At 65.5% G+C, this 54,452-nt stretch carries 58 protein-coding genes and 1 pseudogene (1 of these 59 running past the window's edge); 34 read left to right on the forward strand and 25 right to left on the reverse strand.

Annotated features, from left to right (window positions below; all coding sequences use genetic code 11):
* Positions 1 to 173, reverse strand: a pseudogene (locus EN857_RS30440) (helix-turn-helix domain-containing protein); the annotation flags it as partial.
* 238 nt (positions 174 to 411) lie between these two features.
* Here EN857_RS30440 and EN857_RS30445 point away from each other — a divergent pair.
* The 3 genes from EN857_RS30445 (at position 412) to EN857_RS30455 (ending at position 2,641) form a co-directional block, all read left to right on the forward strand.
* Positions 412 to 1,518 carry a hypothetical protein gene (locus EN857_RS30445; protein WP_135859558.1) on the forward strand — a complete coding sequence of 369 codons (1,107 nt, stop codon included), beginning with the start codon at positions 412 to 414 and terminating at the stop codon, positions 1,516 to 1,518.
* 82 nt (positions 1,519 to 1,600) lie between these two features.
* Positions 1,601 to 2,221: a nucleoside triphosphate hydrolase gene (locus EN857_RS30450; protein WP_127282636.1), complete on the forward strand. Its 621-nt coding sequence runs from the start codon at positions 1,601 to 1,603 to the stop codon at positions 2,219 to 2,221.
* A 99-nt stretch (positions 2,222 to 2,320) separates the two neighbouring features.
* The gene (locus tag EN857_RS30455; protein ID WP_127394252.1) at positions 2,321 to 2,641 is read left to right on the forward strand and encodes a hypothetical protein; all 321 of its coding nucleotides are present in this window, start codon (positions 2,321 to 2,323) and stop codon (positions 2,639 to 2,641) included.
* A 10-nt stretch (positions 2,642 to 2,651) separates the two neighbouring features.
* Here the strand turns inward: EN857_RS30455 and EN857_RS30460 are convergent, their stop codons facing one another.
* From EN857_RS30460 to EN857_RS30470, 3 genes are all read right to left on the reverse strand, one after another.
* Positions 2,652 to 3,356 (reverse strand): glutathione S-transferase N-terminal domain-containing protein, encoded by a 705-nt coding sequence (locus tag EN857_RS30460; protein WP_127394253.1) that lies wholly within the window; start codon positions 3,354 to 3,356, stop codon positions 2,652 to 2,654.
* Between the two features lie 142 nt (positions 3,357 to 3,498).
* The gene (locus EN857_RS30465; RefSeq protein WP_127393887.1) at positions 3,499 to 4,707 is read right to left on the reverse strand and encodes a beta-ketoacyl-[acyl-carrier-protein] synthase family protein; all 1,209 of its coding nucleotides are present in this window, start codon (positions 4,705 to 4,707) and stop codon (positions 3,499 to 3,501) included.
* Positions 4,708 to 4,711: 4 nt separating this feature from the next.
* Positions 4,712 to 4,966: an acyl carrier protein gene (locus EN857_RS30470; RefSeq protein WP_127282632.1), complete on the reverse strand. Its 255-nt coding sequence runs from the start codon at positions 4,964 to 4,966 to the stop codon at positions 4,712 to 4,714.
* A gap of 209 nt (positions 4,967 to 5,175) precedes the next feature.
* Here EN857_RS30470 and EN857_RS30475 point away from each other — a divergent pair, with 209 nt between their 5' ends.
* Genes EN857_RS30475 through EN857_RS30495 form a run of 5 tightly spaced genes read left to right on the forward strand, consistent with a single transcriptional unit; the run spans position 5,176 to position 7,551 of the window.
* Positions 5,176 to 6,012, forward strand: coding sequence for an urease accessory protein UreD (locus tag EN857_RS30475; protein WP_127310193.1), 837 nt, complete (start codon positions 5,176 to 5,178; stop codon positions 6,010 to 6,012).
* A 28-nt stretch (positions 6,013 to 6,040) separates the two neighbouring features.
* Positions 6,041 to 6,343, forward strand: a complete 303-nt coding sequence (locus tag EN857_RS30480) for an urease subunit gamma (RefSeq protein WP_095805092.1) — start codon at positions 6,041 to 6,043, stop codon at positions 6,341 to 6,343.
* A 10-nt stretch (positions 6,344 to 6,353) separates the two neighbouring features.
* Positions 6,354 to 6,608, forward strand: a complete 255-nt coding sequence (locus EN857_RS30485) for a DUF1272 domain-containing protein (RefSeq protein ID WP_127310194.1) — start codon at positions 6,354 to 6,356, stop codon at positions 6,606 to 6,608.
* Positions 6,609 to 6,643: 35 nt separating this feature from the next.
* Entirely contained in the window at positions 6,644 to 7,237 is a 594-nt protein-coding gene (locus EN857_RS30490; RefSeq protein WP_127393886.1) for a HupE/UreJ family protein, read from the forward strand.
* A gap of 8 nt (positions 7,238 to 7,245) precedes the next feature.
* Positions 7,246 to 7,551: an urease subunit beta gene (locus EN857_RS30495; RefSeq protein WP_126057054.1), complete on the forward strand. Its 306-nt coding sequence runs from the start codon at positions 7,246 to 7,248 to the stop codon at positions 7,549 to 7,551.
* Between the two features lie 44 nt (positions 7,552 to 7,595).
* On the opposite strand, the gene EN857_RS30500 is transcribed toward EN857_RS30495, so the two are convergent.
* Both EN857_RS30500 and EN857_RS30505 read right to left on the reverse strand, forming a co-directional pair.
* On the reverse strand, positions 7,596 to 8,087 hold the full coding sequence (locus tag EN857_RS30500) for a hypothetical protein (protein WP_127394388.1): 492 nt from the start codon (positions 8,085 to 8,087) through the stop codon (positions 7,596 to 7,598).
* Between the two features lie 129 nt (positions 8,088 to 8,216).
* Entirely contained in the window at positions 8,217 to 8,594 is a 378-nt protein-coding gene (locus EN857_RS30505) for a hypothetical protein (protein ID WP_127282627.1), read from the reverse strand.
* A 164-nt stretch (positions 8,595 to 8,758) separates the two neighbouring features.
* Here EN857_RS30505 and ureC point away from each other — a divergent pair, with 164 nt between their 5' ends.
* The 7 genes from ureC to EN857_RS30540 all read left to right on the forward strand — a co-directional run bounded on the left by ureC (position 8,759) and on the right by EN857_RS30540 (position 14,327).
* The gene (gene ureC / locus EN857_RS30510; protein ID WP_189379701.1) at positions 8,759 to 10,474 is read left to right on the forward strand and encodes an urease subunit alpha; all 1,716 of its coding nucleotides are present in this window, start codon (positions 8,759 to 8,761) and stop codon (positions 10,472 to 10,474) included.
* An 84-nt stretch (positions 10,475 to 10,558) separates the two neighbouring features.
* The gene (locus tag EN857_RS30515) at positions 10,559 to 11,164 is read left to right on the forward strand and encodes a glutathione S-transferase family protein (protein WP_127282625.1); all 606 of its coding nucleotides are present in this window, start codon (positions 10,559 to 10,561) and stop codon (positions 11,162 to 11,164) included.
* Positions 11,161 to 11,763 carry an urease accessory protein UreE gene (gene ureE / locus EN857_RS30520; RefSeq protein WP_127282624.1) on the forward strand — a complete coding sequence of 201 codons (603 nt, stop codon included), beginning with the start codon at positions 11,161 to 11,163 and terminating at the stop codon, positions 11,761 to 11,763. The genes EN857_RS30515 and ureE overlap by 4 nt, the downstream gene beginning before the upstream one ends.
* A complete protein-coding gene (locus EN857_RS30525; RefSeq protein WP_189379794.1) occupies positions 11,756 to 12,427 on the forward strand; it encodes an urease accessory protein UreF in 672 nt (223 codons plus the stop codon). Before ureE ends, EN857_RS30525 begins: the two co-directional genes overlap by 8 nt.
* Entirely contained in the window at positions 12,424 to 12,864 is a 441-nt protein-coding gene (locus tag EN857_RS30530; RefSeq protein ID WP_127282623.1) for a DUF3995 domain-containing protein, read from the forward strand. The genes EN857_RS30525 and EN857_RS30530 overlap by 4 nt, the downstream gene beginning before the upstream one ends.
* Positions 12,861 to 13,493 (forward strand): urease accessory protein UreG, encoded by a 633-nt coding sequence (gene ureG, locus EN857_RS30535; protein ID WP_127282622.1) that lies wholly within the window; start codon positions 12,861 to 12,863, stop codon positions 13,491 to 13,493. Before EN857_RS30530 ends, ureG begins: the two co-directional genes overlap by 4 nt.
* 66 nt (positions 13,494 to 13,559) lie before the next feature.
* Positions 13,560 to 14,327 (forward strand): class II aldolase and adducin N-terminal domain-containing protein, encoded by a 768-nt coding sequence (locus EN857_RS30540; RefSeq protein ID WP_127282621.1) that lies wholly within the window; start codon positions 13,560 to 13,562, stop codon positions 14,325 to 14,327.
* Between the two features lie 336 nt (positions 14,328 to 14,663).
* On the opposite strand, the gene EN857_RS30545 is transcribed toward EN857_RS30540, so the two are convergent.
* Entirely contained in the window at positions 14,664 to 15,296 is a 633-nt protein-coding gene (locus tag EN857_RS30545; RefSeq protein WP_127282620.1) for an HAD family phosphatase, read from the reverse strand.
* Between the two features lie 198 nt (positions 15,297 to 15,494).
* Here EN857_RS30545 and EN857_RS30550 point away from each other — a divergent pair, with 198 nt between their 5' ends.
* Positions 15,495 to 16,451 carry a sugar-binding transcriptional regulator gene (locus EN857_RS30550; protein WP_127392237.1) on the forward strand — a complete coding sequence of 319 codons (957 nt, stop codon included), beginning with the start codon at positions 15,495 to 15,497 and terminating at the stop codon, positions 16,449 to 16,451.
* Positions 16,452 to 16,525: 74 nt separating this feature from the next.
* Here the strand turns inward: EN857_RS30550 and EN857_RS30555 are convergent, their stop codons facing one another.
* The gene (locus EN857_RS30555; protein ID WP_127392246.1) at positions 16,526 to 16,711 is read right to left on the reverse strand and encodes a hypothetical protein; all 186 of its coding nucleotides are present in this window, start codon (positions 16,709 to 16,711) and stop codon (positions 16,526 to 16,528) included.
* A gap of 110 nt (positions 16,712 to 16,821) precedes the next feature.
* Between EN857_RS30555 and gcvA (EN857_RS30560) the strand changes: the two genes are divergently transcribed.
* The 9 genes from gcvA (EN857_RS30560) (at position 16,822) to EN857_RS30600 (ending at position 26,847) form a co-directional block, all read left to right on the forward strand.
* Positions 16,822 to 17,730: a transcriptional regulator GcvA gene (gene gcvA / locus EN857_RS30560; RefSeq protein WP_135859559.1), complete on the forward strand. Its 909-nt coding sequence runs from the start codon at positions 16,822 to 16,824 to the stop codon at positions 17,728 to 17,730.
* 195 nt (positions 17,731 to 17,925) lie between these two features.
* Positions 17,926 to 19,236, forward strand: coding sequence for a sugar ABC transporter substrate-binding protein (locus EN857_RS30565; RefSeq protein ID WP_127392239.1), 1,311 nt, complete (start codon positions 17,926 to 17,928; stop codon positions 19,234 to 19,236).
* Positions 19,237 to 19,375: 139 nt separating this feature from the next.
* Complete coding sequence (locus EN857_RS30570; protein ID WP_126057039.1) at positions 19,376 to 20,248, forward strand: sugar ABC transporter permease; 873 nt, start codon at positions 19,376 to 19,378, stop codon at positions 20,246 to 20,248.
* 11 nt (positions 20,249 to 20,259) lie between these two features.
* A complete protein-coding gene (locus tag EN857_RS30575) occupies positions 20,260 to 21,084 on the forward strand; it encodes a carbohydrate ABC transporter permease (protein ID WP_126057038.1) in 825 nt (274 codons plus the stop codon).
* Between the two features lie 52 nt (positions 21,085 to 21,136).
* Positions 21,137 to 22,141 (forward strand): ABC transporter ATP-binding protein, encoded by a 1,005-nt coding sequence (locus EN857_RS30580; RefSeq protein WP_127392240.1) that lies wholly within the window; start codon positions 21,137 to 21,139, stop codon positions 22,139 to 22,141.
* A complete protein-coding gene (locus EN857_RS30585; RefSeq protein ID WP_127392241.1) occupies positions 22,138 to 22,908 on the forward strand; it encodes an L-iditol 2-dehydrogenase in 771 nt (256 codons plus the stop codon). The genes EN857_RS30580 and EN857_RS30585 overlap by 4 nt, the downstream gene beginning before the upstream one ends.
* Before the next feature lie 173 nt (positions 22,909 to 23,081).
* Positions 23,082 to 24,560 carry a mannitol dehydrogenase family protein gene (locus EN857_RS30590; protein WP_127392242.1) on the forward strand — a complete coding sequence of 493 codons (1,479 nt, stop codon included), beginning with the start codon at positions 23,082 to 23,084 and terminating at the stop codon, positions 24,558 to 24,560.
* 20 nt (positions 24,561 to 24,580) lie between these two features.
* On the forward strand, positions 24,581 to 25,264 hold the full coding sequence (locus EN857_RS30595) for an HAD family hydrolase (RefSeq protein WP_127392243.1): 684 nt from the start codon (positions 24,581 to 24,583) through the stop codon (positions 25,262 to 25,264).
* Positions 25,261 to 26,847, forward strand: a complete 1,587-nt coding sequence (locus EN857_RS30600; RefSeq protein WP_127392244.1) for an FGGY-family carbohydrate kinase — start codon at positions 25,261 to 25,263, stop codon at positions 26,845 to 26,847. Before EN857_RS30595 ends, EN857_RS30600 begins: the two co-directional genes overlap by 4 nt.
* Here the strand turns inward: EN857_RS30600 and ugpC are convergent.
* From ugpC to EN857_RS30630, 6 genes are all read right to left on the reverse strand, one after another.
* Entirely contained in the window at positions 26,840 to 27,952 is a 1,113-nt protein-coding gene (gene ugpC / locus EN857_RS30605; RefSeq protein ID WP_128346439.1) for a sn-glycerol-3-phosphate ABC transporter ATP-binding protein UgpC, read from the reverse strand. The genes EN857_RS30600 and ugpC overlap by 8 nt on opposite strands.
* Before the next feature lie 2 nt (positions 27,953 to 27,954).
* Positions 27,955 to 29,001 carry an NAD(P)-dependent alcohol dehydrogenase gene (locus EN857_RS30610; RefSeq protein ID WP_127392169.1) on the reverse strand — a complete coding sequence of 349 codons (1,047 nt, stop codon included), beginning with the start codon at positions 28,999 to 29,001 and terminating at the stop codon, positions 27,955 to 27,957.
* Between the two features lie 15 nt (positions 29,002 to 29,016).
* Positions 29,017 to 29,829 (reverse strand): carbohydrate ABC transporter permease, encoded by an 813-nt coding sequence (locus EN857_RS30615; protein WP_127392170.1) that lies wholly within the window; start codon positions 29,827 to 29,829, stop codon positions 29,017 to 29,019.
* An 11-nt stretch (positions 29,830 to 29,840) separates the two neighbouring features.
* Positions 29,841 to 30,707 carry a sugar ABC transporter permease gene (locus EN857_RS30620; protein ID WP_127392171.1) on the reverse strand — a complete coding sequence of 289 codons (867 nt, stop codon included), beginning with the start codon at positions 30,705 to 30,707 and terminating at the stop codon, positions 29,841 to 29,843.
* Between the two features lie 110 nt (positions 30,708 to 30,817).
* Positions 30,818 to 32,092, reverse strand: a complete 1,275-nt coding sequence (locus EN857_RS30625; protein WP_127392172.1) for an extracellular solute-binding protein — start codon at positions 32,090 to 32,092, stop codon at positions 30,818 to 30,820.
* 240 nt (positions 32,093 to 32,332) lie between these two features.
* Positions 32,333 to 33,250: an AraC family transcriptional regulator gene (locus EN857_RS30630; protein ID WP_127392173.1), complete on the reverse strand. Its 918-nt coding sequence runs from the start codon at positions 33,248 to 33,250 to the stop codon at positions 32,333 to 32,335.
* Between the two features lie 209 nt (positions 33,251 to 33,459).
* Here EN857_RS30630 and EN857_RS30635 point away from each other — a divergent pair, with 209 nt between their 5' ends.
* A complete protein-coding gene (locus tag EN857_RS30635; protein ID WP_127392174.1) occupies positions 33,460 to 34,863 on the forward strand; it encodes an MATE family efflux transporter in 1,404 nt (467 codons plus the stop codon).
* Positions 34,864 to 34,921: 58 nt separating this feature from the next.
* On the opposite strand, the gene EN857_RS30640 is transcribed toward EN857_RS30635, so the two are convergent.
* The 8 genes from EN857_RS30640 to speB all read right to left on the reverse strand — a co-directional run bounded on the left by EN857_RS30640 (position 34,922) and on the right by speB (position 42,127).
* Positions 34,922 to 35,722, reverse strand: a complete 801-nt coding sequence (locus tag EN857_RS30640; protein ID WP_127392178.1) for an ABC transporter permease — start codon at positions 35,720 to 35,722, stop codon at positions 34,922 to 34,924.
* On the reverse strand, positions 35,722 to 36,576 hold the full coding sequence (locus EN857_RS30645) for an ABC transporter permease (RefSeq protein ID WP_127392175.1): 855 nt from the start codon (positions 36,574 to 36,576) through the stop codon (positions 35,722 to 35,724). Before EN857_RS30645 ends, EN857_RS30640 begins: the two co-directional genes overlap by 1 nt.
* Entirely contained in the window at positions 36,573 to 37,610 is a 1,038-nt protein-coding gene (locus EN857_RS30650; protein ID WP_127392176.1) for an ABC transporter ATP-binding protein, read from the reverse strand. The genes EN857_RS30645 and EN857_RS30650 overlap by 4 nt, the downstream gene beginning before the upstream one ends.
* A gap of 80 nt (positions 37,611 to 37,690) precedes the next feature.
* Complete coding sequence (locus EN857_RS30655; RefSeq protein WP_127285607.1) at positions 37,691 to 38,779, reverse strand: extracellular solute-binding protein; 1,089 nt, start codon at positions 38,777 to 38,779, stop codon at positions 37,691 to 37,693.
* A gap of 71 nt (positions 38,780 to 38,850) precedes the next feature.
* Complete coding sequence (locus EN857_RS30660) at positions 38,851 to 39,498, reverse strand: amino acid ABC transporter permease (protein WP_126057022.1); 648 nt, start codon at positions 39,496 to 39,498, stop codon at positions 38,851 to 38,853.
* Positions 39,495 to 40,163 (reverse strand): amino acid ABC transporter permease, encoded by a 669-nt coding sequence (locus tag EN857_RS30665; RefSeq protein WP_127392177.1) that lies wholly within the window; start codon positions 40,161 to 40,163, stop codon positions 39,495 to 39,497. The genes EN857_RS30660 and EN857_RS30665 overlap by 4 nt, the downstream gene beginning before the upstream one ends.
* A 25-nt stretch (positions 40,164 to 40,188) precedes the next feature.
* Positions 40,189 to 40,992: a transporter substrate-binding domain-containing protein gene (locus EN857_RS30670; protein ID WP_127285605.1), complete on the reverse strand. Its 804-nt coding sequence runs from the start codon at positions 40,990 to 40,992 to the stop codon at positions 40,189 to 40,191.
* 79 nt (positions 40,993 to 41,071) lie between these two features.
* Positions 41,072 to 42,127, reverse strand: a complete 1,056-nt coding sequence (gene speB / locus EN857_RS30675) for an agmatinase (protein ID WP_127309075.1) — start codon at positions 42,125 to 42,127, stop codon at positions 41,072 to 41,074.
* Positions 42,128 to 42,332: 205 nt separating this feature from the next.
* Here speB and gcvA (EN857_RS30680) point away from each other — a divergent pair, with 205 nt between their 5' ends.
* From gcvA (EN857_RS30680) to EN857_RS30715, 8 genes are all read left to right on the forward strand, one after another.
* Positions 42,333 to 43,307, forward strand: a complete 975-nt coding sequence (gcvA, locus tag EN857_RS30680) for a transcriptional regulator GcvA (protein ID WP_127309076.1) — start codon at positions 42,333 to 42,335, stop codon at positions 43,305 to 43,307.
* A 160-nt stretch (positions 43,308 to 43,467) separates the two neighbouring features.
* Positions 43,468 to 44,772 (forward strand): nicotinate phosphoribosyltransferase, encoded by a 1,305-nt coding sequence (pncB, locus tag EN857_RS30685; protein WP_128274948.1) that lies wholly within the window; start codon positions 43,468 to 43,470, stop codon positions 44,770 to 44,772.
* 398 nt (positions 44,773 to 45,170) lie between these two features.
* Positions 45,171 to 46,604: a hypothetical protein gene (locus EN857_RS30690; RefSeq protein ID WP_127392089.1), complete on the forward strand. Its 1,434-nt coding sequence runs from the start codon at positions 45,171 to 45,173 to the stop codon at positions 46,602 to 46,604.
* Between the two features lie 130 nt (positions 46,605 to 46,734).
* Entirely contained in the window at positions 46,735 to 48,039 is a 1,305-nt protein-coding gene (locus EN857_RS30695) for an ABC transporter substrate-binding protein (protein WP_127392088.1), read from the forward strand.
* 296 nt (positions 48,040 to 48,335) lie between these two features.
* A complete protein-coding gene (locus tag EN857_RS30700) occupies positions 48,336 to 49,217 on the forward strand; it encodes a branched-chain amino acid ABC transporter permease (RefSeq protein WP_127392087.1) in 882 nt (293 codons plus the stop codon).
* Positions 49,214 to 50,176 (forward strand): branched-chain amino acid ABC transporter permease, encoded by a 963-nt coding sequence (locus EN857_RS30705; protein ID WP_127392086.1) that lies wholly within the window; start codon positions 49,214 to 49,216, stop codon positions 50,174 to 50,176. The genes EN857_RS30700 and EN857_RS30705 overlap by 4 nt, the downstream gene beginning before the upstream one ends.
* Positions 50,173 to 50,901, forward strand: a complete 729-nt coding sequence (locus EN857_RS30710) for an ABC transporter ATP-binding protein (RefSeq protein ID WP_127282895.1) — start codon at positions 50,173 to 50,175, stop codon at positions 50,899 to 50,901. The genes EN857_RS30705 and EN857_RS30710 overlap by 4 nt, the downstream gene beginning before the upstream one ends.
* Positions 50,894 to 51,613, forward strand: a complete 720-nt coding sequence (locus EN857_RS30715; RefSeq protein ID WP_127392085.1) for an ABC transporter ATP-binding protein — start codon at positions 50,894 to 50,896, stop codon at positions 51,611 to 51,613. The genes EN857_RS30710 and EN857_RS30715 overlap by 8 nt, the downstream gene beginning before the upstream one ends.
* A gap of 20 nt (positions 51,614 to 51,633) precedes the next feature.
* Here EN857_RS30715 and EN857_RS30720 read toward each other — a convergent pair whose 3' ends face one another.
* The 3 genes from EN857_RS30720 to pncA form a co-directional block, all read right to left on the reverse strand.
* Positions 51,634 to 52,596, reverse strand: coding sequence for an ornithine cyclodeaminase family protein (locus tag EN857_RS30720; RefSeq protein ID WP_127392084.1), 963 nt, complete (start codon positions 52,594 to 52,596; stop codon positions 51,634 to 51,636).
* Positions 52,597 to 52,748: 152 nt separating this feature from the next.
* Positions 52,749 to 54,161, reverse strand: coding sequence for a sodium:proton antiporter (locus EN857_RS30725; protein ID WP_245493340.1), 1,413 nt, complete (start codon positions 54,159 to 54,161; stop codon positions 52,749 to 52,751).
* Positions 54,162 to 54,207: 46 nt separating this feature from the next.
* A protein-coding gene (gene pncA / locus EN857_RS30730) for a bifunctional nicotinamidase/pyrazinamidase (RefSeq protein ID WP_127392082.1) crosses the window boundary here: on the reverse strand, positions 54,208 to 54,452 show its final stretch. The gene runs 370 nt beyond the window's last position; the window shows 245 of its 615 coding nt (coding positions 371-615); its start codon lies beyond the right edge, outside the window — the gene reads right to left on this strand; its stop codon occupies positions 54,208 to 54,210.

Genomic DNA, 54,452 nt, shown 5'->3' on the forward strand with positions numbered 1-54,452 from the left:
CCGATCGTGCAAACCCTCCGGGCCAAACTCCCGGTAGCGACCCAGCCATTTATAGCCGATCTTGCGCGAAATGCCGTAGGCCGCACAAAGCTCGCTCATCGTCTCTTCGCCAGAAAGGCAATCCACTCAAAACGAAGCCGCTCGTCCATGATGCCAGTCTCTCGCCAAACCATCGCCGGGTCCTCCGGCGAGGGAGAAAACTGTCACCTATGCAATCGGTCCATTCTGTTACCTATCTATCCGGTTCGGACACAGCCCCTTTCTCCCCGTCACTATACGGGGAGAAATGCCCGGCAGGGCAATGAGGGGCGGCGCCGACTTCCCGTCTGATGCAAAATGCTTTTCGCAGCGCTTGCGCATCGGGCATCGCGCGGGCTTTGCTGGCGCCAAAGATTCGCGAGGGTGACAGGCATGGATACGGTCACGATCAAGGCAAGGGGCATCTCGGTCGCGCTCGACCTTGCGGTCGGCCACATCGCAGACATGACGGTCGAGGCCGACGGCCGCCGGCTGCAGCCGCTGCATCGCGCGCCCTGGGTCGGCGCGCCGCGCGAGAGCCTGCCGCAGGACCTGCCCGAGGGCACGGTGCGACTCTCCGGCGATTTCCTCTGCGCGCCGTTCTCGCGCGCTGATGTCGAGGAGGCGCCGCTGCATGGCTGGCCGGCGAACAGCGCCTGGGACCTGGTTGAAGATAGCGCCGTCAGCGATGGCTGGCGCGCCAGCTTCCGGCTGCGCCGCAAGGTCATGGGTGCCAGCGTCGACAAGGTGCTGACGCTGCGCGACACCCACCCCTTCCTCTACCAGGAGCATGTCTTTTCCGGCGGCGCCGGCGCCATTTCCGTCGCCCACCATCCAATGACGGTAATGCAGGGCGGCGGGTCTCTCGCCTTCTCGCCGAAGCGCTATGCGGCGACGCCGGGCGACCCGCTGGAGCCCGATCCGGCGCGCGGCCGTTTCCTCCTTGCCTACCCCGCCCGCTCGGCCGATCTGACCCGGTTTCCCACGGCAGCCGGCGGCACCGCCGATCTCACCGAGTATCGCATAGAGGACAGGCGCGAGGATTTCCTGACGCTGGTGGAAGCCGATCACGGCGGGCCGGGCTGGACGGCGCTTGCGCGCCATGCCGAGCAGGACCTGGTGCTGGTGCTGAAGAACCCGGCCGAATTGCCCATCACCATGCTGTGGTTCAGCAATGGCGGCCGCGACTACGCGCCGTGGGGCGGCCGCCATCTCGGGGTGCTCGGCATCGAGGACGGTCGCGCCGCGGTCGGCCACGCCGCCTCGCTCGGCGACAACTGGCTGAAGCGCGAAGGCGTCGCCACCGCCTTTGCGCTTGCCGAAGGCCGCAGCGTCTCCTTCCGCCATGTCATCGGCGCCGTGCCTTTCGCCGGCGGCGAGCCGCCGCGCGACATCGAGGCCGCGCGCGACCACATGCGCATAACCGGCGCCGACGGCATGGTTCGGGAGATCGCTTTCGACGGCGATTTCCTGCGCCTCGGCCGCTCCGTTCCGGCCTGAACGCCGGGCATCCCGCGCGGGTTTGAAATTTCCGCCGACTGCCGCCAAGATGCGGCCGAAAATCGCTACCGGAAAGGCGCCGATGTCCGAGATCGCCCATATCACAGCCGCCATCTTCAAGCGCGCCGGCAAGGCCAAGCGCTTCGTCGTCGCCATCGCCGGCCCGCCCGGCGCCGGCAAGTCGACGCTGTCCGGCAGGCTGCATGAACTGCTGCCGGAAGGCGCTTCCGAAGTGGTGCCGATGGACGGCTTCCACTTTGACGACATCGTGCTCAACCGCCGTGGTCTGCGCGCGCGCAAGGGCGCGCCGGAGACCTTCGACTTCGCCGGCTTCGAGACGCTGCTGAAGCGCATCCGCTCGGGCGAGCCCGACATTGCCATTCCGGTGTTCGACCGCGGCATGGAACTGTCGCGCGCCGCGGCCGAGATCATCGGCGCCGACACCAAGTTCATCCTGGTCGAGGGCAACTATCTGCTGCTCGACGAGGAGCCGTGGTCGCGGCTGGCGCCTCTGTTCGATTTCACCATCTTCGTCGACGTGCCGCGGGGCGAGCTCGAGCGCCGCCTGATGGAGCGCTGGCGCGGCCATGGCCGCTCCGACGAGGACGCCCGCGCCTGGATCGCCTCCAACGACATGCCCAACATCGATCGCGTGCTGGCGCGGCGGCGGGTCGCCGATCTCGTCATCGGCGAACCGGGCTAAGGCGAACTCGTTCAATTTGCAGCAATTTCCGAGCGGAACCTTAAGACTTTCCGGTCGTTATGCCGACATCCTGATTGTGTCGTTTGAAGGACTCGTCCGATGGCTACCAGCACAAGAAAACCCGTCAAGGGCAAGGCAGCTCCGCGCAAGGCCACCCAAGCGAAAAACGGCGCCGGCCCGGCAATAGCCGAGCGCTCGAAGGACGCCAAGCCAGCCTTCGGCAAGGCGGCGCCCAAGAAGGTGGTGCCGGGCGCGGTGCACAAGGCCGCCGTGAAGGCGCCGAAGTCGCACAAGCCGGCGGCAGCCAAGTCGGGCCCGATCCGCACCGTGGCAAGCATTGCAACGGGCGCGGTGGCCGCCACAGCGCGGCTCGCGGCTTCGGTGATTGGCAGAGGTGGCGCGAAAGCCAAGGCGAAGTAGGGTCGGCCTTTCAGCCCCTGGCGGGGATGGTGAGGCCTCTCTGCACCGCCGGCCGCGCCAGTCCGCGCTCCAGCCATGCCGCCACGAGCGGAAAGTCGTCGAAGCCGACGAGTTCGCGCGCCTCGTAGAAGCCGATCAAATTGCGCACCCAGCCGAGCATCGAGATGTCGGCGATGGTGTAGTCGTCATCCATGATCCAGCTGCGGCCCTTGAGCCTGGTTTCGAGCACGCCGATCAGCCGCCGCGACTCGTCGCGATAGCGCTCCAGCGGCCGCTTGTCGGCGATCTCGCGCCCGGCGAATTTGTTGAAGAAGCCGACCTGGCCGAAGATCGGGCCGATCGCGGCCATCTGGAAGAACACCCACTGGATCGTCTCGTAGCGACGGATCGGATCGGCGGGGATCAGCTTGCCGGTCTTGTCAGTGAGATAAAGCAGGATGGCGCCGGATTCGAACAGGCCGATCGGCTTGCCGCCGGGGCCGTTCGGATCGATGATCGCCGGGATCTTGCCGTTGGGGTTGAGCGACAGGAATTCCGGCGTCCAGCTTTCGTTCTTGCCGATGTTGACCGCATGCGGCTCGTAGGCAAGGCCAAGCTCCTCCAGCGTGATCGACACCTTCACCCCGTTCGGCGTCGGGAAGGAATAGAGCTGGATGCGATCGGGATGGGCGGCCGGCCAGCGCATGGCGATCGGAAAGGCGGACAGGTCGGTCATCGAAGGCTCCTGGGCGGGGACTGGGCGCCGGACGGCGGTCGTGGCGGGTCGCCATGAGTTAGGCGCGCGGCCCGCCGCGATCAATATGCAAGCGAGGGTTCCGGACCGTCGATGGAAATGACCCTGGCGGAAATAGAGGCCGTCAGACCGCCTTGAAGGCCAGCACCGCATTGGTGCCGCCAAAGGCGAAACCGTTGCTGATCGCGGCGCGCACCTTGCGTTCGCGCGCGACATTCGGCGTCACGTCGAGATCGCAATCCGGGTCGGCCTCGCGGAAGTTCGCCGTCGGCGGCACGATGCCGTCGCGGATCGCCATCACGCAGGCGATCATCTCCAGCCCGCCCGAGGCGCCGAGGCAGTGCGCATGCATCGACTTGGTCGAGGATATGGAAAGCGCGCGCGCGTGCTCGCCGAAGACGCGCTTGATTGCCGCCGTCTCGATCTGGTCGTTGGCCTTGGTGCCGGTGCCGTGCGCGTTGAGATAGTCGATGTCCTCGGGATTGAGGCCGGCGTCGGCGAGGCAGAAGCGCATTGCCGCCTCCGGCCCCTCGACGGTCGGCGCGACGATGTCGGAGGCGTCGGCGGAGAGGCCGGCGCCGGCGATCTCGGCGAGGATTGTGGCGCCGCGCGCCATGGCGTGGTCGTAGCTTTCCAGCACCGCCATGCCGGCGCCTTCGCCGAGCACCAGGCCTTGGCGGTCGGCCGAGAACGGCCGGCAGGTTTCGGGCGACAGCACGCGCAGCGCCTCCCAGCCCTTCAGCACGCCCCAGACCAGCGGCGCGTCGGTGCCGCCGGCGACCATGACGTCGGCGCGGCCGAGCCGGATCTGGTCGACAGCCGTGGCGATCGCGTGGTTGGCCGACGAGCAGGCCGAGGTGACGCCGAAGACCGGCCCGCGCAGCCCGAGATTCATGCTGACCTGGCCCGAGGCGGCGCCTGGCATCACCTTCGGTACGGTGAAGATGCCGGCGCGGTTTTTCTTGTCGATCAAAATGGCGCGGTAGTTTTCCTCGATCGCCTCGAAGCCGCAGACGCCGACGCCGACGATCGTGCCCATCCGGTAGGTATTGTCCGCATGCGTCGCCAGTCCGGACTGCTGCATGGCTTCGCGTGCCGCGATCACCGCCAGCAGGCTGAAGCGATCCATCGACACCAGCTGCTTGCGGTCGATGCCGTGCTCGGGCAACTCCTTGATCTCGCAGCCGATCTTGACCTTCAAATCGTGCAGCAGCGGATTGTCGATCGGCCCGATCGCCGAGCGGCCGGCGCGCATTTCGCTCCAGATGGCGGTGGCATCGGTGCCAAGCCCGCAGAGTCCGCCGATGCCGGTAATGACGACGCGTTTCAGCATGCGGTCAGGCTTTTTTCGCGATCAGCGCGCGAACCGCCTCGACCATGTCGCCGACATTCTTCAGATTGCTCCAGGCATCGACCGTGTTCATCTCGATCTCGATGCCATACTCTTCCTCGAGATCGAAGATGATCTCGGTCAGTTCCAGTGAATGGATGCCCAGCGCGGTCAATTCGGTGCTGGTGGTGATCTCTTCGCCGCCGGGCTCGGCATGAGCCTTGATCTTCGCGATGATGTCCGTCGCCAGCTGATCAGCCATTCGGTCTCTTCCCCACTTTGTCGTTTCCCGACGCCAATCGATCAGCGCCCCTTTTATCCCCGGATTCGCATCGTCGTCGTCGCTTCATGCTCCGTCAGACGTCGCATGACCGTTCCAAGGTGGCTCCCTCTATAGAAACCGAAACGCTGTCAAGCAACAAGCTATATATCGACAAAGCCGCCGGAGTGCTTAACGTTGGCGGCATGGACATGATGGCAACTCTCTCGACTTCAGCGCCGACTGCACAGCGTGTTGCCGGGCGAGCCAGGCTTTTCTGCGGCAGGAAGGACGGCCGCACGCGGCTCGAGCGTCTTTACCAGGACGGCTCGGCCAAGATCCGCATGCCGGCCGTCTCGGTCGACCCGCTGGAAGCCGTGCTGATCAACACCGCCGGCGGCCTGACCGGCGGCGACCGCCTTGCCTGGCAGGTCGACGTCGGCGCCGGTGCCTCTGCCTCGATCACCACCCAGGCCTGCGAGAAGGTCTATCGAGCTGCCTCCGACCGTGCCGAAATGCGGGTCGAGCTGAATGTCGGCGCAGGCGGCAGCCTCGCCTGGCTGCCGCAGGAAACCATCGTCTTCGACCGCGCGGCTTTCGCCCGCAGCCTCGACGTCGAGCTTGCCGCCGGCGCCGAGGCGCTGTTGCTGGAGGCCACCGTGTTCGGCCGCCTGGCCATGGGCGAAAGGACGACGGAAGGCAGCTTCCATGACCGCTGGCGTGTCCGCCAGGAGGGCGCTCTCGTCCACGCCGAGGATTTCCGCATAGGGCCGGACATAGCGGCTGCGCTCGGCCGCCCGGCCGTCGCCGGCGGCGCCGCCGCGGTCGCGACACTGCTGATGGTCTCGCCGCGGGCGGAGGCTTTTCTCGATCCGGCGCGCGCCATCATCGGCGATGCGGGCGGCGCCAGCGTCTGGACCGTCAACCAATCTGGCAAGCTTCTTGCGAGGCTGTTCGCCGAGGACGGCTACCGGCTCCGCAAGCGGCTGGTTCCGCTTGTCGAATTGCTCAACGGACGGGCCGGCCTGCCCAAATTATGGTCACTCTGAAGCTGATTACGCCAATCCGGGAAGACGCATGAACCTGACGCCGAGGGAAAAGGACAAGCTGCTCATCGCCATGGCGGCGATCGTGGCGCGCAAGCGGCTGGAGCGCGGCGTCAAGCTCAACCACCCGGAGGCGATCGCTTTAATCACCGACTTCGTCGTTGAAGGCGCCCGCGACGGCCGCCCGGTCGCTGAGCTGATGGAGGCCGGCGCCCATGTCGTCACCCGCGCGCAGGTGATGGATGGCATCGCCGAGATGATCCACGACGTGCAGGTGGAGGCGACGTTTCCCGACGGCACCAAGCTGGTGACCGTGCACGAGCCGATACGCTGAGGAGGAAAAGATGCTGGAGCTGCGCCCCAACTGCGAATGCTGCGACAAGGACCTGCCGCCGGAGGCGACGGATGCATTGATCTGCACCTTCGAATGCACCTTCTGCGCCGATTGCGCTGGAAACGTGCTCGGCGGCGTCTGCCCGAACTGCGGCGGCAATTTTACGGCGCGGCCGATCCGGCCGGCGGCCATGCTGAAGAAATACCCGGCTTCCACCAAACGCGTGCTCAAGGCCGAGGGTTGCGGCCCCCGCGTGGCCGCCTGACCGTCCCCAGAGAAGGCATAAGAGAAGGCAAATCGATGATCTCAGCTTCGACCAAACGCACCACGCTGACCGCCGTCATGCTGCTGGCAGCGGCGATGCCCGCCTATGCCCATGTCGGCGTCGGCACGACCTCGTCCTTCACCGCCGGCTTCATGCATCCGCTGTCCGGCCTCGACCACATGACCGCGATGGTCGCGGTCGGGCTCTGGGCGGCGCTCAAGGGTGGCAAGGCGATATGGGCATGGCCGCTGGCCTTCGTCGGCGTCATGCTGGCGGGCGGCGCGCTCGGCATGCTGCATGTGCCGGTACCCTTCGTCGAGCCGGGCATTCTTGCCTCTGTCGTGGCGCTTGGCCTGCTGGTGGCACTTGCGGTTGACCTGCCTGTCTCGGCCGGTGTCGCAATCATCGGCCTGTTCGCGCTGTTCCATGGTCACGCCCATGGCACGGAAGTGCCCGAAAACGCCGGCGGGCTGGAATACATGGCGGGCTTTGCCGGCGCTACCGCGCTGCTCCACGCCACCGGCATTGCCGCCGCGCTTGGGCTTGGCATGCGCTTCCGCGGCCTTGCCCGCGCCGCCGGTGCCGCTTGCGCGGCCGTCGGCGTCGGCCTCGTCTGCGGCGTGCTGTGAGGCTGGCGATGATCCCCGGCGAAGTCATCACCGCCAAAGGCGATATCGAGCTCAACAAGGGCCTGCCGACGCTGACGCTGAAAGTCGCCAACAGCGGCGACCGGCCGATCCAGGTCGGCAGCCACTATCATTTCTTCGAGACCAATGAAGGGCTGAAATTCGACCGCGAGGCCGCCAGGGGCATGCGCCTCGATATCGCCGCCGGCACGGCGATCCGCTTCGAGCCGGGGCAGGAGCGCGACGTCACGCTGGTGCCGCTCGGGGGAAAACGCGAAGTCTACGGTTTTCAGCAGAAGGTGATGGGCAAGCTGTGAGGCCGTTGGCGCCTGGAGCTGTCGGTCCATTCCGCGCGTCCGGCTCAGCCTGGCGGCTTGGCTGCCGCATAGATAACGACTTTCCCCGGATCGTCGAACGCGACGGCGACGACGTCCTCTGCCTGCACGCGCCGCGAATCGATGGCGTTGAACAGCAGCGCGTTGGCTTCGATCTCCTTGCGCAGCTCCGCGATGTCGTCCCGGTGCTGCTCGATCTTGCTCTCGATCGCCGGCGGCGGTCCGCCTTCGCTGCGTGCGGCGTCGGTGAGGAACACGATGTCGACCTTGTCGAGCTTGGAGGTCTTGCGCACCGCGCCGATGTTCTCGCGCGTCCGGTCGATCGCGCTGGCGACCTTGCCTGCCTGGGCGGTGGTCTTGCTCTCTTCCTGCTCGACGTCGGAGCCGACGATGCGGTCGACCGTCTCCTTGTTTTCGAGCCCTTGCGCGTTCAGTCCGGCAAGGGGCGCGGCCGCCAGCAGCAGCGCCACGGCGGCTGCGCTTTTCAGCCTCGTAACGGAGAAGGGGTTGATCGCCATGGCTCGCTCCTGAGGGGGGTCGCTTCCGGACGCGGTGCAGCGCGACAGGGACGAAACGGCTTCCGTCCGGCGATGGTTCCCTCTTCGGCGCCGTGGGCGGACCGGGTGCCGGTCCGCCGCGGCCGGTCGTCAGCTCGCCTTCTTGGTGATCAGGGTCAGCGCGCCGCCGGTGTTCATGCTGGCAGCGACCACTTGCGCCGAGGTGAGCCCCTTGGCTTCCAGCGCCGACTTCACCTTGGGCGTCGCGTCGATAGAGCTGCGCAGTTTCTGCAGCCCGGCCTCGCCGCGCTCGGCGATCACCTGGTTGACCTGCGTCTGGGTGTCCTTGGGCAGCTCGGTGATGTCGACGATGTTGACGCTCTGGATCGTCGGCACGGCCGGCTGCGCGCCGGGCGCCGCGGGAGCGGTCGGCGCGGGCTGCTGCTGCTGGGCAGGCTGCTGCTGGGCGCTGGCGGCGCTCGCCAGCATCGCGGCAGCGGCGGCCGCCAGAAGTGTCGTTTTGCGCATGGATTTTCCTTCCATCGATTTGGCAAACGGTCGTTTCGGGGTGACTCGCCCACCTCAACCGCCAAATGGGAACACAAGGTGTCGCCCAGCGGGTCATTGCGTGACCATAGGATGGCGCCAATGTGGAGCCCGGCTTCGATCGGGCCGCTTTTCGGGAGCAAGTGCTGATGGCTAGAATTACCCGCGCCGCCTATGCGCAGATGTACGGCCCGACGGTCGGCGACAAGGTGCGGCTTGCCGACACCGAGCTCATCATCGAAGTCGAGAAGGATCTAACGCTCCACGGCGAGGAGGTGAAATTCGGCGGCGGCAAAGTGATCCGCGACGGCATGGGCCAGAGCCAGGTGTCGCGCGCCCAGGGCGCCGTCGACACCGTCATCACCAACGCTTTGGTCATCGATGCCACCGCCGGCATCTTCAAGGCCGACATCGGCCTCAGGGACGGCCGCATCGCCGCCATCGGCAAGGCCGGCAATCCGGACATGCAGGACGGCGTCACCATCATCATCGGCCCCGGCACCGAGATCATCGCCGGCGAGGGCAAGATCCTCACCGCCGGCGGCTTCGACGCGCATATCCACTTCATCTGCCCGCAGCAGATCGAGGAAGCGCTGATGAGCGGCATCACCACCATGCTCGGCGGCGGCACCGGTCCGGCGCACGGCACCTTGGCCACCACCTGCACGCCGGGCCCTTGGCATATGGCGCGCATGATCCAGTCCTTCGACGCTTTTCCAATGAACATCGGCCTCTCCGGCAAGGGCAATGCCTCGCTGCCGGCGGGGCTGGAAGAAATGGTGCTGGCCGGCGCCTGCTCGCTGAAGCTGCACGAGGACTGGGGCACGACGCCGGCGGCGATCGACTGCTGCCTGTCGGTCGCCGACGCCTATGACGTGCAGGTGATGATCCACACCGACACGCTGAACGAGTCCGGCTTCGTCGAGAACACGGTGGCGGCGATCAAGGGCCGCACCATCCATGCCTTCCACACCGAGGGCGCCGGCGGCGGCCATGCGCCCGACATCATCAAGGTCTGCGGCCTGCCCAACGTCATCCCGTCCTCGACCAATCCGACAAGGCCCTACACGGTCAACACGCTGGCCGAGCATCTCGACATGCTGATGGTCTGCCACCATCTGTCGCCGTCGATCCCCGAGGACATCGCCTTCGCCGAAAGCCGCATCCGCAAGGAAACGATCGCCGCCGAAGATATCTTGCACGACATCGGCGCCTTCTCGATCATCTCGTCGGACAGCCAGGCCATGGGCCGCGTCGGCGAGGTGGCGATCCGCTGCTGGCAGACCGCCGACAAGATGAAGCGCCAGCGCGGTTCGCTGCCTGAGGAGACCGGCGACAACGACAATTTCCGCGTCCGCCGCTACATCGCCAAATACACCATCAACCCGGCCATCGCGCACGGCCTGTCGAGGGAGATCGGCTCGGTGGCGGTCGGAAAACGCGCCGATCTGGTGCTGTGGAACCCGGCCTTCTTCGGCGTCAAGCCGGAGATGGTGCTGGTCGGCGGCTCGATCGCCGCCGCCCCGATGGGCGATCCCAACGCCTCGATCCCGACGCCGCAGCCGATGCACTACCGGCCGATGTTCGGCGCCTATGGCAAGGCGCTGACCAACTCCTCGGTGACGTTCGTGTCGAAGGCGGCGCTCGACGCCGGCCTGCAAGAGAAGCTCGGCGTCGACAAGGCGATGGTCGCCGTCGAGAACACGCGCGGCGGCATCGGCAAGCATTCGATGGTGCTCAACGACGCCACGCCACACGTCGAGGTCGATCCGGAAACCTACGAAGTGCGCGCCGACGGCGAGTTGCTGACCTGCGAGCCGGCCACCGTGCTGCCGATGGCGCAGCGGTATTTCCTGTTCTAGGCGGCCGTTGAGCCGCGCTCGTTGAGCCCATTGGGTTAGGGGCTGCGATGGTTTAGGGTCCGGGAAAAAGCAGGGTTCAACTATATGTACAAGGCCGTCGGATCGCGCGGGTCCCGGGTCAGCCGCGTCCTGTGGATGCTCGAGGAGCTCGGGCAGCCCTATGAATTCGTCGAGGTCAAGCTGCGCTCGCCCGAAGCTTACGCGCTCAACCCCTCCGGCAAGGTGCCGATCCTGATCGACGGCGATCTGAAGGTCACCGATTCCGCGGCGATCTGCGTCTATCTTGCCGAAAAGCATGCCGACAAAGGCATGGGCGCCAATCCGGGTCTCGCCGGCCGCGCCGAGATGGACTCCTGGATGCATTTCGCCCAGTCGGAATTCGAGGCGCCGCTGTGGAACAAGCTGCGCCACCGCTTCATTCTGCCGAAGGAAGTCCGCGTCGATGTCGGCCCCGCCGCCGCCCACGATTTCGCCGCGGAGGTCAAGGCGCTCGATCGTCGGCTCGGCGACAAGCCTTTCGCGCTCGGCGACCGATTTTCCGCGGTCGATGTGCTGCTTGGCGACATGGGTGGCTGGGCTCGCGCCGGCCGGTTTCCGATCGAGTCCGAACGCGTCAATGCCTATTTCGAGCGCGTGCTGTCGCGTCCCGCCCGCGCGCGGGCGCAAGCTAATGGCGGAGCCATGAGATGAAACTGAACATCAACACCGATTTCACCAAATTCCCGCGCGCGATCTCCGTTCTCGCCGCGGACAAGGCCGGAGCGACCGTCCCTTACGCCAGGGCAGTGCTTGCCCATGACGAGCGGCATCTGCGCCGCCGCGCCATCGAGACCGAGACCGGCGACAAGGTGCTGGTCGACCTGCCCGAGCCGGTGGCTCTCGACAATGGCGACCGGCTGGTGCTGGAGGACGGCCGCCAGCTCGAGATCGTCGCAGCACCCGAGGACGTCTACGATATCCGTGCCCGCGATGCCGTGCATCTCACCGCGCTCGCCTGGCATATCGGCAACCGCCATCTCGCGGCGGCGATCGAGGCCGACCGCATCCTCATCCTACGCGACCATGTAATCAAGGCGATGCTGGAAGGTCTCGGCGCCACGGTGCGCGAGGTCACCGAGCCGTTCAAGCCGGTGCGCGGCGCCTATTCAGGCCATGCCGGCCACGATCACGACCATGGCCATGCGCACAGCCACGCCGAAGCGCATTCCCATGCGCATGGCGGCGAGCATTCCCACAGCCATTCGCACAGTCATTCCCATTCGCATGATGACCATCACCACCATGACTGAGCAGCCATCCGGCATCGCCCTGCTGCGGCTGATGGCGTGGCTGTCGCCGGCCTTTCCGGTCGGCGGCTTCTCCTACAGCCATGGCCTCGAACGCGCCGTGCAGGACGGGTTTGTGGCCGACAGACAAAGCCTTGCCGCCTGGCTGGAGGCGCTGGTCGAGATGGGCTCGGGCTGGAACGACGCCGTGCTGTTTGCCGAGAGCTGGCGCCGTGCCAGCGAGGTCGGCGATCTCGGCGAGATCGCGGCCGTCGCCGAAGCATTGGCAGGCTCGCGCGAGCGTCATGCCGAGACCATGCTGCAGGGCGCGGCCTTCCTCAAGGCAGCCTCGGCCTGGCCCAGTCCTGTGCTGGGGCGCCTGCCGGCCGATTGCCCTTACTGCGTCGCTGTCGGCGCCGTTGCCGGCGGCAACGGCATTGGCCTGACGGACGCGCTCTCCGCCTTCCTGCAGGCCTTCTTCTCCAACCTCGTCCAGGTGGCGATCCGGCTCGGCGTCGTCGGCCAGGTCGACGCTACGGCATCGTTAGCCGGCTTCGAGCCGCTCGCGCTGGCGACGGCCGCCCGCGCCGCCACTTCTTCGCTCGACGATCTCGGTGGCTGCGCCTTCGTCTCCGACGTCATGGCAATGCGGCACGAAACCCAGTACTCCCGGTTGTTCCGCTCATGATCGTGCTCGCCTTCGCGCTCTCGCTCGTCCTGCTCCTCATCACCGCGCTGCATGTCTATTGGGGCATCGGCGGCATCTGGCCGGGCACCGATGCCAAGTCATGCGCCCGAGCCGTCGTCGGCTTCCGCGGCGTCGACGAGATGCCGTCGCCTGGCGCCAGCTTTGCCGTCGCCGCCTGCCTTGGCCTGGCGACGCTGTGGCCACTGGCGCTCGAGGGGGTCTTTGCCTCGCCCTTTCCCAAGCCTGGCCTGGCCGCCACTTCGCTGCTCATCGCGCTGGTCTTCCTCGGGCGCGGCACCGCCGGCTTCACGCCATGGTGGCGCCGGCTGGCGCCCGAACAGCCTTTCGCGCGGCTCGACCAGCGCCTCTATTCGCCGCTCTGCCTGCTGATCGGAGCAGGCTTCGCAATCCTCGCCATCACGGAGTTTTCCGCATGACCCAGGCCAATGGCCCCCTTCGCATCGGCATCGGCGGTCCCGTCGGCTCCGGCAAGACGACGCTCACCGAAAAGCTTTGCAAGGCGCTGCGCGACGACTTCTCCATTGCCGTCGTCACCAACGACATCTACACCAGGGAAGACGCCATGATGCTGGCCCGCCTGCAGGCGCTGCCGGAGGAGCGCATCGTCGGCGTCGAGACGGGGGGGTGCCCACACACCGCCATCCGCGAGGACGCCTCGATCAATCTGCAGGCGATCGCCGAACTGAACCGCAAATTTCCGGACCTCGACGTCATCTTCATCGAATCCGGCGGCGACAATCTTGCCGCCACCTTCTCGCCCGACCTCGCCGACCTCACGCTCTATGTCATCTCGGTCTGCCAGGGCGAGGAGATCCCGAGGAAGGGCGGGCCGGCCATCACCCGCTCCGATTTCCTCATCATCAACAAGAGCGATCTGGCGCCCTATGTGAACGTCAACCTCGAAATCATGGAGAGCGACGCCGCCCGCATGCGCGGCAAGCGGCCGTTCGGCTTCACCGACCTGTCGCGCGGCAAGGGCCTCAAGGAGGTGATCGAGTTCATCGTCGAGCATGGCGGGTTGCAGTCGGCGCGCCCGGCGGCCTGACCCACGAGTTTGCCGTTGCTGGCTGGCCTTCAGCGCGGCATTGTCGCCAAAACCGGAGGATTTTCGATGAGCATCGCCCGCCTGCAGAAGGAACCGCTGAGCAACCTGCCCTTCTACGCGGAGCGCGTCGACCTCGCCTGCGCCTTCCGCTGGACGGCGCGGCTCAACATGCATGAGGCGGTGGCCAATCATTTCTCGCTAGCCGTCAACGACGACGGCACCAGATTCCTGATGAACCCCAACCAGGTGCATTTCTCGCGTATCAAGGCGAGCGACCTGCTGCTGATCGACGCCAACGATCCCGCTACGCTCTCCGGCCCCAATGCGCCGGACCCGACGGCCTGGGGCCTGCATGGCGCCATCCATCGCAACGTGCCGCATGCGCGCTGCGTCATGCATGTGCACTCGATTCACGCCACCGTGCTCGCCTCGCTGGCCGACTCTCGCCTGCCGCCGATCGACCAGAACTCGGCCACCTTCTTCAACCGTCATGTCGTCGACGCCCATTATGGCGGGCTGGCCTTCGAGGAGGAGGGCGAGCGCTGCTCGCAGCTTCTGACCGATCCCAAGGTGAAGGTCATGGTCATGGGCAATCATGGCGTGCTGGTCATCGGCGACACTGCCGCCGACACCTTCAACCGCATGTTCTATTTCGAGCGCGCCGCCGAGACATACATCAAGGCGCTATGGACCGGCCGTCCGCTGCGCACCCTGTCCGACGCCATCGCCGAAAAGACCGCGGCTGAAGCCAACAACTATCCGGGCCAGGCCGAACGCCATCTCGCCGAGCTGAAGGCGATCCTCGACGAGCAGGAACCGGCCTACCGGAACTGAGGCCTCTTCCTTCTCCCCGTCACGCATACGCCATGCACACATCTTCTGTGACTGGCGTGACTGATCAGGCCGAGGCTTGATCGCCACGTGGTTCCCCCAATCCGTCGCTGCTTCGCAGCGCCACCTTTCCCCCTCCGGAGGGAAAGGAAGGGAGCGTTGACGGCAAAAAGCTTGGTGCCTTTCCTCTACCCCGTCGATCGGGGGAGAGGTGGCTCGGCGAAGCCGAGACGGAGTGGGGGTCGACCAGCGCTACATTAGACAATCCATGCGCCAAGCTACACGGTATCGCCAATGACCAGCCGCTTAGGATGACGGCGCCGACGCTTACGAGTTCGCTTAGAGCCCCAATTGCGCCCGCAATTCATCAGCGCTGTTGATCACCACGGCCCCCGGCGGCCCAGCCATCGGCGCTTCCGGCCAGAACATCGTGCGCATCCCCGCCGCAAGGCCGGCCATGGCGCCGGTCAGGCTGTCGTCGACCGCGACGGATTGCGCCGGATCGACCTCGGCCAGATGAGCGGCGCGCAGGAACGGCTCGGGATAGGGCTTGCCTTCGCGCACGTCGTTGCGGCTGATCGTCTTCATACCGGGGTAGATCAGGCCCACGGCGCGCAGATTGGCGTCGACGATCAGCCGGTCGGAATTGGAGACAACCGCTTGCTCGACACCGCGTTCGCGCAATTCGTTGAAGATCTCGATCGCGCCCGGGCGCGGCTTCAGCGTCTCGGCCAGCGGCAGGTAGTGATCGTATTTGCGCACGATCCAGTCGTCGAACGGCAGGTCGAGCCCGAATTCGGCGCGCAGCATTTCGTAGACCGGCCATGCGGCGACGCCCAGCACCCGCTCATGCAGATTGGTCGGCGGCGCGATGCCGACGCTGCGCAGCGCCGCCACCAGGGCCGCCTCGTGCAACGGCTCGCTGTCGACCAGCGTCCCGTCCATATCCCAGAAAACCGCTTTCGGCGTCATGCAAGGCTCCTTTGCCGATCCCCTTAATCGGTTTGCGGGCCGAGATAAACCGTCAAGCAGGCCTTCCTTTGCCGCCGTCCCCACTCCAGGTCACATCGCAAGTGCAGGCAATTGCCCTGCCGATAGACAATTGCGCGTTGGCACATTCCCTGTAAGCTAGTGGTCCCGCGCACTGTTGGGCGGGTTTGGGAGGCAGAAGTGAATTCGCGGCAGGACAGCGGCAGCAACCGGTTGGACGACGCGGCGCGCGCCGGCTGGCTGTATTATGTTGCCGGCAACACGCAGGACCAGATCGCCTTGACGCTTGGCATTTCCCGCCAGACAGCGCAGCGGCTGGTGTCGCTGGCGGTCTCGGAAGGGCTGATCAAGGTGCGTGTCGACCATCCGATCGCCAATTGCCTCGACCTGGCAGCGCGGCTCAAATCGCGCTTCGCGCTCGATCTGGTCGAAGTGGTGCCGAGCGATCCCACCTCGTCCTCGACGACGATCGGCGTCGCCGAGGCGGCGGCTGCGGAAATCGAGCGGCGGCTGCGTTCCCCGGAACCCCTGGTCATGGCGATCGGCACCGGGCGCACGCTGAAGGCGGCGATCGAGCAACTGCCGCCGATGGAATGCCCGCAGCACAAGGTGGTGTCGTTGACCGGCAACATCTCGCCGGACGGCTCCGCCGCCTTCTACAACGTCATCTTCACCATGGCCGACAGGGTCAAGGCGCGCTCCTTCCCGATGCCGCTGCCGGTCATCGCCTCCTCGCCGGAAGAGCGCGACATGCTGCTCAGCCAGCCGATGATCCAGCCGACGCTGGCACTGGCGGCGGAAGCCGACGTTACCTTCGTCGGCATCGGTGATCTCGGCCCCAAGGCCCCGCTCTACGAGGACGGCTTCATTTCCGAGGGCGAGTTGAAGTCGCTGCAGAAAGCCGGCGGCATCGCCGAGATCGTCGGCTGGGTGTTCGACCGCGAGGGCCGCATGATCGACGGCATCACCAATGACCGCGTCTCTTCGGCGGCGTTGCCGTCGCGCGAAAGGTCGCTGGTCATTGCGCTCGCCATGGGCGAGCGCAAATTGCCCGGCATCCTCGCCGCCGTGAACCGGCGTCTGGTCAACGGCCTCATCACCGACGAGCGAACCGCGACAGCCTTGCTTGGCGTATGATCTGCGCCTCGGGTTCGGAGCCGTTCATGCGCCAAGCCAGCAGGCGCTCCGATCTCCGATAAAATCAGCAGGGCCTAATTGTAGGGATCGAAATTGCCGTTGCCGTCCAGCAAGCCCATGTCGCGCTGCAGGTGCGGTGACAGCTCCCTGATGTCGAGATAGGCCCGCCGCTTCGCCCGATGGTGCGCAAATCCACGCGCAAGCCATGAAAACCAAGCCTGGCCTGGAACGAGAAGCAGTTTTTCCTGTACCGTGGTCATCATCGTCAGCCTTCGCTATGTCTGGACGAGAGGTGTCGTCGACCCCAGATATCGGTCCGATCGGCCGCTGCGACCAATCAAACGTCGATCACGGCCCATAAGGAGCCCTTATGCCCGAACTCAGCTCACGGCAGCTCGCCCAGCTCCCGCCGCTCGCCGCGATCCGGGTCTTCGAGGCGGTGGCGCGGCATCTCTCCTTCACCAAGGCGGCAACCGAGCTCGGCATGACGCAAGCCGCGGCGAGCTACCAGATCAAGCTGCTCGAGGAGCGCGTCGGCTCGCCGCTGTTCCTGCGCAAGCCCAAGCAGATCGTGCTGACCGAAGCCGGTCAGCGCCTGGCGCCGGCGGTCAGCGAGGCCTTCGCCCTGTTGAGCGGCGCCTATGCCGCGGCCCGCGGCGGCGCCGACGGCGTGCTCTGCGTCTCGACGCTGCTCACCTTTGCTTCCAACTGGCTTGCCCGGCATCTCGGCTCCTTCCAGGTCGCGCATCCCTCGCTCGCCGTCCGCCTCGACACCTCGAACCGCCTGGTCGACTTCGCCCGCGAGGACATCGACATCGCCATCCGCTCGGGCGGCGGCACCTGGCCGGGCGTCGAGGTGCACAGGCTGTTCAATGCCGATTTCACCCCTGTGCTCAGCCCGGAGCTTGCCGCCAGCATCGGCGGCGTCAGGGAGCCGGCCGATCTCCTGCGCCTGCCGATCCTCGATCCCGGCGACATCTGGTGGCGGGACTGGTTCACCGCCGCCGGCCTGCCGGTCGAGGAACTGGCCAGGCGCCCCAACACCAGCATGGGCGCCCAGGCCTATGAGGCCAATGCCGCGATCGCCGGCCAGGGCGTGGCGATCGTGACCAGGGCGCTGTTCAAGGCGGAGCTCGCCGACGGCCGCCTGATCCAGCCTTTCGATCTGGTCGGCGACGATGGCCATGCCTATTGGCTGGTCTATCCGACGGCGCGCCGCAACGTGCCGAAGATCCGCGCCTTCCGCGACTGGATCCTGGCCGAGATCGCCTGCCAATAGGCTGATCGCCAAAACCCGTCCCTGGCCAACCCCGCCGGCGCCTCTTCATGCCATCCGACCGTGCGCTTTTGCGTGTCGGCGCAGGGGTCGCTTGTGCTGCGCTGCAGCATCGAATCCGGCTTGACATAATTCACACCAGATGAGTAATTGCTCACAGCCAAGGCAAATGCTCACTTGGTTTATGGGAGGAATTTGATGAAACTTCGCACGCTCACCCTGGGCCTGTTGTCGGCCAGCGCTCTTGCGTTCGCCGCGCACGCCGAATCCATCACCATCGCCACCGTCAACAATGGCGATATGGTCCGCATGCAGAAGCTGACCGACGACTTCACCAAGAAGAACCCCGACATCCAGCTGAACTGGGTCACGCTCGAGGAAAACGTGCTGCGCGAGCGCGTCACCACCGACATCGCCACCAAGGGCGGCCAGTACGACGTCATGACCATCGGCACCTACGAGGTTCCGATCTGGGCCAAGCAAAGCTGGCTGCTGCCGCTCGACAAGCTCGGCGACGACTACGACACCAAGGACATCATTCCGGCCATCGCCGGCGGCCTGTCGGTCGACGGCAAGCTCTATGCCGCGCCCTTCTACGGCGAGAGCTCCTTCGTCATGTACCGCAAGGACCTGATGGAGAAGGCCGGGCTGACCATGCCCGATGCGCCGACCTGGGACTTCATCAAGCAGGCCGCCGACAAGATGACCGACCGCGCCAACGGCGTGAACGGCGTCTGCCTCCGCGGCAAGGCCGGCTGGGGCGAGAACATGGCCTTCCTGACCGCCATGTCGAACTCCTTCGGCGCCCGCTGGTTCGACGAGAACTGGAAGCCGCAGTTCGACCAGCCCGAATGGAAGAACACGCTGCAGTTCTATGTCGACCTGATGAAGGCCGACGGTCCCGAGGGCGCCTCGTCCAACGGCTTCAACGAGAACCTGGCGCTGTTCCAGCAGGGCAAGTGCGGCATGTGGATCGACGCCACCGTCGCCGCCTCCTTCGTCTCAGACCCGAAGAACTCCACCGTCGCCGACAAGGTCGGCTATGCGCTGGCGCCCGACAATGGCCTGGGCAAGCGCGGCAACTGGCTGTGGGCATGGTCGCTGGCAATTCCCGCCGGCACGCAGAAGGCGGAAGCGGCCGAGAAGTTCGTCTCCTGGGCAACCTCGAAGGGCTATCTCGATCTGGTCGCGGCGAAGGAAGGCTGGGCCAACGTTCCGCCGGGAACGCGCACCTCGCTCTACAACAACGCCGAGTACCAGAAGGCGGCGCCCTTCGCCAAGATGACGCTGGACTCCATCAACGCGGCCGACCCGACGCATCCGACGGTCAAGCCGGTGCCCTATGTCGGCGTGCAGTTCGTCGCCATTCCTGAGTTCCAGGGTCTCGGCACCACTGTCGGCCAGCTGTTCTCGGCGGCACTCGCCGGCCAGTCGAGCGTCGACGACGCGCTGAAGCAGGCTCAGGACGCAGCCACCGCGGCGATGACCGAAGGCGGCTACATCAAGTAAGGCTCCTCCCGGTGCCGAACGCCGGTAGCGCATCATGACCGGCATTGGCCGCCCGAATCCCAGTCGGGCGGCCACCTTCACAATCTCGGAAATTGTGACACAACTCTAAAATCCGGCTGACATTTGGAGGGTGACCGTCATGGCTACTCAGCAGACCCGTTCGCTTGCCCGCTTCATGATGGCGCCATCGGTGATCCTACTGTTCGTCTGGATGATCGTGCCGCTTGCCTTCACGCTCTGGTTCTCGTTCCTGCAATACAATCCGCTGAACCCGATCCGCGACGGTTTTGTCTGGTTCTCCAACTACAAGCTGTTCTACTCCAACCCGGCATTCTTTGCGGCCATTCTCAACACGCTGACCATCGTCGTCAGCGTGCTGGTGATCACGGTGGTCGGCGGCATCCTCCTGGCGATGCTCATCGACCAGCCGATGTGGGGACAAGGCATCGTCCGCATCCTCGTCATCTCGCCGTTCTTCGTCATGCCGCCGGTAGCGGCGCTGGTCTGGAAGAACATGATTATGCACCCGCAATACGGCGTCTTCGCCGATATTGCGCGCTTCTTCGGCGGCCAGCCGATCGACTGGTTCGGCCAGCATCCGCTGACCGCCGTCATCATCATCGTCGCCTGGCAGTGGCTGCCCTTCGCCACGCTGATCCTGTTGACCTCGCTGCAGTCGCTCGACGGCGAGCAGAAGGAGGCGGCCGAGATGGACGGCGCCGGCTTCCTCAGCCGCTTCATCTATCTGACGCTGCCGCACATGTCGCGCGCCATCACCGTCGTCATCCTGATCCAGACGATCTTCCTGCTCTCGGTCTACGCCGAGATCCTGGTCACCACCAATGGCGGCCCCGGCTACGCCTCCACCAACCTGCCCTTCCTCGTCTATCAGAAGGCGCTGCTCGAATTCAAAATCGGCCAGGCGTCCGCCGGTGGCGTGATCGCCGTCATTCTCGCCAACATCGTCGCCTTCTTCGCCATGCGCGCAGTCGGCAAGAACCTCGATAAGTAAGGGAGGATAAGATGGCACGCGCAGTCACCACCCAGCACAAGACGATCGCCACGGTGGCGGCCTGGATCGTCGCCCTGCTGATCTTCTTCCCGATCCTCTACACGATCATCACTTCGTTCAAATCGGAGCAGGAGGCGATCCAGGGCTTCGCCCTGATCCCTTCGGGGACGTTCGAGAGCTATTCCGAGGTCCAGGCGCAGAGCGGTTATTTCAAGTTCTTCCTGAATTCGGTGATCCTGTCGGTTGGCTCGACCATCCTGGCGCTCATCATCGCCATCCCGGCGGCCTGGTCGATGGCCTTCTCGCCGACCAAGCGCACCAAGGACATCCTGATGTGGATGCTGTCCACCAAGATGATGCCGGCGGTCGCGGTGCTGTTCCCGATCTACCTGATCTTCCGCGACACCGGCTTGCTCGACAGCCGCGTCGGTCTGATGGTCATGCTGATGCTGATCAACCTGCCGATCGTGGTGTGGATGCTCTACACCTATTTCCGCGAGATCCCGGGCGAGATCCTGGAGGCTGCGCGCATGGACGGCGCCTCGCTGTGGAACGAGATCGTCTATGTGCTCACCCCGATGGCGGTGCCGGGCATTGCCTCGACCATGCTCTTGAACATCATCCTGGCCTGGAACGAAGCCTTCTGGACGATCCGGTTGACCACCACCGAGGCGGCGCCGCTGACCGCCTTCATCAGCTCCTTCTCCAGCCCGCAAGGCCTGTTCTGGGCCAAGCTGTCGGCGGCCTCGACGCTGGCCATCGCGCCGATCCTGATCATGGGCTGGTTCAGCCAGAAGCAGCTGGTGCGCGGCCTGACATTCGGCGCGGTGAAGTAGTAGGGCGCCGCAAGCGGCGGACGACGGACAATAATCCCTCGGGGAGGAAACCATGGGAAACATCACGCTCAAGAACGTCTCCAAATCCTTTGGGTCGACGACGATCATTCCGAACATCGACCTGGTCATCGAGGATGGCGAGTTCGTCGTGTTCGTCGGTCCGTCGGGCTGCGGCAAGTCCACGCTGCTCAGGCTGATCGCCGGGCTGGAGGACACCAGCGGCGGCACCATCAATATCGACGGCCGCGACGTCACCGGCGAGGCGCCGGCCAAGCGCAAGCTGGCCATGGTGTTCCAGTCCTATGCGCTCTATCCGCACATGACGGTCGCCAAGAACATCGCCTTCCCGCTGAAGATGGCGGGCGAGGACCAGGCGACCATCGACAAGAAGGTCAAGGACGCCGCGCGGGTGCTCAACCTCACCAACTACCTCGAGCGTCGTCCGGGCCAGCTCTCCGGCGGCCAGCGCCAGCGCGTCGCCATCGGCCGCGCCATCGTGCGCCAGCCTTCCGCCTTCCTGTTCGACGAGCCGCTCTCCAACCTCGACGCCGCACTTCGCGGCACCATGCGCCTCGAGATCAGCGAACTGCACCACCAGCTCAAGACGACGATGATCTACGTCACCCACGACCAGGTCGAGGCCATGACCATGGCCGACAAGATCGTCGTGCTCAACGCCGGCAATGTCGAGCAGGTCGGCTCGCCGATGGAGCTCTACAAGACGCCGAAGAACCTGTTCGTCGCCGGCTTCATCGGCTCGCCGAAGATGAACCTGATCGAAGGCGCGCCGGCGGCGAAATACAGCGCCAAGACCATCGGTATCCGCCCCGAACACATGAACATCTCGACCACGGCGGGCGACTGGAAGGCATCCGTCGGCGTCGCCGAGCATCTCGGTTCCGATACTTTCCTGCATGTCCATGCCGACAGCGTCGGCACCTTGACGGTGCGCGCCGACGGCGAGCTCGCGGTCCATCATGGCGACACCATCTATCTGACGCCCGACCAGGCCAAGCTGCATCGCTTTGGCCCGGACGGAAAGGCGATGGCCCGGTGAGGCTCAAAGGCAAATCGGCGCTGATCACCGGGTCGGCGCGCGGCATCGGCAGGGCGTTCGCCGAAGCCTACGCGCGCGAGGGTGCGACAGTGGCGGTTGCCGACATCGATCTGGCGGCGGCCGAAAAGACGGCGGCCGCTATCGGCGACAAGGCCTACGCCGTCAAGCTGGACGTCACCGATCAGGCCTCCATCGAGGCGGCGGTGAAAGCAGTGGAGACCAGGACCGGCGGCCTCGACATATTGATCAACAACGCCGCCATCTTCGACCTCGCGCCGATCGTCGAGATAACCAGGGCGAGCTACGACAAGCTGTTTTCGGTCAACGTCGCCGGCACGCTGTTCATGCTGCAGGCGGCTGCCCGTTCGATGATCGCCAGGGGCAAGGGCGGCCGGATCATCAACATGGCAAGCCAGGCCGGCCGGCGCGGCGAGCCGCTGGTCGCCGTCTACTGCGCCACCAAGGCCGCCGTTATCTCGCTCACCCAGTCGGCTGGGCTCGATCTGATCAAGCACCGCATCAACGTCAACGGCATCGCTCCCGGCGTCGTCGACAGCGACATGTGGGACCACGTCGATGCGCTGTTCGCCAGATACGAGAACCGGCCGAAGGGCGAGAAGAAGCGGCTGGTCGGCGAGGGCGTACCCTACGGGCGCATGGGCAAGCCGGAAGACCTCGCCGGCATGGCCGTGTTCCTGGCCAGCGACGAGGCCGAATACATTGTCGCCCAGACCTACAATGTCGACGGCGGCCAATGGATGAGTTGACGGGGATGAGTTGAGGGGAAAGGCGCCTCTCCCTTCCTCCGGGGAGAGGCTGCCGCCGGGGCATGCGGGGGCGGCATGAATGCTGGCAGGCAAATGCCGCCCCTCGCTGCCGCTCCTTCTCCCGAGGGTTGGGAGAATTGTCAGGCCATGTATCGGCCAAAGGGTAAAAGCAGATGACCGTGAAACTCTCTTCCTCAAACCTCGCCAAGCTCCCCCCGAAGGTCTCCGGTCCGAACTATGACCGCGCCAGGCTCAAGGCCGGGATCGTGCATTTCGGCGTCGGCAATTTTCATCGCTCGCACCAGGCCGCCTATCTCGACGACCTGTTCAACGCGGGCCTCGGCCACGACTGGGCACTGATCGGCGCCGGCGTCTTCGCCGGCGAGAAGATCGGCCGCGGCAAGCTCGAGGAACAGGACTGGCTGACCACGGTGGTCGAGCAGGACCAAGGCCATATGAGCGCCCGCGTCACCGGCGCCATGATCGATTTCCTGATGCCGGGCGAAGCGGCCGCGATCATCGAGCAGCTTGCCGACCCGGCGATCCGGATCGTCTCGCTGACCATTACCGAAGGCGGCTATTTCATCGATCCGGCTTCCGGTGTCTTCAACCCGACCCATCCCGACATCGTCGCCGATGCTCAGCCGGGTGCGGAGCCGAAGACCGTATTCGGCCTCATCCTTGCGGGGCTGGTGCGCCGCCGCGCCGACGGCATCGTGCCGTTCACCGTCATGTCCTGCGACAACATCCCCCATAACGGCCATGTCACCTCCGACGGCGTCATCGGCCTGGCGCGGCTGATCGACGAGGATCTGGCCAACTGGGTACGGGACAACGTCGCCTTTCCGAACGGCATGGTCGACCGCATCACGCCGGCCACGACAGACCGCGAGCGCGGCATCCTGGCCAGCGATTTCGGACTGGAGGACAACTGGCCGGTGTTCTGCGAGCCGTTCCGCCAATGGGTGCTGGAGGATCATTTCACCGCCGGACGGCCGGCGCTGGAAAAGGTCGGCGTGCAGTTCGTCGGCGATGTCGCGCCCTACGAGTTGATGAAGATCCGCATCCTCAATGGCGGTCATGCCACAATCGCCTATCCGGCCGGGCTGATGGACATCCACTTCGTCCACGAGGCGATGCAGGAGCCGCTGGTGCGCGGCTTCCTCGCCAAGCTGGAACGCGACGAGATCATCCCGACCGTGCCGCCGGTGCCGGACACGGTTCTGGAGGACTATTACCAGCTCATCGAGCGCCGCTTCTCCAACCCCAAGATCGGCGACACCATCCGCCGGCTCTGCCTCGACGGCTCCAACCGGCAGCCGAAATTCATCATCCCGACCATTGCCGACCGGCTGAAGGCGGGCAAGGGCGTCGCCGGCCTCGCGTTGGAATCGGCGCTGTGGTGCCGCTACTGCTTCGGCACCACCGACAGTGGCGTCGTCATCGAGCCCAACGATCCGAATTGGGATCGCCTGCAGGCGACCGCCAGGGCGGCGAAGGATGCGCCCGGCGCCTGGCTGGCCATGGAGGACATCTATGGCGATGTCGGCCGCTCCGCCGCCTTCGCCGAGGCTTTTGCCCATGCGCTCAACGTCTTGTGGGCAAACGGCGCGCGCGAGACGCTGACGCGCCATCTCGCCGGCAAGCTCTGAAGCCACCGGAAGCAGCCAGGATGACGCCCGAACTGGTCATCTTCGACTGCGACGGCGTGCTGGTCGACAGCGAGGCGCTTTCGGTCTCGGCACTGCTCGGCATGATCGCGCTCGCGGGTGGTACGGTCTCGGAGGATGCCGCCTACGAGCATTTCCTCGGCAAGAGCATGAAGAGCGTGCGCGAGATCCTCGGCAGCGAGTTCGGGCTCGAGATCAGCGACCAGCACCTCACCGCGATGCGCGTCGACCTGATGCGCAAATTCCGTGAGGAGTTGAAGCCGATCCCCGGCATCAGGGAGGTGCTGCCGAGACTTGGCCTGCCGTTCTGCGTCGCCTCTTCCGGCACGCTGGAGCGCATCCGCTACGCGCTCGATGTCACCGGACTGCTCGGCCTTCTGGAACCGCATCTGTTCAGCGCCGCCATGGTCAAGCGCGGCAAGCCGGCGCCGGACCTTTTCCTTCATGCCGCTGCCTGCATGCGGGCAAAACCGCGCAAATGCCTGGTCATCGAGGACAGCCCGGCCGGCGTCGCCGCGGCCCGCGCGGCGGGCATGCGTGTCTTTGCCTTCACCGGCGGCTCGCATGCCGACAACCCCGCCTTGAAAGCGCGGCTTGCGTCGACCGAACCGGACTTTATATTCGCTGACATGCTGCAATTGCCCGATCTGATTGCAGGCCTGGGAGCGAGAGTAAAAGCATCTTGACCAACAGTTTCGTTTGCGCGGTCGATGTCGGCACCGGGAGCGCCCGCGCGGGCATTCTCGACGTCAATGGCACCTTGCTCGGGCGCGCCGATCATCCGATCGCCATGCATCAGCCCAAGGCCGATCACGCCGAGCATGATTCGCGCGATATCTGGTCGGCGGTCTGCAAGGCCGTGCGCGCCGCCGTCGCCAAGGCGGGGATCGCGGCCGATGATGTCGTCGGCATTTCCTTCGACGCCACCTGCTCGCTCGTGGTGCGAGGTAGGGATAGCGAACAGCTCAGCGTGTCGGTCACCGGCGAAAAGCGCTGGGACACCATCGTCTGGCTCGACCACCGGGCCATCGCCGAGGCCGACGAGTGCACGGCGAGCGGCCACGCCGTGCTCGACTATATCGGCGGCGTCATGTCGCCGGAAATGGCGACGCCGAAGCTGATGTGGCTGAAGCGCCATCTGCCCGCGACATGGAACGAAGCCGGCTATCTGTTCGACCTCACCGATTTCCTGACCTGGAAGGCGACCAGGTCGCTGGCGCGTTCGCAATGCACGCTGACCGCCAAATGGACCTATCTGGCGCATGAGCAGACAAGCTGGCGGCGCGACTTCTTCGAGACCGTCGGCCTCGGCGATTTGTTCGAGCACGGCAATTTGCCGGAGAAGGCCAGCCCGGTCGGCGCCGATATCGGCCCGTTGACGGCGCAAGCGGCGGCCGAGCTTGGCCTGGGCGAAAAGTGCCGGGTCGGCGCCGGCGTCATCGACGCCTATGCCGGCGCGCTCGGCGTGCTCGGCGGCTTTGCCGGCGACCAGAAGAACATCAGCCGACATCTGGCGCTGATCGCCGGCACCTCCTCCTGCGTCATGGCGATGTCGCCCGACCCGCAGCCCTTCGCCGGCGTCTGGGGGCCCTATTATGGCGCGGCGCTGCCGACGCTCTGGCTCTCGGAAGGCGGCCAGTCGGCCACCGGCGCGCTGCTCGACCACATCATCCGCTGGCATGGCGCCGGCGGCGAGCCAAATACAGCGATGCATGCCAGGATCGCCAGCCGCGTCGCCGAACTGCGCGCCGCCGAGGGCGAGGCATTAGCGGCGAGGCTGCACGTGCTGCCGGATTTCCACGGCAACCGCTCGCCGCTGGCCGACCCGCACGCCGTCGGCGTCGTCAGCGGCCTGACGCTGGACTCCTCCTTCGACAGCCTGTGCAAGCTCTACTGGCGCACCGCCGTCGGCATCGCGCTCGGTGTGCGCCACGTGCTGGAAGCGCTGAACGAGAACGGCTATTTGATCGACACGCTGCACGTCACCGGCGGCCACACCAAGAACCCGCTGCTGATGGAACTCTACGCCGATGCCACCGGCTGCACCGTGATCGAGCCGCTGGCCGACGAGGCGGTGTTGCTCGGCACCGGTATGGTGGCGGCCACCGCCGCCGGGCTCTACCCTGATCTGAACGCCGCCTGTGTCGCCATGCAGCAGGGCGGCAGGAAGCGCGCCGCCAATCCGGCGGCCGGCGCCCGCTTCGACCGCGACTACCGCATCTTCCTGGAGATGCACCGGCAGCGGCAGGCGCTCGACGCGATCAGCTGAGCAGGCTGCCGTTTCGTTCCGGCTTGCGCAGCGAGGCGCCGGATGTCGCGTCGAACAGATGGATGCTTTCCTCGTCGAATGTGTAGCGCACAGGCGCGCGCAACGCCGGGCATTCGCGCGCCGGCACCAGCGCGCTGATCTCCTTGCCGCCGGAGCCGAACGTCACCAGCGCGTCATTGCCGTGGAATTCGATGAGGTCCGCGCTGCCCTGCAGCAGGTTCCGCCCGGCATCGGCGCCTGCCGTCTTCAGGTCGGGAGGCCGGATCCCGAGCACGGCGCGATCGCCATGCTGGAGATGGAAGGCCGAGCCGTCCAGCGAAAGCACCGTTCCGGCGCCGGTCAGCGACCAGCCACCTCCCGCGCGGCCGACCGTCACCTCGACGAAATTCATGTTCGGCGTGCCGATGAAGCCGGCCACGAACAGGTTGCCGGGCCGGCGATAGATCTCCGCCGGCGAGCCGACCTGCTCGATGACGCCATCCCTGAGCAGCACGATGCGGTCGGCCAGCGTCATCGCCTCGAGCTGGTCGTGGGTGACGTAGACGGTCGTCGTCTTCAGCGACTGGTGCAGCCTTGCGATCTCGATGCGCATATGGTTGCGCAGCTTGGCGTCGAGATTGGACAGCGGCTCGTCGAACAGGAACACTTTCGGTGTCTTGATCATGGCGCGAGCGATCGCCACGCGCTGCTGCTGGCCGCCGGAAAGCTCGGCCGGCTTGCGGCCGAGATAGGGGTCGAGCCCCAGCGTCCGGGAAACCGCCTCGACCCGTTTCACGATCTCCGCCGCCGGCACTTTCTGCCGTCGCAGCCCGAAGGCGATGTTGTCGAAGATCGTCATATGCGGATAGAGCGCGTAGTTCTGGAACACCATGGCGATGCCGCGGTCGCCGGGCTCGAGGTCGTTGACCACCTTGCCGCCGATCGAGACCTCGCCGCCAGTGATGTCCTCCAGCCCGGCGAGCAGCCTGAGCAGCGTGGACTTGCCGCAGCCTGACGGGCCGAGGAACACGACGAATTCGTGCTCTTCTATGCTGAGATTGAGATCTCGGATGACGGCGGTTGCGCCGTAGGCCTTGTCGACATGGGAGCAAACGATCGCGGACATGGTCAGCCCTTCTCGCCGGTAAGCAGGATCTGCAGCTTGACGTCCTGCGGGTTGCCCTCGGCCGCCCGCTCGAAGGCCTTGATGCTGTCGGAGAAATCATAGGTGCCGGTGATCAGCGGCTTGAGGTCGACCTTGCCGGAGGCGATCAATTGCAGGGCGCGGTCGAAGATGTTGGCGTAGCGGAACACCGTCTCGATGCGGGCTTCCTTCGAGATCGCCGCCGGCACGTCGAGGCTGACCGGCTCCACCGGCAGTCCGACCAGCACCACCGCGCCGCCTGGCCGCACGATGTCGAACAAATTGGCGAAGGCTTTCGGGTTGCCGCTGGCTTCGAATACGATGTCGGCGCCCCAACTGTCGGTCGCAGCCGCGACGGCGTCGACCAGCGACTGCTCGCCGATGTTGACCGGCACGATGCCTTGATACTGCGCGGCGATCTTCAGCTTGGGCGCCGAGAAGTCGGAGATCAGCACCTTCGAGCAGCCGCCTGCCAGCGCTGCCAGCGCGATCATGATGCCGATCGGGCCGCAGCCGACGACGACGGCGACATCGCCGGGCACGATGCGCGCCCGCGCCGCTGCCTGCATGCCGATGGCGAAGGGTTCGACCATGGCGCCTTCGGCGAAGGAGACATTGTCCGGCAATTTGTAGGTGAAGGCCGCCGGATGCACCGCGAAAGGCGCAAGCACGCCATGCACCGGCGGCGTCGCCCAGAAACGCACGTCCGGATCGACATTGTAGATGCCGAGCTTGGTCGCGCGCGACGACAGGTTCGGCACGCCGGGCTCCATGCAGACGCGGTCGCCGACCTTCAGGCTCGCGACGTTGGCGCCGACCTCGATGATCGTGCCTGACGCCTCATGGCCGAGCACCATCGGCTGGCGCACTATGTAGCTGCCGATGGCGCCGTGCGTGTAGTAGTGCACGTCGCTGCCGCAGACGCCGACGGTGTGGATGGCGATCCTGACGTCGTCCGGTCCGACATCGAGCGGCAGCGCGATCTCGCGCAGCGACAGCTCGCCCTTTTTCTCAAGTACCAGTGCCTGCATCGGGTAATCCTCGCATCAAGTCTTCTTTTGCCGGAAAACGGTATTCAGGAAGCCGCTGAGCACGCCGAGGAACAGCAGCGGCGGCAGCGACAGGAGCACGACCGAGGCATTGAGGATGCCCCACGGCACGTTCATGCCTTGCTGCGACAATTCCGAAGCGACGATCGGCAGCGTCTTGGCGTTGGAGCTGGACAGCATCAGCGCGATCAGGAACTCGTTCCAGACCAGCACGAAGCTGAACGCGATGGCGCCGGCGAGCGAGCGCGCCGCGACCGGCAGCGCGATCCGCCAGAACACCGAATAGGCGCCGTAGCCGTCGACGAAGGCCGCTTCCTCGATTTCCTTCGGCACGCTTTGGAAGGCCGGAATGGCGAGCCACATGATCACCGATATGGTGAGCAGCGAATAGGTGACGATCAGCGCCGGCAGCGTGTCGTAGAGGCCGATCTGCAGCCAGATCACCATCAGCGGAATGGCCACCGCCACCGGCGGCAGGAAGCGCAGCGACAAGACGAAGAACTGGATGTCGCCGGCGAAGCGGTTGGGATAGCGCGCCACCGCGTAGGCCGCCGGCAGGCCGAGAACGACGCCGATCAGCACGGCCAAGCCGCAGGCGACGACCGAGTTGTAGAGCCCGGTCATCACGCTGTCGCGGCCGATTATGTAGCTGATGTTGGCAAGCGTCGGCGTGAACACCAGGCGCGGCACCCGCGTGATGATGTCGACGTTGTTCTTCAGCGCGTTGAGCGCCGTCCAGACGAGCGGGAACACGGCGAGGAATCCGGCCAGCGCCAGGATGGCCTTGGCGATCAAGCGGCCCGGTCGCATGCGGTACCGCCTCATGCCTGCACCCGCTTCCACAGCATGGTGAAGGTGATCACTGTGGCGATCATCATCAGCACCGCCATGGCCGAGGCGTAGGAGACCTTGCCGGACTCGATGAAGCCTTGCGAGAACGCGTACATGTCGAGCGTCTCGGTCGCCACGCCCGGCCCGCCGCGCGTCATCACATAGATCAGGTCGAAGGAGCGCAGCGACTCGATCATCTTGACGAACATCAGGCTGATCAGCGGCGCCTTGAGCATCGGCAGGGTGACGTAGGCATGGATCTGCCAGCGCCTGGCATGGTCGAGCCGCGCCGCCTCGATCGGCTGCGGCGGCAATGTCTCGAGCAGCTTCAGCACGATCACCGCGAAGAACAGACCCCACTGCCAGACATCGACCGAGGCGACGGCGAACAGGGCGGTCGAGGCCTTGGAGAGCGGATCGACGATCAGGCCGCCGGTGACCAGCCGGTAGGGATAGGTGGCGATGCCGTAGAGCGGATGGTAGGCGAACTTCCACACGAAGGCCGCCGAAACGCGCGGCAAAAGCACCGGGATGATGAACAGCAGGCAATAGATGTTGCGCAGCCGCGGCGACGCGACTTCGAACATCAGCACGCCGAGGCCGATCGCGACCACCATGGTCGCCACGACGGTGACGATCTCCCATTTGACCGAGACCCAGACGGCGTTGAGGAATCGGCGGTCGAGGAAAAGGTCGGCAAAGTTCGAGAACCAGACCCAGGAATAGCCCGGCGTGCTCAGTTCGCGGTTCTGCAGGGCGATGACGATGGCGTAGAGCGTCGGCACCATCGACAGCACCAGGAGAATGGCGAGCGTCGGGACGAGAAAAGTGACGGGCAGGAAAGAGCGTCGGCGCATGGCCTATCCTCGCGGGCCTTTCGGGTGTTGGCGGTCGTGAGAAGATCCGCGGCGCGCAGGTCCCGGCATTCCGGCGAATGCCGTGGACCGCGCGCCGCGGGTGGGAGGAATTACTTCTTCTTCACCAGCTCGTTGGCATAGGCCTCGAGCTCGTTGAGGCTGCCCTTGATGTCGGTGCGCGTGCCGGTGACCAGCTCTTCGAGGATGATGCCCCAGCGGTCGCCGAGATCCGGCCAGCGCGGATCCTGCCAGAAGTTCACCGCCGTCACCTTGCCGGTTTCGGCCAGCGCCTGGCCGAGATCGGCGCCGTAGATGTTGGCGAATTCCTTGCTGGACAGGATGCTGGTGCGGTTGAGCTCGCCGAACTGGTGCGCGTCGAGCCGGCGCTTCTCGTTCTCCTTCGATGTCGCCCAGGCGACGAACAAGCCGGCGCACTTCTTCGAGGCGTCGTCCGGATTGGCCTTGGTCGCGATGGCGAGGCCATGGCCGTAGCCGCCGCCGGGCAATGGCGCGGGCGGCGGCAGGAAGCCGACCTTGCCGACCACCTGCGAGGTCTTCGGATCGACCGCCATGCCCGACAGCGGCGTCGATTCGACGAGGATGGCGACCTGGCCAGATAGGAAGGCGCCGGTCGATTCATCCCAGCTGCCGGTCTGCGTGCCGGGCGCCGAATCCTTGAACAGCTTGAGGTAGGTCTCGGTCGCCTTGACCGCGGCATCCGAATTGAAAGCCGGCTTGTCGCCGTCGAACCACTTGCCACCATAGGCCTTGAAGTAGGGCATCCAGCGCCAGACATTGGCGCCCGAGCCGCGCGCGCCGCGCAGCGCGATGCCATACATGCCCTTGTCGGCATTGGTCAGCTTCGGCACGTCGGCGAGCAGCTCGTCCAGCGTCTTCGGCGGCTGGATGCCGGCGGCCTCCAGAATGTCCTTGCGATAGACCATCAGGTCGCCGCCGCCGGTCAGCGGCGCGAACCAGACCTTGCCGTCATAGGTGGCGACCTTTTGCCGGCCGGGATCGAAATCGGCGAAATCATATTCAGCCGGATAATAATCGGCGAGCGGCGCGATCCAGCCGGACGACGCGAACAGCGCGACATTGGCTTCGTCGACATAGTAGACGTTGTAGTTGCCGACGGTGGACGCATCGGCGCGCGACTTTGCCCGGCGGTCGTTCTCGTTGAGGTAGTCGATCTGGAAGCCGGCGCCGGAGAGCTTCTTGAACTCGTCCTTGGAGTCCTCCAGCAGCGTCAGTCCGTCGCGCGGCTGCGCCAGCACCTTGACCGGCGCCGAGCAGACCGGCGCCTGCGCCAGCGCCATCGTTGAAGCGGAAGCGGTAAGCACGAAAGCTGCGCCCAGGCTGGCAGCGAGCCGAGTTGATTTCATTGGTTTTTCTCCTCCAGGAATCGTCGCGGGAAGCGGCTGTCCTCGGGCTAAGCGACCCTCACCGTCGCCCGAGCGACTTGCCACCCGTCGCCAAAATGAGGAGTTGCTAAGGGGGAGGCTAGAAGCCCCGTTGCAGTAAACCTGTACTTTTATGCATTGTGCGGCGCAAAAAACCGCCAAGGCGGGACCGACCTGTCACACGAGTATCAGTGCTGTTTTGGGAGTCGGTTCTCGACCGGATCAGGCCCGCATCGCCAGCCGCTGCCGCGACAGCTTGCGGTAGGATGACGGCGTCATCTTGTGCTTGCGCAGGAAGGCGCGGTTGAAGTTGGAAATGTTCATGTAGCCGACCTGGAAGCAGATGTCGGTGATTGGGACGTCGGTATCGGAGAGCAGCTTGCAGGCCTGCCACAGCCTGAGTTTGGCGACATGGTCGCTGAAGCTGTTGCCTGTGTTCTTCTGGAAGAAGCGCGAAAATGTGCTTTCGCTCATCCCGGCCAGCTCCGCCACATCCGGCAGCTTCAGGTCCTCGGCGAAGTGCTGGAACAGATAGGTCAGCGTGCGCTGGATGATGTCGAGCGATTGGGCGTCGAGCAGCGGCGAGAAATCCGGCGACGACAACAGCTCGTATTGATCGGTGCTGGCCAAGAGGTCGACCAGCTCGAGGAACAGGCAGAGCCTTGGCAGCCCGTGCACCGTGCCCATCCGTTCCATCAGCGCGGCGCCGTCGATCGCCGTCTGTCCGTGGAAGACCATGCCGCGCAGCGACCGCTCCAGGAACGGCTCCAGCTCGCGCAGCTCCGGCAGCAGGCCCGCCGAGCCGCGCAGCCGCTGCGGATCGAACTGCAACACGATATCGCGCCCTTCGATTAGCTCGCCAGGCTGCACGGCCGTCACCCAGTCATGCGGCAGGCCACCGCCGACGATCGCCAGGTAACCCGGCCCGAACTCGCCGATATGATCGCCCACCAGCGCCACGCCCGACGATTTCCTGAGCAAATGGATTTCGTATTCCGGATGGAAGTTCCAGACGTTGCGTTCCCACGGATAGTCGTCCAGACGCCACAGGAAGCTGTCGCTCGCTTCGGTGACGATGTGCTCGAAGGAGGGCACGGTGCGCGGGATCGCGGCGGTATTTTTCCTTTGCCTGAACGTCATCCATTCCTCCCGTCCCGGAAACCCGTAGCAGGCTCCGCGCGGCAAGTGAACGAGGCGCCGGCGCCGCTGGCTCAATGGTTCGCCGCCCGTCCTCCCTTGCCTTCATGTCGCATTTCGTTCAATAGACGACGCAAACGGCGCCATTTTGCGCCGTTTGTGTGCGGCTTCCGGGCTCTGTCCCGACGCGCCGTGGTCTGAAGAGCAGGACAATGTCTGCGATCGAAGCCGGCGCTCGCGCGCCGGAAAATCTTTGGCGTCAGGAAATCAGGGCAACGCTTGCGCTTGCCTGGCCGATGGTGCTGACGAATCTCGGCCAGACCGCCATGACCGCGACCGACGTCATGATGATGGGTCGGCTGGGGCCGGACACGCTGGCAGCCGGCGCGCTCGGCGCCAACCTCTATTTCATGCCGCTGATCTTCGGTCTCGGCCTGATGCTGGCGACCTCGCCGATGATGGCGACCGAGCTCGGTCGCCGCCGCCATTCGGTGCGCGACCTGCGCCGCACCGTGCGCCAGGGCCTGTGGCTGGCGATCCTGATCTCGATCCCGATCTGGGTCTTCCTTTGGCACGGCGAGAGCGTGCTTCTGGCGATGGGCCAGGACCCCAGGCTGGCGCATCAGGCCGGCATCTATCTGCGCTGGCTGGAATGGGCGGTGCTGCCCTTCTACGGCTATATCGTGCTGCGTTCCTTCATCTCGGCGCTGGAGCGGCCGGGCTGGGCGCTGGTCATCGTCTTCGTCGCCGTCGCCTGCAACGCCTTCTTCAACTGGGTGTTCATGTTCGGCAATCTCGGCGTCGCTGCGATGGGCATTTCCGGCTCCGGCCTCGCCACCACGCTGTCCAGCACACTGATGTTCTGCGGCCTGGCGGCGGTGCTGCTCGTGGAGAAAAAATTCCGCCGCTACCACCTGTTCGGCCGCTTCTGGCGCTCCGACTGGCCGCGCTTCAAGGGCCTGCTCAGGCTCGGCCTGCCGATCGCCGGCATCCTCGCCTTCGAGGTGACGATCTTCAACGCGGCGGCATTGCTGATGGGCCTGATCGACGCGGGCTCGCTGGCCGCGCACGCCATCGCCATCCAGATCGCCTCGATCTCCTTCATGGTTCCGCTCGGCCTCAACCAGGCCGTCACCGTGCGCGTTGGCTTGGCTCATGGGGCCGGCAACCCGGAGGGCGTCTCGCGCGCCGGCTGGACCGCTTTCGTCATCGGCGTTTCCTCCATGGCGTTGATGGGGCTGGTGATGGTTCTCTGGCCGCATTTGCTGATCAGCGCCTTCATCGATCTGAGCGATCCGGCCAATGCCAGGGTGATCGCGCTTGCGGTCTCCTTCCTGGTGTTTGCGGCACTGTTCCAGGTCTTCGATGGCGCGCAGGCGGTGGCGGCCGGCATGCTGCGCGGTCTGCACGACACCAAGGTGCCGATGATCTATGCCGCGATCGGCTATTGGGGCATCGGCCTGCCGCTCGGCGTGCTGCTCGCCTTCCATTTCGGCTTCAACGGCGTCGGCATCTGGATCGGCCTGGCATCGGGGCTGGCGGTGGTGGCCGCGCTTCTGCTGGCGCGCTGGCTGCGGCGCGACCGCATCACGCCGCAGCTCGCCTTCAGGCATTGATCCAACAGAAAGGCCGCGCGTCGCCCCGCGGCCGTTCCCATTCGATTGCAGGCTTGCTTCAGTTGCCGTCGGAAGACATGGCGCCCAGCAGCCTGCGGATGTCGCCGAACCTGGCGATCGAGCCGAACACCAGCGCCGCCACCGCGACGAAGAACACCGACACCGCGGCCATGGTCGGCGTGTAGCCGTAGCGCAGCGCGTTGAAGATCTTGATCGGCAATGTCTCGGTGGTGAAGCCGATCGTCATGTAGGCGACGATGTATTCATTCAGCGACAGCACGAAGGCGAAGGCGTAGCCCGAGACGAGATAGGGCAGGATCAACGGCAGCACCACGGTCTTCAAGACGGTGCGGTCGTCGGCGCCCATGGTCGCCGCCGCCTCGACCAGCGAGCGGTCGATCGAGGCAAAGCCCAGCGACAGCGTCACCAGCGGCAGCGTCACGAAGAAGATCGCGTGGCTGATGATGGCGGTGAAGAACTGGCCGAACAGCCCGGCCGTCGCCCAGAAGCTGAGGAAGCCGAGCGCCGTGATGACCGGCGGCAGGATGAAGGGCGCCAGACCCAGCACCTGGAAGATGTTCGCCCATGGCGCGATGCGCCGCCACAGGAACCAGGCAAGCGGCAGCGCGATGGCCACCGCGATCGCCGCCGAGCAGACGGCGAGCGTCACCGAATGGATCAGCGCCAGCCGCCATTCCGGATCGGTGAAGATCTGCGCGTACCAGGCGAGCGAGAAGCCGACCGGCGGGAAGGTGAGTTCCTGCCGCGAATTGACCGAGACGCCGGCGACGACGATGAGCGGCGCTGCCAGGAACAGCGCGACGAGGCCGAAATAGAGGCGGCGGAGCCAGGTCTCGATCATAGCGCGTTCTCCCTGCGTCCGACGAGCAGCGTCATGCCGACCAGTGCCAGCGAGATCAGCACCAGGAACACCGCCATCGCCGCCGCGAAAGGCATGTTGGACTGGTAGATCGCCTGGTCGGTGATCAGCACCGAGAGCGTCCAGTGCTGCGGCCGCCCGAGGATCTGCGGCAAAAGATAGGAACCGAGCGCGAAGACGAAGACCATGATCAGCGTCGCCACGATGGTGTTCCTGAGCGCCGGCGCGACAACGTTGAAGAAGGCCCTGACCGGCGAGGCGCCGAGCGTGCGCGCCGCCTCCAGCAAGGTCGGGTCGAGACGGACAAGCGCCGGGTAAAGCACCAGGATCGTGTAGGGCAGCGCCTGATAGACCATGCCGGTCAGCACCGCACCGAAGGTCGGCAGCAGCGCCACCGGCTTGTCCATCAGCCCGATCGCCACCAGAAGGTTGGTGATGCCCGCAGTGCGCGAGAACAGCGTCGACCAGGCAAAGCCGATGATGACTTCCGACAGCGACAGCACCGACAAGAGGCCGACCAGCCACAGCGTCTGCACGCGGCGCGGCCGCCGGGTCAAAAGGTAGGTGAAGGGAAAGCCGATCGCCACGCAGCAGACGGCGACCAGCACCGCCAGCATCAGCGAGAAGCCGAGCACGCCGCCGAAGAAGGTCGACAGGAAGCGGGCGTAATTGTCGATGACGAAATCCGGCGTGTAGAAGCCGGACGGATTGCGCTTGAAGAAGCTGACGGCGATCATCGTCGAGAACGGCACGACGAAGAAGACGATCAGCATCAGGCCCGGGAAGAACAGCGGCGTATAGTCGGCTAGCGACCTGGGGGCTTCGCGTCTCATGAGCCGAGCACCACGCAGCTTTCCGGCGGCAGCACGACGCCGACCTTGGCGCCGACCGGCACGTCGTGCCTTTCGCGCGGGGTCGTCACCGCGACGATGCTGGTGTTGCCCACCTCAATGAAGGTCTCGATCGTGCCGCCGAGGTCGCGCACGAAGCTGACCTGGCCGGTGATGGCGCCGCCGGCAGGCTCGCCGAGATGCACATCCTCGGGACGGATCGACACCGAAGCCTTGGTCATGCCGGCCGGCATGGCGAGGCCCGGAATGGCGGTGCCGAGGATCGTCGTGCGTCCCGCGCTGTCGACCTCCGCCGGCAGGAGATTGGTGATGCCGATGAAGTCGGCGACGAAGGCGTCGGCCGGCTTGCGGTAGATTTCGATCGGCGGCGCCGCCTGCAATATCTTGCCGTGGCCCATGACGACGACGAGGTCGGCCATGGTCATCGCCTCGCGCTGGTCGTGGGTGACGACGATGGTGGTGATGCCGAGGCTCTGCTGCAGCTGGCGCAGTTCCACCTGCATCGCCTCGCGCAGTTTGGCGTCGAGCGCCGACAGCGGCTCGTCGAGCAGGAACAGTTTCGGCGACAGAGCGAGGGCGCGGGCGATCGCCACGCGCTGGCGCTGGCCGCCCGACAGCTTCGCCACCGGACGGTCGGCGAAGCCCGGCAGATGGATCAGCGTCAGCAGTTCGTCGACCCGCTTCTTCTGCTCTTCCCTGGAGGCGCCGCGGATGCGCAGCGCGTAGGAGATGTTGTCGCCGACCGAAAGATGCGGAAACAGCGCCAGCGACTGGAACACCATGCCGAGATTGCGCTTGTGCGTCGGCAGCGGCGTGATGTCCTCGCCATCGAGCACGATGGCGCCGCTGGTCGGTTCCTCCAGCCCGGCGATCATGCGCAGCAGCGTGGTCTTGCCGCAGCCCGACGGGCCGAGCAGGCAGACGAACGTGCCGTGCGGCACGTTGAGCTGGACATTGTCGACGGCGGCGAAGACGCCGAATTTCTTGGTGATGGCGTTTATGTTCAATCCGGACATGCTCACCCCTCTCTCAGGACGTTGCACCGCAAGGGCCGCCGGGCAGATGCCCGGCGGCCGGCTTCATGCGTTCCGGCTGCTTAGCCGACGATCAGCTCGGTCCACTTCTGGTTGATCCAGTCGGCCTTCGACGTATAGAGGTCGTAGCGCGGGATGATCGGCTCGATGTCGGACGACACGGCGGCGAACTCCTCCGGCTTGAGGTCGAGCACTTCCTTCTTCAACGTCGGCGTGGTGCCGACCTTGCGCGACATCACGCCCTGCATCGAAGGCTGGCTCATGAAGTCGATGAAGGCGTGCGCTTCCTCGACCTTGGTCGAGGCGCGCGACAGCACCCAGTTGCCGGAATCCTGGATGCCGCCTTCCTTCGGGAAGGTCGAGCGGACATGGAAGCCGTCGGCGGCCGCAAGCCCGGTGACGTCGTGGTAGTACTGGCCCATCGGGATCTCGCCCGACTTCAGCGCCTGCTCGAACTGCGCCTCGTCGCGATACCACAGCCGGACATTCGGCTTGAGCTCGGCGAGCTTCTCGAACGCCTTGTTCAGCCCGTCTTCGGTGTCGAGCGCGTTGGTGCCACCCATGAAGGTCTTGGCCGTTACTTCGAGCAGGAACGAGTTGGAGGCGAGCGCCAGCAGGCCGAGCTTGTCCTCGTTGGCCTTGTCCCAGAGTGCTGCCCACGAGGTCGGCGCGTCCTTGTAGACGTCGGTGTTGGTGACCAGCGTGATCCACCAGGCCACCGCGCCGATGCCGGCGACGCGGCCGTCCGGATATTTGTTGATGAAGCGGGGCAGGAGGTCGCCATAGTGCTTGAACTTCGAGGTGTCGAGCGGCGTCCACAGTTCGGTCGACTGGCCCTTGAGCGTCGAGGTCTGCGACATCATCGAAAGGTCGGCCGGCGCCTGTCCGGCCTTGGCCGCCTGTTCGAGCTGTACCAGCCAGGCCTCGCCGGTCGGCTCGGCGACCGATTCCACCGCGATGCCGGTTGCCTTGGTGAATTCCGGAAAGACATGCTCGTCGAACGATTTCTTGAAGTAGCCGCCATAGACGCCGACCTTCAGCGACTTGTCCTGCGCCCGCAGCACCGCGGGCATGGCGAGCACGCCGGCGGCGGCCAGGCCGGCGCCAAGCACGCCGCGCCGGGTGATGGGTGTTGCGATCAGTCTGTTCATCTCAATTCTCCTCTGTTTGTGCCGGTTGTCCGGCGGGTTCCCTTGGTTGCGTTTCTCCGCCGTCCGGCGGATCAGTGTGCCGCCGCTCGTTGCTCGAGCGCGCGGGCGTATTGCGTCAGTGGAAAGCACATGACGAAGAAGATCAGCGCCACCAGTCCGTAGACGGTGAACGGTTCGAAGGTCGCGTTGTTGATGGCGTTTGAGGTCCTGACCAGTTCCTCGAAGCCGATGATCGAGGTCAGCGCCGTCGACTTGATGAGCTGCACCAGGAAGCCGACGGTCGGCGCGCGGGTGATCGAGAACGCCTGCGGCAGGATGATCAGCCTGAGCTCCTGCAGGTAGTGCAGCCCGAGGCTGGCGCCGGCGTCCCACTGGCCGCGCGGCAGCGCATCGACGCCGCTACGCCAGATCTCGGCCAGATAGGCGCTGGCGAAGAAGGTGAGGCCGAGCGCCGCCGCCGTCCACGGCTCGATGCGCAGCCCGAGCATCGGCAGGCCGAAGAACATCAGGAAGAGTTGCATCAAGAGCGGCGTTCCCTGGAATAGCGCGATGTAGCCGGAGGCAATCCGCCGGGTCCATTTGGTCTTGGCGATGCGCAAGAACAGCACGGCCAGGCCGACCAGTGCGCCGCCGACGAAGGCGGCGAGCGACAACAGCACCGTCCAGCGCGCGGCGAGCAGCAGGTTGCGCAATATGTCCCAGAAGGTGAACTCGATCATGACACGCCGGCTCCCAGAACACGGCGCCCGCCGCCGACCAGCAGCCGGCGCAGCCCCATCGACAGGCCGAGATAGACCAGCGTCACCACAAAATAGGTCTCGAAGGCGCGGAAGGTGCGTGCCTGCAGCATATCGGCCTCGTAGGTCAGTTCCCGCACCGCGATTTGCGACACCACGGCCGATTCCAGCATCATGATGACGATCTGGCTGGTCAGCGCCGGGTAGATCACCTTCAGCGCCTGCGGCAGCACGATCTTGACGAACACCAGACGAGGCCTGAGCCCAAGCGCCAGTGCGGCTTCCGTCTGCCCGCGCGGCACCGCGTCCAGCCCGGCGCCGACGATCTCGATCGTGTAGGCCGCCATGTTGAGCATCATCGCCAGCATGGCGGCCAGGATCGGATCGAGCCTTATGCCGAGGCTGGGCAGCCCGAAGAAGATGAAGAACAGCTGCACCAGGAACGGCGTGTTGCGCATTACCTCGACATAGGCCGCGATCGCCAGCCTGAGCGGCTTCGGGCCGTTTCTTTTGCCGGCGGCGCCGAGGATGCTGAGGAAGGTTCCCGCCAGCGTGGTGACGGCGATCAAAAGGATCGTCGTCGCCGCGCCGCGCGCGATCGCGCCTACCGCACCCGCAAGCCAGCCGAAGTCGAGGCTGTAGCCCATGGCAATGCCCCCTGCTGTCCCAGGATCAGTCCTTGAGGTTGTCGGGGTTGAGCGGCGTCTTCAGCCAGGCCTTCGAGCTCTCGTCCAGCTTGCCGTCGGCCAGCATCTTGGCGACCGCGTCGTTGATCGCCTGCTTCAGTCGGTCCTCGTTCTTGTTGAGGCCGATATGCGAGGGCGAGGTGAGCAGCTGGAACTTCTGCTCCGGCTGCAGCGCGTCCTGCTTGGCCAGAACCTGGGCGCCGACATCGTTGCCGACCACCATCAGCTGGGTCTGGCCGGAGATGAAGGCCTGGATGACGGAGTTGTAGTTGTCGAAGCGGCGGATGTCCGCCGAGGCCGGTGCCGCTTCGGTCAGCGAGGTGTCCTCCAGCGTGCCGCGATTGACGGCGATCGACTTGTCGGCAAGGTCCTCCTTGCCTTTGACGGCAAGCGCGGCCGGACCGATGACGGCAATGTAGTAGGGCGCGTAGGCGGCGGCGAAGTCGATCACCTCGGCGCGCTCCTTCGAGTAGCCGACGCTCATCAGGAAGTCGACGCGCTTGTCGGTGAGATAGGGAATGCGGTTCTGGCCGGTGACGCTGACGAGGTTCAGCTTCACCTTCAGGGAGTCGGCGATGGCCTGCGCCACGTCGATGTCATAGCCCTTGATGCTCATGTCCGCGCTGGCCGAGGAGAAGGGCGGGAAGTCGGAGAAGATGCCGACATTGATGGTGCCGGCCTTGGTGATGTCGTCGATGGCGTCGGCCCTGGCCGCCTGCGAGGCGAGGCCGGCGGCGCCGAGCATCAGCATTGCCGTGATGGCGGATTTCAGCGTGGTGCGAAGTGTCATTTTAGTTCCCCTTCTGGAAGCTTGTTGTTGAAACCGGCCGCCGGCTCCAGCGCGGCGGCCGTATTGGTCTGGCGCCGCCTCAGCCTTTCTTGATGGCCGGGCTGAACACCATCAGGCTCAGGATCTCGAACAAGACCTGGGCGCCGACATGGGCGGTGTTGGTGGTCGCGTCGTATTGCGGCGCCACCTCGACGACGTCGCCGCCGACGATGTTGAGGCCCTTGAGGCCGCGCAGCAGTTCGAGCACCTCGCGCGTCGTCAGCCCGCCGACTTCCGGCGTGCCGGTGCCCGGCGCGAAGGCCGGATCGACGCTGTCGACGTCGAAGGAAATGTAGGTCGGCCCGTCGCCGACGATCTTGCGCGCCTTCTCGATGATGGCCGGCATGCCCAACCCTGTCACTTCCTCGGCGTGCACGACCGTCATGCCGGACTCGTAGGAGAACTCCCACAGATACTCGGCCGAGCCGCGGATGCCGATCTGGATGGTGCGCGAGGGATCGAGCACGCCGTCCAGCACCGCGTTGCGGAACGGCCCGCCATGGTGGAACTTGGTCAGGTCGAACAGGCCGCTGGTGTCGCAATGGGCATCGATATGGATCATGCCGACCGGTGCCTTCTTGCCGACCGCCTTCAGAATCGGATGGCTGATCGAGTGGTCGCCGCCGACCGAGAGCGGGATGACGCCGGCGTCGACGATCTGGTTGGCTCGGCGCTCGATGTCCTCATGGCTGGTCTCCAGCCGGTAGCGGCTCTGGAACGGCACGTCGCCGATGTCGGCGACGCGAAGCTCATGCGTCGGCGCGCACTCCAGCACATGGTTGTAGGGGCCGATGCGCTCGATGGCGCGCAGCGCCCGCGGCCCAAAGCGCGAGCCCGGACGGTTGGTGACGCCGAGATCCATCGGCACGCCGATCATCGCCACCTGCAGATCGCCGAAATCCGGCTTGTCGGCGGCCACCTCGCGGTAGGGCGCGGTGAGGAAGGTCGGGATGCCGGAATAGGGCGCCAGCCTGGTGCCCGACTTGGAGAAGATCTTGTCGGCGACCTTGCGGAACTTCGGGTCGAACATCTCGCCGCCATGGCCCTCGCCATACTTGCGACGCAACGCTTCAAGTTTGCCGCGATCGTAACCCATGTCGGTCTCCTCCGTCTGGCTGGTAGTGAAGCAACACCTATGATGCTGACGGCCATCCGGCCGGACCGCGGTCCCGCCCTGGCTGCCTGCAGATTTCACGTCTTGATGATGTTCCGGGACAAAGTTTCCGGCAGCTCCATTGAAAAATCAATTGATATTGTTAGGGTGTTTGTTGTGAGAAAATCTCACACTACTTGAGTGCACCATGGCCAAGCGTCTGCCCCCGCTGAATCCGCTGCGCGCCTTCGAGGCCACGGCCCGCCATGCCTCGCTGACCAAGGCTGCGGCGGAGCTGAATGTCACGCACGGCGCCGTCAGCCACCAGATCAAGGCGCTCGAGCAGTCGCTCGGCGTCAAGCTGCTCGAGCGCGCCGGCCAGCGGGTGAAGCTGACGCCGCACGGCGCCGAGCTTCTGCCGGCGGTGTCGAGCGCCTTCGACGGCATCGCCGCCGCCACGCAGCGCATGACGCGGCCGGCCAGCGCCGGCAAGCTCTCAATATCCTGCGTGCCGGCGCTGCTGCTCTTGTGGATGACGCCGCGATTGGGCTCGTTCACCGCGCAATATCCCGACATCCAGCTCACCTTGCTTCCCTCCAACGACGCCAGGGACATTCGCGCCCCGCATATCGATGTCTGCGTGCACTATGGCGATGGCAGCTGGAGCGATTGCTGGATGCGCAAATGGTCCGGCCTCGAACTGTTCCCCGTGGTCAGTCCGACGCTGATCAACAACCGCCCGATCCGCACCGTTCGCGATCTCGCCGACCATGTCATCCTGCACGGCGATGACGGCCGCGAGTGGCACACCTGGCTGGCCGCCGCCGACGCGCTGGACCTGGAGCGCGGCCGCCGCCATCATTTGGGCGACGCGCGCACCGCGACCGAGGCCGCCGTGCATGGCCACGGCGTCGCGCTCGGCGATTCCGTCACCGCGAGCACGCTGCTGGCCAGGGGCCTGCTGGTCGCTCCGTTCAGCCTGTCGGTGCCGGCGGTCGACGACTTCTACGTCGTCTGCCGCAACGAGATGAGGTCGACGCCGATCGTTCAGCTCTTCATCGACTGGCTGTTCGCCGAGAAGGAACAGGCCGACGGCCGCGCCGACGCACCGGTCGCGGGGCGCATCGGCAGCCGCCGGAAGCGCCCGGCGCTGAGGGTGATCGGCGCCAGGACGGCGTCCTGACGGCTGGACCGGGGCGGCCTCTTTTTGTCGGGCCAGCCCGCAAAGCGGGAGGCGTTGCCGAAAATTCAATGCTAAGAGGCTTGGTTGAAGCAGTTCCAGGAAAAGCGGCCGGAAATGCGCAGGCAAGCGCTAGAGTGAGCAGCGAAGGCGGCAGGACGAGATGGCAAAGACCGATATTGCGCGGCGCGTCTACAACCACACCTGGAAGCTGGACCCGATCGTCCGCAGCCTGCTCGACACCGATTTCTACAAGCTTCTGATGCTGCAGATGATCTGGGGCATGTATCCCAAGGTCGAAACCACTTTCTCGCTGATCAACCGCACCACCTCGGTGCGCCTCGCCGACGAGATCGACGAGCAGGAACTGCGCGACCAGCTCGACCACGCCCGCACCTTGCGCTTCTCCAAGAAGGAGATGATCTGGCTCGGCGGCAACACCTTCTATGGCCGCAAGCAGATCTTCGAGCCGGAATTCCTTGCCTGGCTGGAGGATTTCCAGTTGCCCGAATACGAGCTGTCCAAGCGCGACGGCCAGTACGAGCTCTCCTTCAGCGGCCCCTGGATGTACACGACCCTGTGGGAGATCCCGGCGCTGGCCATCATCAATGAACTGCGATCGCGCGCGGCCATGCGCGCCTTCGGCCCGTTCGCGCTCGACGTGCTCTATGCCCGCGCCAAGGCCAAGATGTGGGCAAAGACCGAGCGGCTGAAGGCGCTGCCGGGCATCCGCATATCCGATTTCGGCACCCGCCGCCGCCACTCCTTCCTGTGGCAACGCTGGTGTGTGGAAGCCTTGAAGGAAGGCATCGGCCAGGCCTTCACCGGCACCTCCAACGTCCTGCTTGCCATGGACAACGACCTCGAGGCGCTCGGCACCAACGCGCATGAGCTGCCGATGGTGTTTGCCGCCCTCGCTAATTCGGAAGAGGAGCTCAAGCAGTCGCCCTACAAGGTGCTGCAGGACTGGCAGCGCTACTATGGCGGCAATTTGCTGATCGTGCTGCCGGACGCGTTCGGCACCGCATCCTTCCTGCGTGACGCGCCGGACTGGGTCGCCGACTGGACCGGCTTCCGCCCCGACAGCGCGCCGCCGATCGAGGGTGGCGAGAAGATCATCGAGTGGTGGCGCGAGAGGGGCAAGGACCCCAGGCAGAAGCTGCTGATCTTCTCCGACGGGCTCGAGGTCGAGACGATCGAGGAGACCTACCGCCACTTCCGCGGCAAGGTGCGCATGTCTTTCGGCTGGGGCACCAACCTCACCAACGATTTCGAGGGCTGCGCGCCGACCGAAACCAACAGCCTGGATGCCATCTCGCTGGTCTGCAAGGTCACCGAGGCCAATGGAAGGCCTGCGGTCAAGCTCTCCGACAATCCGGCCAAGGCGACCGGGGACTTGAAGGAGATCAAGCGCTACCTGAGGATATTCGGCGAGAAGGACCGGGTGAGGCAGCTGGTCAAGGTTTAAAGGCTGCGCCTGTGGCCTGTGCTGATCCCGCATCGTCAAGCGAGATTGCAAGGCTCGATATGCCGAGTTTCTTCGCGCCCCCCTCTGTCGTGCCGGACATCTCCCCCACTGAGGCTGCTTTCCTCTCCCTCCGGAGGGGGGAGAGGTGGCGCCGCGAAGTGGCGACGGAGTGGGGGAACCACCTGGCAACCGCCGCAACGGGCATAGGAAAGAGGATCGCTTGCACGCGTCGTCCTGACCCGCGCCAGGGTCGACCCCCACTCCGTCGAGCTACGCTCGACACCTCTCCCCCGATCGACGGGGGAGAGGAAGGGTGCCAAGCCATCCGAGCAGGCGCCACTTCTCAATTGCAGACGCTTGCCTCTGAAGATAGTGCGATCTCCCCCCAAGTGGGGGAGATGTCCGGCAGGACTGAGGGGGACGCCGTAGGGCGCGAACCTTCGCGATTGGCTCTCGCAGCAGCCTTCGCATCCCTCCCCACTTCCGCCTTCGCCCACGCCTCAGATCGCGGCCATGTCCTCCTCCTTCCCACCGGCTATTACGTCGCCGGCGGCGCGCTCGCCGTCGCCGTCAGCTTCCTCGTCCTGGCCCTGCTACCGCCGGAAGCGCTCGATCGCTTCTGGCGCCGGCGCCTGCCGCTCTTTGCCCTCGGTGACGCCTCTCGCACGATCGTCAGCGCGATATCTTTTGCCGGCTTCGCAATCCTCCTTGCCGCCGGCCTGTTCGGCAGCCGCGATCCACTGTCCAACCCGCTGCCGCTCGTCATATGGACGCTGCTCTGGGTGGGCTTGGCTTTGTTGCAGGGCGCGCTCGGTGATCTCTGGTCGTGGCTGAACCCCTGGTACGGACCGTGGCGGGTCGTCAGCCGCCTGATCGGACGCGGCGGTGAACAGGACGGACGCTTGCCCGCATGGCTAGCCTGCTGGCCGGCCGTCGGGCTGTTCTTCGCCTTCGCCTGGTTCGAGTTGATCGACCCGGCGCCCGACGACCCGGCCCGGTTGGCATACGCCGCCGGCCTCTACTGGCTGCAGAACTTCATCCTGATGCTCGTCTTCGGCCATCGCGAATGGAGCCGGCGCGGCGAGTTCCTGAGCGTGTTCTTCGCCATGGTCGCGCGCTTTGCTGTTGTTGAGCGCGATGCGAAGTGCCGCCTCAGTCTCTGCTGGCCGGGCGCCAAACTGCTCTCCGCCGAGCCGTTGCCGACAGCCGGCATCGCCTTCCTGCTGCTTGCGCTGTCCTCGGTCTCCTTCGACGGCCTGTCGAAGACCTTCTTCTGGCTCGGCTTGTTCGGCGTCAATCCGCTGGAGTTTCCCGGGCGCACCGCGCTGATCGGCATCGGCAGCTTCGGCCTTGTCCTGACCTTCGTCCTGCTGGCAGCGGTGTTCGCGCTTGCCGTCCATGTCGGCCAGCGCCTCGCCGGCGACCGGCATTCATTCGCGCAAGCCGCCGGCTTGCTGGTCTGGTCTATCGTGCCGATCGCGCTCGCCTACCATTTCGCCCACTACCTGACGGCGCTGCTGGTCGACGGCCAATATGCGCTGGCCGCCCTGTCCGATCCCTTCGCGCTCGGCTGGAACCTGTTCGGCACCGCTGACATGGAAGTCGAAGCCGGCGTGGTCGCCGGCGCCGACTCGGCCTGGTGGCTGTGGAATCTCCAGGCCGGCGTCATCATTCTTGGCCATATGCTGGCCGTCCTCGTCGCCCATGGTCTGGCCTGGCGGCTGCATCCGGCCGCGGCGCGTGCCGCGCTCAGCCAACTGCCGCTCACGGTGCTGATGATCGCCTATACGGTCTTTGGCCTTTGGCTGCTTGCCACGCCGACCGCCGGGTGAAAAAGGGCGGCCTCAATGCCTGTCGGGAAGTACGCTTGCCACGTCGAGGCTTTGGTGATTTAGTTTGTACACATGCAATTTTTGCCTCGTTACAGCCATTGGTCAAAACTCAAAAAACAGGGGAACTGCCGTGTCTGACAAGAATGGGTTTTTCGATCTTTCCAAGACCACTCTTTCGCGCCGCACCGCGCTGAAGGGCCTCGCCGCCGGCGCCGGCCTTGCCGTCGCGCCGGGCTTCGTCCGCTACAGCCAGGCGCAGAGCTCGGCGCCGGTCAAGATCGGCTTCCAGTCGCACCGCACCGGCATCGGCGCCGCCTATGGCCGCTGGTACGAGAAGACGAGCGCCGCCGCGGTCAAGGCCATCAACGATGCCGGCGGCATCAACGGCCGCCAGGTCGAGCTGGTCATCGAGGATGACGGCACCGATCCCGCCCGCGGCGCCGAGGTTGTCGGCAAGTTCGCCACCCAGCACAAGACCGACATCGTCTTCGGCACCTTGTTCTCGCATGTCGTCATCGGCTCGGCACCCGCCGCCGGCGAAAACAAGATCCCCTATTTCGTCGTCAGCGAAGGCCACCACGTCGCCTCGACCAAGCTCAACCGCTACGTCTTTCAGCCCGGCATCACCGACGTGAAGAGCCAGATCCAGTCGATGGCGCCGTGGATCGCGGCCAATGCCGGCAAGAAGGTGACGCAGATCTTCCCCGACTTCGCCTTCGGCTACGACCATCGCGACTACCTGCCGCCGGCACTGAAGGCGCAGGGCGCCGACGTTATCGCCCAGATCGCCATCCCGCCGACGGAGTCGTCCTTCACCAAATACTTCCCGCAGATCCCGGCCGAGACCGAGGTGATCTACCACGTCATGGTCGGCCCGGCCGTGCTCACCTTCGTCAAGGAGCTCGGCGAATTCTACGGCTCGTCGCGGCCGCAGCTGTTCGGCTTCATGGATTCGCTCGAGGCGACCGACATCAACAGCCCCGGCCTCGAATTCCTCGACGGAAGCCATTTCTGGGAAGGTTCGCCGCGCTATGCGCAGGCCGACGATTCCCCCGCCCAGAAGGCCTACCGCGCCGCCGTCGGCATCGACGACAATGGCGCCGCCGTCGGCGATGCCAAGGACGTCTCCACCGCCTCGCACATGTTCGGCTGCTGGGAAACGCTTTATGTCGTCAAGAAGGCGATGGAGGATGCCGGCTACAAGGGGCCTGAGGATCGCGCCAAGCTGGTCGAGGCGACCGAGGCGCTGAAGGAGTTCGCCGAAGGGCCGGAGCATCCGCAGGGTCCGAAGACCTTCAACGGCAAGATCCACCAATGCTTCGGCATCCAGAACATCTCCAAGGTCGAGGGCGGCAAGCTCAAGGTGGTGCACAAGACGAAGATCGAGGACGGCCTCTACGAGGCCGAGGGGGATTACACGACGCAGGCGCTGTGACTTAGTTACGCCGACAAGCGTGAGCGCCAAGCCACCCCTCTCTGTCCTGCCGGACATCTCCCCCTCAAGGGGGGAGATCAGCAGCTCATGCGAAGGCGGCACTCTGTCGGCCTTTGCGATTGGCGAAAGTGATAGTGACAGCCAATCTCCCCCCTTGAGGAGGGTGAGGAGCGGTCCGCGAAGCGGACGGGAAGCCAATTGCTTGGCTTTCCGAGCGACGAACGCCCGGAGCGATAGCGCAGGGCCGGGCCCGGCAGGGCAGAGAGGGGTGCGCTTGGCACCTGCCTGCGTGTAGCATGCATTTCGGACCCCATCTCCTCCTCGCCGCCCTCGAAGGCCTCGTCACTTCCGCCGTGCTGGCGCTGACGGCGCTTGGCCTGTCGCTGGTGTTCGGCGTCATGCGCGTCGTCAATGTCGCCCATGGCGAGTTCTTCATGCTCGGCGCGGTGCTGGCCTGGGCGCTCTCGACGGCGATCTCGGGCCATCCTGCACTCGGCTTCGTCGCCGCGCTGGTCATCGCGCCGCTCATCGTCGGCGCGGTCGCGCTGGTCGCCGAGCGGATGGTGCTGCGCCGGCTCAATTACAATCCGGAAGCCACCATCGTCGCCACGATCGGCATGCTCTACATCATCCAGCAGCTGGCGCTGACCTTCTACGGTCCGGAGGCGCGCCCGGTCGAGCCGCCCTTCAGCTACCGCATCCTGCTGCCCTGGTTCGGCTATTCCGGCTACAAGCTGTCGGTGGTCGCGGCCTCCGCGCTGCTGCTCGTCGCCACCTGGCTGGTGCTGACACGGACCAAGGTTGGGCTGCTGATGCGCGCCACCCAGTATGACAGCGAGACCGCGCAAGCCTTCGGCATTCCGGTCGACCGCGTCTATGGCGGCGTCTTCGCCCTCGGCGCCATGCTGGCGGCAATAGCCGCGGTGCTGATCGTGCCGATCAGCCAGGCGCATTATCTGATGGGTCAGGATCCGCTGCTTTTGTCCTTCATCGTCGTCATCATCGGCGGCCTCGGCTCACTGCGCGGCACCCTCGTCGCCGCAGTGCTGATCGGCCTGTCGGACGGCATCATCTCGATGTTCTTCTCGCCGACGCTGGCCAAGATCATCGCCACACTTGTCGTTGCCATGGTGCTGGTGTTCCGGCCGCAAGGCCTGTTCGGGACGGCCTCGCGATGACGGAAGCTTCGCCGGCAAAGGCCTATTCGCTGCATCTCGGCGTCATCGCCCTGCTCTTCGCGCTGAGCTTCGTGCTGCCGGATTATCATCACGGCCTCATCGCCCGCATCATGGTGCTGGCGGTGTTCGCCATGGGCTACAATCTGCTGTTCGGCTATGTCGGCCTGCTCAGCCTCGGCCATGCCATGTTCTTCGCCGCCGGCCTCTATGGTGCGGGCTTAAGCGTCTATCATCTCGGCTGGAGCGTGCCGGCCGCCTTCCTCGCCGGCATCGCCTGCGGCGCGCTGCTGGCCCTGGTCATCGGCGTGCTGGCGCTGCGCACTTCGGGTGTGGCGTTCATGATCGTCACCATGATGTTCGCGCAGGTGTTTTCGCTGCTCATGCTCTATTTCGCCGTCTGGACCGGCGGCGACCAGGGCCTGGTCGTTCAGCAAGCGGCGCGGGTGCTGACCCTGGGCGGCACGACCCTCGACCTCACCAACCCGACCGTGCGCTACATGAGCGCGCTGGCCCTGTTCTCCATCGTCCTGCTGGCGACGCTTGCCGTCGTCCGCTCCCGCTATGGCCGCGTGCTGGTCGCCGTCCGCGAGAACGAGGAGCGGACGAAGATGCTCGGCTACGACACCTTCTCCAACAAGCTCGCCGCCGTCGTCGTCTCCGGCACCATCTGCGCGGCCTCCGGCGCGGCCTACGCGCTTCTGTTCGGTTATGTCGGCTCCAGCTTCGCCTCGGTGCAATATTCGATCCTGCCGCTGCTCTGGGTGCTGCTCGGCGGCGCCGCCACTGCGCTCGGGCCCCTCATCGGCACGCTGTTCATGTACTATGTCACCGACATCACCAGCGGCTTCACCTCCGCCTATCTGCTGATCGTCGGCGTCGCGCTGATCCTTCTGGTGCTGTTCTTCCCCAAGGGGATCATGGGCAGCATCCGCCAGCGCTGGCTCGGGTGGCTGCCATGATGCCGCTTTTGACCACCAGGGGCCTGTCCCGCAATTTCGGCGGCCTGCGCGCCGTCGACAATGTCGACTTCGCCCTGATGCCGGGCGAAATCCGCGCCGTCATCGGCCCCAACGGCGCCGGCAAGACCACCTTCGTCAGCCTGGTCAGCGGACGTATCCCTCCTTCGTCCGGGATGATCGTCTTCGACGGCGCCGACATCACCGGCCTGCCGGCCTACAGACGGGTTCGCCTTGGCGTCGCCTACACCTTCCAGATCACCAGCGTCTTCGCCAATCTTTCCGCCTACGACAATGTCGCGCTGCCGGTGCAGCGCACGCTGACCGACGGCCGCTCCAAGGGCGCGGTCAAGGCCGGCGTCATGGCCGCGCTCGAGCGCACCGGCCTTGCCGATCGCGCCCATATGCCGGCGGGCCAGCTCTCCTATGGCCACCAGCGGCTGCTCGAAGTGGCGATGGGCCTGGCGCTCAAGCCGCGCCTCCTGATCCTCGACGAGCCGACGCAAGGCCTGGCTGACAGCGAGATCGACAATTTCATCGAGCTGGTGCGCGAGATCGCCAAAAGCGCCACCGTGCTCCTGATCGAGCACAATATGCCGGTCGTCATGCAGCTTGCCGACCGCATCACCGTCTTCAATGCCGGCCGCATCCTCGCCGAAGGCACGCCGGAGCAGGTGCGCGAGAACCGCCAGGTGCAGGACGCCTATCTCGGGGCCGGCCATGACTGAGGCGGGGTCCAAGGCGCTGGCCATTGCCGGGCTCGACTGCTTCTACGGCGAGGTCCAGGTCCTCTATGGGCTCGACCTCGTGCTCGAGAAGGGCGAGGTGCTCTGCCTGTTCGGCCGCAACGGCGCCGGCAAGACGACGACGCTGAAGGCGATCATGGGCCTGGTTCCGGCGGCCGCGGGTTCGATCAGGCTGGACGGCACGGAGCTGACCAGCTTGGCGGCGCACGACGTGCCGAAAGCCGGCGTCGCCTATGTGCCGCAGGGCAGGCGGTTGTTCGCCGAGATGACGGTGGCGGAAAACATCGAGATCGGCCTGATGGCGCGCGGCAAGGGCAAGGCCGTGCGGGAAAATGTCCTCGACCTTTTTCCATTGCTGCGCCAGCGCCTCAGGCAGCGCTCCGGCACGCTGTCCGGCGGCGAGCAGCAGATGCTGGCCATGGCGCGCGCGCTCTGCCTCGAACCGCAGGTGCTACTGCTCGACGAGCCGACCGAAGGGCTGATGCCATCGATGATCGCCAAGATCCGCGAGACGGTGGCCAAGCTGCGCGAACGCGGCGTCTCCACCATTCTGGTCGAGCAGCGCGTCGATGCGGTTCTTTCGGTCGCCGACCGCGTCTGCTTCATCGAGAACGGCCGCAACCGCGAGACGGTCGATGTCGAGCAATTGCGCGCCGATCCGTCGGCGGTGCGGCGCTATGTGGGGGTGGGTTGAGGCGGACGGCGGTTCAACCCCTAGGCGTCCAGCGCGCCGATTGCTTTCGCGCGTGCAAATGCCAGGCCGGCAATTGCGAGATCGCCGACCGCCATGCCACGAAAAACGAATGCTGTTCGCTCACGCGCGCCTTGGCGACCCGGCAGGTCGCCACCGACCAAACCCGTCAGGTCGCCGGCCACGAGTTCGGGCCTCACCATCGGCTTGCTCATCTGCGCCTCTTGCGCCAGATCGTCTATGACGATGCGATCGAAGATGGCCATGCTTTCAGGCACCCAGGGCAGGGCCAGATCGGTCATGGTGGCGAAGGCTCCGGTCTGCAGCCATCGCGCATCCAGAAACGGAGCGGGCTCGGGTATCAATGTGACTGTCGTCACCACGATGTCGGCGGATTCGACCGCCGCCTTGGCAGTATCGCTCGCTACCGCGGTCAGACCACGCGCCTCGGCCATCCGACACAGTGCTTCACCACTGGCTTTGCTGCGAGCAAAGGCCCGGATCTCCTGCAGCGGAAAAAGATCGGCCAGAACTTCGAGATGAGCGCGCGCCTGCACGCCGCATCCGATGAACGCGACGCACGCCGAGTCGGCGCGGGCCAGACGCCTGGCCGCTACCGCGCTCAGCCCAGCCGTGCGCTTCGAAGTCACCCAATTGCCGTCGACCAAGGCAAGCGGCAGTCCTGTCTCAGCGTCGAGAAGGGTGACCAGCGAGTTCAGCGTTGCAAGTCCCCGCCCGGAGTTGCGGGGATTGACCACCAGCGACTTGGTGGCCAGCACCCGGGGTTCGGTCGCGACGGCGAGAGTAGCCATGATGTAGCGGTCGTCGCCCGGCAGTACCACCGCCTTCGGCGCACACCATACTTCGCCTCGCCTCTGACCGATGATCTGCCGCTCGATTTCGTCGACCACGTCGGACGTGGAAATCGCCAAGCTGTCCAGGAATTCGGCTGACAGATAGGGCAGGCTCTCGGCTTTGATGGTCATCGTCGCCCCAAGAATGGCTTGCGTTCGATAAGCATTCCTCAGGTTCAATCGAACCTATCCCGCACCTCGCTTCGCCAATAGCAGAAATTGCTGACCGCGCATACGCAAGCGCTATCGGCCGCCAGCGACCCCCATGCCGGTGGCCGCCGAACTCAACCGAAGAACAGAAGTCCCGCGATCAGAAACGTCGGGATCAGCACTGTTCCCGACCACGCCATATAGCCGAAGAAGCCCGGCATCTTCACGCCGCGATGCCTGGCAATCGCATAGACCATGAAGTTCGGGGCATTGCCGATATAGGTGTTGGCGCCCATGAACACCGCGCCTGCCGAGATCGCCGCAAGCGTGGTTGCGAATTCGCCCATCAGGCGCTGCGGATCGCCGCCGGCAAGCTCGAAGAACACCAGATAGGTCGGCGCATTGTCGAGAAAGGACGACAACGCTCCGGTCAGCCAGAAATAGGCGAGGTCGTTGGGCTGGCCGGAATCGGAGGTGACAAGCGCGACCAGCGGCGCCAGCGCGCCATCATGGCCGGCTCTCAGGATGGCGATCACCGGCACGATTGCGATGAAGATGCCGGCAAACAGTTTCGCCACCTCGGCGATCGGCCCCCAGGTGAAGCCGTTCGCCTCGCGATGGCTCTTGCGCGAGACGGCGAGCGAGGCGAACGCCAGCGCCAGGATGACGGCGTCTCGCGCCAGGTTCTGCAGCTCGAGCCCGACGCCGAAGATGGAAAAACTGACGCCCGGCTTCCAGGTTGCGGAGAGCAGGATCGCGCCGATGACGCCGGCCAGCAGCGGCAGGTTGGCGACGCCGCGCAGGCGCACGGTCTTGTCCGGCGTCGGATCCTTGATCTTCGCCATACCGGCCTCGCGTCGGTGCAGCATCGTGTCGATCGCCAGGAAGACCAGGAGCACCAGGCTGCCGGTGAACAGCGTCTCGCGCCAGAGATTGGCGGTCGTCCAGAAGAAGTCGACGCCGCGCAGGAAGCCGACGAACAGCGGCGGGTCGCCGAGCGGCGTCAGCGAGCCGCCGATGTTGGAAACCAGGAAGATGAAGAAAATCACGACATGCGCGTTGAACGGCCGGTTGTCGTTGGCGCGCAGGATCGGCCGGATCAGGATCATCGAGGCGCCGGTCGTGCCGATCACCGAGGCAAGCAGCGCGCCGGCAAGCAGAAGCCCGGCGTTGACCAGGGGCGTGCCGTGGATGTTGCCGGCAAGCAGGATGCCGCCCGAAATCGTGTAGAGCGCGAACAACAGGATGATGAACGACATGTATTCGGTGAGCAGCGTGTGCAGCACCGCTTCCATGGCCGAAGGGATGCCGAAGGCGATCGCCAGCGGCATCACCACCAGTGCCGCCCAGCCGGCCGCGATCTTGCCGTAGTGATGCTCCCAGACATGGTGGAAGAGCAGGGGGCCGGTGGCGATCGACAGCAGCAGGCCGGCAAATGGCAGCACCCACCAGAGCGACATCGCCGCGCCGGGCAGTTCGTGGTCCGCCGCTGCGAAGGCGAATTGCGGAAACAGAAGGACAGCCAGGGCGGGTAGGCCTGCCGTCAGTGTCCTCGCCAATTGTTTGAAGCCCCCTCGACGCTCCACAGTCCGGTCAGTCCGACAGGTGGTCTTCGAGCACCACGCCGGCATCGCGCATTCGCGTCAGCATCGCATTGACCGAGCCGTTGAGGTCGATGCCGCGGCAGGCGTCTAGCCGCACGGTTGTCTTGAAGCCCTGCTTCACGGCGTCCAGCGCCGAAAAGGCGACGCAGAAGTCGGTCGCCAGCCCGACCAGCGTCACCTTGTCGACGCCGCGTTCGCGCAGATAGCCGGCCAGGCCGGTCTGGGTCGTGTGAT

Source organism: Mesorhizobium sp. M4B.F.Ca.ET.214.01.1.1, from assembly GCF_004791545.1.
GTDB lineage: Bacteria > Pseudomonadota > Alphaproteobacteria > Rhizobiales > Rhizobiaceae > Mesorhizobium > Mesorhizobium abyssinicae.

What these genes read in the sequence shown, in the direction of transcription:
- EN857_RS30525 (WP_189379794.1), top strand. Translation starts at nt 11,756, where the DNA reads ATGACTGAGCAGCCATCCGGCATCGCCCTGCTGCGGCTGATGGCGTGG.
- EN857_RS30565 (WP_127392239.1), top strand. Translation starts at nt 17,926, where the DNA reads ATGAAACTTCGCACGCTCACCCTGGGCCTGTTGTCGGCCAGCGCTCTT.
- EN857_RS30700 (WP_127392087.1), top strand. Translation starts at nt 48,336, where the DNA reads ATGCATTTCGGACCCCATCTCCTCCTCGCCGCCCTCGAAGGCCTCGTC.
- EN857_RS30545 (WP_127282620.1), bottom strand. Translation starts at nt 15,296, where the DNA reads ATGACGCCGAAAGCGGTTTTCTGGGATATGGACGGGACGCTGGTCGAC.
- EN857_RS30460 (WP_127394253.1), bottom strand. Translation starts at nt 3,356, where the DNA reads ATGACCGACCTGTCCGCCTTTCCGATCGCCATGCGCTGGCCGGCCGCC.
- EN857_RS30485 (WP_127310194.1), top strand. Translation starts at nt 6,354, where the DNA reads ATGCTGGAGCTGCGCCCCAACTGCGAATGCTGCGACAAGGACCTGCCG.
- EN857_RS30720 (WP_127392084.1), bottom strand. Translation starts at nt 52,596, where the DNA reads ATGACCATCAAAGCCGAGAGCCTGCCCTATCTGTCAGCCGAATTCCTG.
- pncB (WP_128274948.1), top strand. Translation starts at nt 43,468, where the DNA reads ATGGCAAAGACCGATATTGCGCGGCGCGTCTACAACCACACCTGGAAG.
- EN857_RS30710 (WP_127282895.1), top strand. Translation starts at nt 50,173, where the DNA reads ATGATGCCGCTTTTGACCACCAGGGGCCTGTCCCGCAATTTCGGCGGC.
- EN857_RS30455 (WP_127394252.1), top strand. Translation starts at nt 2,321, where the DNA reads ATGGCTACCAGCACAAGAAAACCCGTCAAGGGCAAGGCAGCTCCGCGC.
- EN857_RS30715 (WP_127392085.1), top strand. Translation starts at nt 50,894, where the DNA reads ATGACTGAGGCGGGGTCCAAGGCGCTGGCCATTGCCGGGCTCGACTGC.
- EN857_RS30540 (WP_127282621.1), top strand. Translation starts at nt 13,560, where the DNA reads ATGAGCATCGCCCGCCTGCAGAAGGAACCGCTGAGCAACCTGCCCTTC.
- EN857_RS30610 (WP_127392169.1), bottom strand. Translation starts at nt 29,001, where the DNA reads ATGCAGGCACTGGTACTTGAGAAAAAGGGCGAGCTGTCGCTGCGCGAG.
- EN857_RS30475 (WP_127310193.1), top strand. Translation starts at nt 5,176, where the DNA reads ATGATGGCAACTCTCTCGACTTCAGCGCCGACTGCACAGCGTGTTGCC.
- EN857_RS30450 (WP_127282636.1), top strand. Translation starts at nt 1,601, where the DNA reads ATGTCCGAGATCGCCCATATCACAGCCGCCATCTTCAAGCGCGCCGGC.
- EN857_RS30555 (WP_127392246.1), bottom strand. Translation starts at nt 16,711, where the DNA reads ATGACCACGGTACAGGAAAAACTGCTTCTCGTTCCAGGCCAGGCTTGG.
- EN857_RS30570 (WP_126057039.1), top strand. Translation starts at nt 19,376, where the DNA reads ATGGCTACTCAGCAGACCCGTTCGCTTGCCCGCTTCATGATGGCGCCA.
- EN857_RS30705 (WP_127392086.1), top strand. Translation starts at nt 49,214, where the DNA reads ATGACGGAAGCTTCGCCGGCAAAGGCCTATTCGCTGCATCTCGGCGTC.
- gcvA (WP_135859559.1), top strand. Translation starts at nt 16,822, where the DNA reads ATGCCCGAACTCAGCTCACGGCAGCTCGCCCAGCTCCCGCCGCTCGCC.
- EN857_RS30655 (WP_127285607.1), bottom strand. Translation starts at nt 38,779, where the DNA reads ATGAACAGACTGATCGCAACACCCATCACCCGGCGCGGCGTGCTTGGC.
- EN857_RS30645 (WP_127392175.1), bottom strand. Translation starts at nt 36,576, where the DNA reads ATGAGACGCGAAGCCCCCAGGTCGCTAGCCGACTATACGCCGCTGTTC.
- ureE (WP_127282624.1), top strand. Translation starts at nt 11,161, where the DNA reads ATGAAACTGAACATCAACACCGATTTCACCAAATTCCCGCGCGCGATC.
- EN857_RS30670 (WP_127285605.1), bottom strand. Translation starts at nt 40,992, where the DNA reads ATGACACTTCGCACCACGCTGAAATCCGCCATCACGGCAATGCTGATG.
- EN857_RS30480 (WP_095805092.1), top strand. Translation starts at nt 6,041, where the DNA reads ATGAACCTGACGCCGAGGGAAAAGGACAAGCTGCTCATCGCCATGGCG.
- EN857_RS30630 (WP_127392173.1), bottom strand. Translation starts at nt 33,250, where the DNA reads ATGACGTTCAGGCAAAGGAAAAATACCGCCGCGATCCCGCGCACCGTG.
- EN857_RS30500 (WP_127394388.1), bottom strand. Translation starts at nt 8,087, where the DNA reads ATGGCGATCAACCCCTTCTCCGTTACGAGGCTGAAAAGCGCAGCCGCC.
- EN857_RS30495 (WP_126057054.1), top strand. Translation starts at nt 7,246, where the DNA reads ATGATCCCCGGCGAAGTCATCACCGCCAAAGGCGATATCGAGCTCAAC.
- EN857_RS30635 (WP_127392174.1), top strand. Translation starts at nt 33,460, where the DNA reads ATGTCTGCGATCGAAGCCGGCGCTCGCGCGCCGGAAAATCTTTGGCGT.
- EN857_RS30575 (WP_126057038.1), top strand. Translation starts at nt 20,260, where the DNA reads ATGGCACGCGCAGTCACCACCCAGCACAAGACGATCGCCACGGTGGCG.
- EN857_RS30590 (WP_127392242.1), top strand. Translation starts at nt 23,082, where the DNA reads ATGACCGTGAAACTCTCTTCCTCAAACCTCGCCAAGCTCCCCCCGAAG.
- EN857_RS30445 (WP_135859558.1), top strand. Translation starts at nt 412, where the DNA reads ATGGATACGGTCACGATCAAGGCAAGGGGCATCTCGGTCGCGCTCGAC.
- EN857_RS30615 (WP_127392170.1), bottom strand. Translation starts at nt 29,829, where the DNA reads ATGCGACCGGGCCGCTTGATCGCCAAGGCCATCCTGGCGCTGGCCGGA.
- EN857_RS30470 (WP_127282632.1), bottom strand. Translation starts at nt 4,966, where the DNA reads ATGGCTGATCAGCTGGCGACGGACATCATCGCGAAGATCAAGGCTCAT.
- EN857_RS30650 (WP_127392176.1), bottom strand. Translation starts at nt 37,610, where the DNA reads ATGTCCGGATTGAACATAAACGCCATCACCAAGAAATTCGGCGTCTTC.
- EN857_RS30595 (WP_127392243.1), top strand. Translation starts at nt 24,581, where the DNA reads ATGACGCCCGAACTGGTCATCTTCGACTGCGACGGCGTGCTGGTCGAC.
- EN857_RS30465 (WP_127393887.1), bottom strand. Translation starts at nt 4,707, where the DNA reads ATGCTGAAACGCGTCGTCATTACCGGCATCGGCGGACTCTGCGGGCTT.
- EN857_RS30505 (WP_127282627.1), bottom strand. Translation starts at nt 8,594, where the DNA reads ATGCGCAAAACGACACTTCTGGCGGCCGCCGCTGCCGCGATGCTGGCG.
- gcvA (WP_127309076.1), top strand. Translation starts at nt 42,333, where the DNA reads ATGGCCAAGCGTCTGCCCCCGCTGAATCCGCTGCGCGCCTTCGAGGCC.
- EN857_RS30665 (WP_127392177.1), bottom strand. Translation starts at nt 40,163, where the DNA reads ATGGGCTACAGCCTCGACTTCGGCTGGCTTGCGGGTGCGGTAGGCGCG.
- EN857_RS30660 (WP_126057022.1), bottom strand. Translation starts at nt 39,498, where the DNA reads ATGATCGAGTTCACCTTCTGGGACATATTGCGCAACCTGCTGCTCGCC.
- EN857_RS30580 (WP_127392240.1), top strand. Translation starts at nt 21,137, where the DNA reads ATGGGAAACATCACGCTCAAGAACGTCTCCAAATCCTTTGGGTCGACG.
- ugpC (WP_128346439.1), bottom strand. Translation starts at nt 27,952, where the DNA reads ATGTCCGCGATCGTTTGCTCCCATGTCGACAAGGCCTACGGCGCAACC.
- EN857_RS30625 (WP_127392172.1), bottom strand. Translation starts at nt 32,092, where the DNA reads ATGAAATCAACTCGGCTCGCTGCCAGCCTGGGCGCAGCTTTCGTGCTT.
- EN857_RS30620 (WP_127392171.1), bottom strand. Translation starts at nt 30,707, where the DNA reads ATGCGCCGACGCTCTTTCCTGCCCGTCACTTTTCTCGTCCCGACGCTC.
- speB (WP_127309075.1), bottom strand. Translation starts at nt 42,127, where the DNA reads ATGGGTTACGATCGCGGCAAACTTGAAGCGTTGCGTCGCAAGTATGGC.
- EN857_RS30490 (WP_127393886.1), top strand. Translation starts at nt 6,644, where the DNA reads ATGATCTCAGCTTCGACCAAACGCACCACGCTGACCGCCGTCATGCTG.
- ureG (WP_127282622.1), top strand. Translation starts at nt 12,861, where the DNA reads ATGACCCAGGCCAATGGCCCCCTTCGCATCGGCATCGGCGGTCCCGTC.
- EN857_RS30530 (WP_127282623.1), top strand. Translation starts at nt 12,424, where the DNA reads ATGATCGTGCTCGCCTTCGCGCTCTCGCTCGTCCTGCTCCTCATCACC.
- EN857_RS30515 (WP_127282625.1), top strand. Translation starts at nt 10,559, where the DNA reads ATGTACAAGGCCGTCGGATCGCGCGGGTCCCGGGTCAGCCGCGTCCTG.
- EN857_RS30690 (WP_127392089.1), top strand. Translation starts at nt 45,171, where the DNA reads ATGTCCGGCAGGACTGAGGGGGACGCCGTAGGGCGCGAACCTTCGCGA.